Origin of the sequence: Spirosoma pollinicola (assembly GCF_002831565.1) — a bacterium.
GTDB classification, from domain to species: Bacteria; Bacteroidota; Bacteroidia; order Cytophagales; family Spirosomataceae; genus Spirosoma; species Spirosoma pollinicola.
The window spans coordinates 4,642,230-4,699,900 of sequence record NZ_CP025096.1; the positions used below are offsets into that span (position 1 = coordinate 4,642,230).

General features: G+C 48.8%; 41 protein-coding genes and 1 other RNA gene (2 of these 42 cut by a window edge). 18 read left to right on the plus strand and 24 right to left on the minus strand.

Annotated elements, in window-relative coordinates; all coding sequences use genetic code 11:
• The 10 genes from CWM47_RS19470 to CWM47_RS19515 form a co-directional block, all read right to left on the minus strand.
• Positions 1–450 carry the 5' portion of a 30S ribosomal protein S16 gene (locus tag CWM47_RS19470; protein ID WP_100989883.1) on the minus strand. The gene continues 300 nt to the left of window position 1, outside the view, so only the first 450 of its 750 coding nucleotides appear in the window; its start codon is at positions 448–450; its stop codon lies off the left edge, out of view.
• 156 nt (positions 451–606) lie between these two features.
• Positions 607–1,091: RNase P RNA component class A (gene rnpB / locus CWM47_RS19475), an RNA gene on the minus strand.
• A gap of 199 nt (positions 1,092–1,290) precedes the next feature.
• Positions 1,291–2,937 (minus strand): RagB/SusD family nutrient uptake outer membrane protein, encoded by a 1,647-nt coding sequence (locus tag CWM47_RS19480; protein ID WP_100989884.1) that lies wholly within the window; start codon positions 2,935–2,937, stop codon positions 1,291–1,293.
• Between the two features lie 27 nt (positions 2,938–2,964).
• A complete protein-coding gene (locus tag CWM47_RS19485; RefSeq protein WP_100989885.1) occupies positions 2,965–6,162 on the minus strand; it encodes a SusC/RagA family TonB-linked outer membrane protein in 3,198 nt (1,065 codons plus the stop codon).
• Positions 6,163–6,754: 592 nt separating this feature from the next.
• On the minus strand, positions 6,755–8,275 hold the full coding sequence (locus CWM47_RS19490; protein ID WP_100989886.1) for a DUF4403 family protein: 1,521 nt from the start codon (positions 8,273–8,275) through the stop codon (positions 6,755–6,757).
• A gap of 7 nt (positions 8,276–8,282) precedes the next feature.
• Positions 8,283–9,311, minus strand: coding sequence for a Smr/MutS family protein (locus CWM47_RS19495; protein WP_100989887.1), 1,029 nt, complete (start codon positions 9,309–9,311; stop codon positions 8,283–8,285).
• 131 nt (positions 9,312–9,442) lie between these two features.
• Positions 9,443–10,243, minus strand: coding sequence for an ethanolamine ammonia-lyase subunit EutC (gene eutC / locus CWM47_RS19500; RefSeq protein ID WP_100989888.1), 801 nt, complete (start codon positions 10,241–10,243; stop codon positions 9,443–9,445).
• Positions 10,240–11,622, minus strand: a complete 1,383-nt coding sequence (locus CWM47_RS19505) for an ethanolamine ammonia-lyase subunit EutB (protein ID WP_100989889.1) — start codon at positions 11,620–11,622, stop codon at positions 10,240–10,242. Before CWM47_RS19505 ends, eutC begins: the two co-directional genes overlap by 4 nt.
• A gap of 252 nt (positions 11,623–11,874) precedes the next feature.
• Positions 11,875–13,182, minus strand: coding sequence for an ethanolamine permease (gene eat / locus CWM47_RS19510; protein WP_100989890.1), 1,308 nt, complete (start codon positions 13,180–13,182; stop codon positions 11,875–11,877).
• 50 nt (positions 13,183–13,232) lie between these two features.
• Positions 13,233–15,752 (minus strand): phosphocholine-specific phospholipase C, encoded by a 2,520-nt coding sequence (locus CWM47_RS19515; RefSeq protein ID WP_100989891.1) that lies wholly within the window; start codon positions 15,750–15,752, stop codon positions 13,233–13,235.
• Between the two features lie 185 nt (positions 15,753–15,937).
• Between CWM47_RS19515 and CWM47_RS19520 the strand changes: the two genes are divergently transcribed.
• The 5 genes from CWM47_RS19520 (at position 15,938) to CWM47_RS19540 (ending at position 20,471) form a co-directional block, all read left to right on the plus strand.
• Positions 15,938–16,360, plus strand: coding sequence for an EamA family transporter (locus CWM47_RS19520; protein WP_100989892.1), 423 nt, complete (start codon positions 15,938–15,940; stop codon positions 16,358–16,360).
• Positions 16,361–16,442: 82 nt separating this feature from the next.
• A complete protein-coding gene (locus CWM47_RS19525; RefSeq protein ID WP_100989893.1) occupies positions 16,443–18,911 on the plus strand; it encodes a helix-turn-helix domain-containing protein in 2,469 nt (822 codons plus the stop codon).
• A 28-nt stretch (positions 18,912–18,939) separates the two neighbouring features.
• The gene (locus tag CWM47_RS19530; RefSeq protein ID WP_100989894.1) at positions 18,940–19,167 is read left to right on the plus strand and encodes a DUF433 domain-containing protein; all 228 of its coding nucleotides are present in this window, start codon (positions 18,940–18,942) and stop codon (positions 19,165–19,167) included.
• Positions 19,167–19,502 (plus strand): DUF5615 family PIN-like protein, encoded by a 336-nt coding sequence (locus CWM47_RS19535; protein WP_100989895.1) that lies wholly within the window; start codon positions 19,167–19,169, stop codon positions 19,500–19,502. The genes CWM47_RS19530 and CWM47_RS19535 overlap by 1 nt, the downstream gene beginning before the upstream one ends.
• Positions 19,503–19,676: 174 nt before the next feature.
• The gene (locus CWM47_RS19540) at positions 19,677–20,471 is read left to right on the plus strand and encodes a DUF2490 domain-containing protein (protein WP_240625347.1); all 795 of its coding nucleotides are present in this window, start codon (positions 19,677–19,679) and stop codon (positions 20,469–20,471) included.
• 27 nt (positions 20,472–20,498) lie between these two features.
• On the opposite strand, the gene CWM47_RS19545 is transcribed toward CWM47_RS19540, so the two are convergent.
• Positions 20,499–22,412 carry a heparinase II/III domain-containing protein gene (locus CWM47_RS19545; RefSeq protein ID WP_240625349.1) on the minus strand — a complete coding sequence of 638 codons (1,914 nt, stop codon included), beginning with the start codon at positions 22,410–22,412 and terminating at the stop codon, positions 20,499–20,501.
• Positions 22,413–22,567: 155 nt separating this feature from the next.
• On the opposite strand from CWM47_RS19545, the gene CWM47_RS19550 reads away from it, so the two are divergent.
• The gene (locus CWM47_RS19550) at positions 22,568–24,265 is read left to right on the plus strand and encodes a hypothetical protein (RefSeq protein WP_100989897.1); all 1,698 of its coding nucleotides are present in this window, start codon (positions 22,568–22,570) and stop codon (positions 24,263–24,265) included.
• A 28-nt stretch (positions 24,266–24,293) separates the two neighbouring features.
• Here CWM47_RS19550 and CWM47_RS19555 read toward each other — a convergent pair whose 3' ends face one another.
• Both CWM47_RS19555 and CWM47_RS19560 read right to left on the minus strand, forming a co-directional pair.
• The gene (locus tag CWM47_RS19555; RefSeq protein WP_100989898.1) at positions 24,294–25,448 is read right to left on the minus strand and encodes a beta-propeller fold lactonase family protein; all 1,155 of its coding nucleotides are present in this window, start codon (positions 25,446–25,448) and stop codon (positions 24,294–24,296) included.
• A gap of 93 nt (positions 25,449–25,541) precedes the next feature.
• A complete protein-coding gene (locus CWM47_RS19560) occupies positions 25,542–26,210 on the minus strand; it encodes an SGNH/GDSL hydrolase family protein (protein WP_100993957.1) in 669 nt (222 codons plus the stop codon).
• 283 nt (positions 26,211–26,493) lie between these two features.
• On the opposite strand from CWM47_RS19560, the gene CWM47_RS39290 reads away from it, so the two are divergent.
• The 4 genes from CWM47_RS39290 to CWM47_RS19575 all read left to right on the plus strand — a co-directional run bounded on the left by CWM47_RS39290 (position 26,494) and on the right by CWM47_RS19575 (position 32,301).
• Positions 26,494–26,643, plus strand: a complete 150-nt coding sequence (locus CWM47_RS39290) for a YegP family protein (RefSeq protein WP_240625966.1) — start codon at positions 26,494–26,496, stop codon at positions 26,641–26,643.
• Positions 26,621–26,779: a YegP family protein gene (locus tag CWM47_RS39295; RefSeq protein ID WP_240625967.1), complete on the plus strand. Its 159-nt coding sequence runs from the start codon at positions 26,621–26,623 to the stop codon at positions 26,777–26,779. Before CWM47_RS39290 ends, CWM47_RS39295 begins: the two co-directional genes overlap by 23 nt.
• Positions 26,780–27,321: 542 nt before the next feature.
• Entirely contained in the window at positions 27,322–30,579 is a 3,258-nt protein-coding gene (locus CWM47_RS19570; protein WP_100989899.1) for a SusC/RagA family TonB-linked outer membrane protein, read from the plus strand.
• A 39-nt stretch (positions 30,580–30,618) separates the two neighbouring features.
• Positions 30,619–32,301, plus strand: a complete 1,683-nt coding sequence (locus CWM47_RS19575) for a RagB/SusD family nutrient uptake outer membrane protein (protein ID WP_100989900.1) — start codon at positions 30,619–30,621, stop codon at positions 32,299–32,301.
• Positions 32,302–32,590: 289 nt separating this feature from the next.
• Here CWM47_RS19575 and CWM47_RS19580 read toward each other — a convergent pair whose 3' ends face one another.
• Both CWM47_RS19580 and CWM47_RS19585 read right to left on the minus strand, forming a co-directional pair.
• Positions 32,591–34,129 carry a DEAD/DEAH box helicase gene (locus CWM47_RS19580; protein ID WP_100993958.1) on the minus strand — a complete coding sequence of 513 codons (1,539 nt, stop codon included), beginning with the start codon at positions 34,127–34,129 and terminating at the stop codon, positions 32,591–32,593.
• A gap of 181 nt (positions 34,130–34,310) precedes the next feature.
• On the minus strand, positions 34,311–35,360 hold the full coding sequence (locus CWM47_RS19585; protein WP_100989901.1) for an SMP-30/gluconolactonase/LRE family protein: 1,050 nt from the start codon (positions 35,358–35,360) through the stop codon (positions 34,311–34,313).
• 172 nt (positions 35,361–35,532) lie between these two features.
• On the opposite strand from CWM47_RS19585, the gene CWM47_RS19590 reads away from it, so the two are divergent.
• Positions 35,533–36,618 carry an L-dopachrome tautomerase-related protein gene (locus tag CWM47_RS19590; RefSeq protein ID WP_100989902.1) on the plus strand — a complete coding sequence of 362 codons (1,086 nt, stop codon included), beginning with the start codon at positions 35,533–35,535 and terminating at the stop codon, positions 36,616–36,618.
• A 154-nt stretch (positions 36,619–36,772) separates the two neighbouring features.
• Here CWM47_RS19590 and CWM47_RS19595 read toward each other — a convergent pair whose 3' ends face one another.
• The 3 genes from CWM47_RS19595 to CWM47_RS19605 all read right to left on the minus strand — a co-directional run bounded on the left by CWM47_RS19595 (position 36,773) and on the right by CWM47_RS19605 (position 40,605).
• Entirely contained in the window at positions 36,773–39,025 is a 2,253-nt protein-coding gene (locus tag CWM47_RS19595) for a xanthine dehydrogenase family protein molybdopterin-binding subunit (RefSeq protein WP_100989903.1), read from the minus strand.
• A gap of 10 nt (positions 39,026–39,035) precedes the next feature.
• The gene (locus CWM47_RS19600) at positions 39,036–39,515 is read right to left on the minus strand and encodes a (2Fe-2S)-binding protein (RefSeq protein ID WP_100989904.1); all 480 of its coding nucleotides are present in this window, start codon (positions 39,513–39,515) and stop codon (positions 39,036–39,038) included.
• Between the two features lie 223 nt (positions 39,516–39,738).
• Positions 39,739–40,605 (minus strand): helix-turn-helix domain-containing protein, encoded by an 867-nt coding sequence (locus CWM47_RS19605; RefSeq protein ID WP_100989905.1) that lies wholly within the window; start codon positions 40,603–40,605, stop codon positions 39,739–39,741.
• Between the two features lie 201 nt (positions 40,606–40,806).
• Between CWM47_RS19605 and CWM47_RS19610 the strand changes: the two genes are divergently transcribed.
• The 5 genes from CWM47_RS19610 (at position 40,807) to CWM47_RS19635 (ending at position 47,318) form a co-directional block, all read left to right on the plus strand.
• On the plus strand, positions 40,807–41,790 hold the full coding sequence (locus tag CWM47_RS19610; RefSeq protein ID WP_100989906.1) for an aldo/keto reductase: 984 nt from the start codon (positions 40,807–40,809) through the stop codon (positions 41,788–41,790).
• A gap of 287 nt (positions 41,791–42,077) precedes the next feature.
• Positions 42,078–44,180 carry a TonB-dependent receptor gene (locus tag CWM47_RS19620; protein ID WP_100989908.1) on the plus strand — a complete coding sequence of 701 codons (2,103 nt, stop codon included), beginning with the start codon at positions 42,078–42,080 and terminating at the stop codon, positions 44,178–44,180.
• 71 nt (positions 44,181–44,251) lie between these two features.
• Entirely contained in the window at positions 44,252–44,887 is a 636-nt protein-coding gene (locus CWM47_RS19625; protein WP_100989909.1) for an ABC transporter ATP-binding protein, read from the plus strand.
• Positions 44,888–44,895: 8 nt separating this feature from the next.
• Complete coding sequence (locus tag CWM47_RS19630) at positions 44,896–45,972, plus strand: hypothetical protein (protein WP_100989910.1); 1,077 nt, start codon at positions 44,896–44,898, stop codon at positions 45,970–45,972.
• Between the two features lie 110 nt (positions 45,973–46,082).
• The gene (locus CWM47_RS19635) at positions 46,083–47,318 is read left to right on the plus strand and encodes a saccharopine dehydrogenase family protein (protein WP_100989911.1); all 1,236 of its coding nucleotides are present in this window, start codon (positions 46,083–46,085) and stop codon (positions 47,316–47,318) included.
• On the opposite strand, the gene CWM47_RS19640 is transcribed toward CWM47_RS19635, so the two are convergent.
• Positions 47,315–48,295, minus strand: a complete 981-nt coding sequence (locus CWM47_RS19640) for a Gfo/Idh/MocA family protein (protein ID WP_100993959.1) — start codon at positions 48,293–48,295, stop codon at positions 47,315–47,317. The two genes, CWM47_RS19635 and CWM47_RS19640, sit on opposite strands and share 4 nt — an antisense overlap.
• Before the next feature lie 289 nt (positions 48,296–48,584).
• Positions 48,585–49,901, minus strand: coding sequence for an aminotransferase class V-fold PLP-dependent enzyme (locus tag CWM47_RS19645; RefSeq protein WP_100989912.1), 1,317 nt, complete (start codon positions 49,899–49,901; stop codon positions 48,585–48,587).
• Positions 49,902–50,236: 335 nt separating this feature from the next.
• Between CWM47_RS19645 and CWM47_RS19650 the strand changes: the two genes are divergently transcribed.
• Positions 50,237–51,832: a sensor histidine kinase gene (locus CWM47_RS19650; protein ID WP_100989913.1), complete on the plus strand. Its 1,596-nt coding sequence runs from the start codon at positions 50,237–50,239 to the stop codon at positions 51,830–51,832.
• 142 nt (positions 51,833–51,974) lie between these two features.
• On the opposite strand, the gene CWM47_RS19655 is transcribed toward CWM47_RS19650, so the two are convergent.
• From CWM47_RS19655 to CWM47_RS19670, 4 genes are all read right to left on the minus strand, one after another.
• The gene (locus CWM47_RS19655; protein ID WP_100989914.1) at positions 51,975–52,400 is read right to left on the minus strand and encodes a response regulator; all 426 of its coding nucleotides are present in this window, start codon (positions 52,398–52,400) and stop codon (positions 51,975–51,977) included.
• Between the two features lie 370 nt (positions 52,401–52,770).
• Complete coding sequence (locus CWM47_RS19660) at positions 52,771–54,462, minus strand: sodium:solute symporter (RefSeq protein ID WP_100989915.1); 1,692 nt, start codon at positions 54,460–54,462, stop codon at positions 52,771–52,773.
• Between the two features lie 198 nt (positions 54,463–54,660).
• Positions 54,661–55,569, minus strand: a complete 909-nt coding sequence (locus CWM47_RS19665; RefSeq protein ID WP_100989916.1) for a hypothetical protein — start codon at positions 55,567–55,569, stop codon at positions 54,661–54,663.
• A 176-nt stretch (positions 55,570–55,745) separates the two neighbouring features.
• Positions 55,746–56,945, minus strand: coding sequence for a hypothetical protein (locus tag CWM47_RS19670; protein WP_100989917.1), 1,200 nt, complete (start codon positions 56,943–56,945; stop codon positions 55,746–55,748).
• Positions 56,946–56,991: 46 nt separating this feature from the next.
• Here CWM47_RS19670 and CWM47_RS19675 point away from each other — a divergent pair, with 46 nt between their 5' ends.
• On the plus strand, positions 56,992–57,671 hold the 5' portion of the coding sequence (locus CWM47_RS19675; RefSeq protein ID WP_100993960.1) for an aspartate aminotransferase family protein. Its footprint extends 529 nt past the window's final position; only the first 680 of its 1,209 coding nucleotides appear in the window; it begins with the start codon at positions 56,992–56,994; its stop codon lies off the right edge, out of view.

Consider the following 57,671-nt stretch of genomic DNA (forward strand, 5'->3'; position numbering starts at 1 on the left):
TTTCTTAGCAATAGCTTCGGCACGGGCTTCATTCACTTTCTTCTCAGCATCCAGACGAGCGGCACGAGACTGCTCTTTGGTTTGAGATTTAGTGTCGGCAGCACCGGCTTTGCGGTTGTCTTTCTCGCCTTTCCAGGTCGTGTATTTCTCATCGGCCTGTTCCTGGGTGATAGCGCCTTTGTTAACGCCTACCTGCAGGTGTTTGCGATACATGATGCCTTCGTGCGACAATACCGAACGAGCGGTATCCGTCGGCTGAGCACCAACCATGAGCCAATAAACGGCCCGTTCCGACTTCAATACGACCGTCGAAGGGTCGGTGTTGGGGTTGTACGAACCGATTTTTTCGATAAACCGGCCATCGCGAGGAGAGGTTGACTCTGCGATCACGATGTCATACATCGCCATTTTCTTGCGTCCACGACGCGCTAAACGAATTTTAACAGCCATTGTGCTTGTTTGTTTTTGACGGGAGACGCATCCCCCTTGTAAAACGTGGCCGCAAAGGTAAGAAAAAAGTTTGAGGTTTGTTATCAGAAGTTTGACGTCAATTAAGAAAACGTTAAACTTCTGATAACAAACCTCAAACTCTGTTAAAAAATCCCTAAACAACACGAGTCTATAAGCCGGGTTCTGTCTTCCAGTGAAACTTTGCAGCCCCACCAAATGGCCTATCATTTATCTGGGATGGCCGTCACCGACCACCTCGTTCGACCTACCCGCGTCGGCATTCAGCTCACGCTGAAACGAGAACGGGCCGCCCCACGTCCGACGCTTATTTGGTCTTTCAGCCCCTAAGGTTTATCCTGCCCCGCTGGTCGCCCATCGGGCGGTAGGCTCTTACCCCACCTTTTCACCCTTACCAGCTAGTAATGAATAATGGATAATAATTAATGGATAATGCAGTTTCCTGCATCACTATTTATTTTACATTGTCCATTATTCATTACTAAATGGCGGTATATTCTCTGTGACACTGGCTGTCGAACGGTCGTTCCCAACCGCCCGCCTTCCCGTTAGGAAGTAGGGTGCCCTGTGCTGCCCGGACTTTCCTCGCCCAATTGCTCAGACGCGATAAGCCAACTCGTGTTGCTTAGGGACAGCAAAGGTACGACTAAGGCTGTACTTCCCCGAATAAAATTCGGGGATATCCATATTCGAGTCCTTCGGACTCTGGGGTACTGGATATTCGGTTGACTTGATGAGTTTGTTATAAAGCAATAAAAACGCCCGGTCGCGAATGAACCGGGCGTTTTTATTGGTTGACTAAATCAGGTAATTACGACTGATTTACTTTGGATTTTTTGTTGCTGCGCTTCCAGTGGCTGGCGGGTTGTAAGCAATCTCATTATCAGGCACATCCCAATAGTCTAAATAGCCATAGGTGATGGTTGCATTTTTACTCACAACGCCCGTCCGGCTTAAGGCTACTGCCCCTTTCCGACCATTTTCCAGCAGACCCAAACGACGGGCATCGTAGAATGACAGTGCACGGAACAATAAGCCAATCCGTCGTTCACGACGTAGCTCTTCCTTAGCCGCATCCAGGGTTAAACTTGTGCCGGCAACGGCAGCCAAACCGGCTCCCTGTGCTTTACGCACTTCATCGACCAGCGCAAGACCATCCTCAATTTTACCGGTGTTAATCAAGGCTTCTGCCTTCATTAACTGGTTTTCCTCGTAGGAGCTTGCCAGATATAATTCGTAGCCACCCGCATTTGTATTTGAATACGAGATAACAGACGCGCTACCTTCTGAACCAGCCGCACCCCGGTTTACCAGATCAAAACGGGTGAAAAAGGCATTTCCCCGCGAGGTTTCACCAATATACGCCGACGCTCTCTGCTTAAAGTTGTTCGAAAAACGCAGATCACCCGTTTTAAACTCCTGAATTAACCGTTCCGAGATTTTATAGGTATTGTTAGACCCGGTCGTCTTACCCGACACCGTTCCGGCAGTAGGCGACAGGAAATCGCTGGTAGCGTTGGAACGGCCGGTGAATACATTGTCCGCAGCCAGGATACCTGTGTTTGTCAAGGTCAATATACTCGCCCATTGCGCTGCGGTCATGGCGCTTACGGGCGTATTGACCAGAATGTTCCGGGCTTTCAGGGTGTTGATGTTCCGTTGCCACATAGCTGGCGTTGGTACGTTTCCTTTGCCAACCCGGTTAAAGCTTGGAATCAGGCCCTGCATGGTTGCTGTATAATCGCCACTGGCCGTTAAGCCGCCCAGAATTTTATAGGCTTCATCCAGATTTTTATTTGCCTCGGTAATAATAGCTTCCTTGGTCACATAGTTACCATTGGTGCCATTTAGTACTTCGCCATTTGCTTTATCATTAATAATTCCCGCATAGTACATCGACCCGATGCGCGAATAAGCATACCCTTTCCACCAGTAGGCCCAGGCTTTCAACGCTCCTTTTTTCGTATCGGCTTCACCCGAAAACGTAGTGGCGTCAATGTTGGCCAAAAGTGTATTGGCAGCATTGTTGAGGTTGTACATATACGCCCACTCGTAGTAGGTCGAGTTCTGAAAACCCGTCGAGTTTACATTGGCCGTGATACGCAAAAAGTCGATCTGTTTATTGGGCGAGTTTGGGTTTAGCAGAATGGTACCGTCGTCGAGAGTAACCTGATTTGGGGCACCAATCTGATTAATAAAGACGTTGGCAATATCCGTCCCGATTACATCGCCCATCAGCTCATGATTGCCAATAGCTCCCGACCAGAAATAGCCCGGCGTACCGTCATAGTATTTTACATCTTTGAAACCGGTTATATAAAATCCTTCGCCAAAGGAGATCAAACCCGTTTCGGTTTTTAAGGCTGGTGACGATGGCTGGTTCGGATTCTGAACGTCCAGTTGTTCTTTACAGGATGCCATGAACCCGGAGAAAGCCAGGGTTAAGGCAAATATTTTTAGCTTATTCATACGGTCAGTTTTTTGAGATGGGTTTCCTTAAAATCCTATGTTCAGCGAAGCCTGATACGACTTATAGTTTGGCATCGTGCTATGATCGGTTCCTCTGTCCCAGGCTGAATTTGATGTTCCTGAACTAATTTCAGGATCGAAACCGGTGTACTTGGTCAATGTCCAGAGGTTACGTCCCGACAGAACAAGCTGGACTTTTCTGGTGCCTGGTATCTTAAAGAGTTTAGCGAAGTCAAGACCGACAGAAACGTTTCTCAGGCGCAGGAAGGAAGCATCTTCGTAGAAATAATCTTTCGTACCATTGGCGGTACGCTGGGCATAAACACCCCGATAAAAAGCCGTCCAGGCACCTGTTTGCCCATCAATGGTAATTGGATTGGCATAATCACTGTGAATACCGTCCCGATACATCCATTCTTTAGTCTGATTGTAGAGGTGATTGCCGTTTACCCAATCAAGCTGAAACCCTACCGTCAGGAAGTTCTTGAAGGTAAAATCATTGATAAACGACATGTTAAACTTCGGATTTGGGTCGCCGAAACTGAATTTATCAGCTGTGAAATAAGGCTGCTTCGTTAATTTATTGACAACAATCCCGTTGCTGGCCAGGGTGTAGCTTTCCTGATCGGCCTGCGGAATAAACGCAGTGCCGGTTAAGGGAGATACCTCATCGACACTGTGTATTACCTTATAACCGTATAACTGACCGATTTTCTCACCTGCCTTTAGCACATAGTTCGTGCTACCGGCATTGGACGTAACCACAACAGGAGCATCTCCCCGAACTGCGATAATTTTGGAGCTTTGCTTACCAAAATTGACGGTGGTATTCCATTTGAAATTACCCCCGTTATAAACTGTCGAGTTCAACGACATTTGAAGACCATTGGACCCTAATGTAAAGGCATTATCCGTCAGTTTGCCAAGGCCAACAGAAGGTGCAACATCGACCTGATAGATCGCATCTTTTGTTTTCCGATTCCAGTAGGTAGCCGATACCGCAATGGCATTTAACCAACTCGACCCTTTCATCAGGCTAAATACCATGTCGGTACCTAACTCAAGTTCCTCCGATACCTCTACCCCCAGGGCTGGGTTACTCTGGCCATTGGCATAATAAAAGGCTGTGTTTGTCCCCAATGTGGTTGGCGTAATGGTCACATACCGGTCGAAAGGCTGGGGTTGAATACCTGCCTGTCCGTAAGCAGCTCGTAGTTTTAACTCGGGTAGAAACCCATTTACAGGGCTATTTTCCCAGAATTTCAGCGACGACAAGCGCAGGTAGGCATCGCCACGAGGGAATGTAAATGGTTTGGACCCCTGCCCAAAGGCCGAAGAGAAGTCACTCCGGAAACCGCCCGAAATACCCAGAAAATCACCATACTCAAACCGCTGATTGACCAGATACCCATACGTAATAAATGGTTCTTTGTAATCACGGTAAACCCGCCACGACGAGGTGTTTGCGGCATTATATGGCGAATAGGCAGCCGGGAGTCCCATAGCTGCACTGGTATATTCATTTAGCTTGCTATTGCGCCAGTCGAACGATGCCTGCGTTACTGATTTGATGGGAATTTTCAGGCCAAAATCCTCTTTTAAATCGAATACAGCGGTCGCTGTAGCCAGAAAGTTCTGGAACATTTTCGTGTTCACATACTTCGTCAGATCGCCCGTATTGTTGGTGTTGTAGTTCGAGATGTAGGTAGCGGTTCCCTGGGTTAACCAGTACTTGATGTTCGCGTTGTTGGCCTGGTTCTGAAACTCCAGATCACGGTTTTGGGTCTGAAAATTCAGGCCATATTTTGCGTCCAGTTCAACAAATTTCGGGAATTTGTAATTGAGGTTTAAATTCTGGATGATGTCGACCTTGTTATCGTTATTTCGGGTATATGCCTGCCGATAAGACGGGTTCGACGCGTTGATACCAATGGTCTGGTTCATGTTATAAGGAATGGACCCATCCGTAGTTGTCAGATCAAAGTCAGCTAACGGATAGGCATTCAATAAGCTGAACAGAATAGTACGGTCGCTGGTCTTTAAGGTACTCTTGGTGTAGGCCAACTGCGTAATGGAGCGGAGAGTAAGGCCCTTTGCCAGATTCATACCAATATTGGCCATCAGGTTACTGCGGTCAAAATATCCATTATCCCGAATATTGCTTTCCTGATGGCTATTAGACGCCGACACACTAAAGTCTCCCTTTGGGCCTCCACCAGATAGCGCAACACTGTTGTTGAACGTATTGGCAGGTTTGAAGAAATAGTCGAAATGATCGTGGTATTGTAGATTCGCGTCGTATGGCTTGCTATTGGTAGCCGTCGGATCTGTCGAGTTGTACTGCACATTCTCGCTGTAAATCCCATTTGCGGCATCGAACACAATCGGTTTTCCCGACGAGCCGATAATGTTGTTGCTGGCATCGGTAACAAACGCATGGTATTTAGCCTTGCTCAACCCGCCCACATTTAAGTAGGTGTTCTGGGCAATACTTGACGAAATATCAATATTCATTTGCCCGTTCTTCCCCTTTTTGGAAAATAACTGGATAACGCCGTTGGCTCCCTGCGCACCATAAATGGTTGCAGCGGCCGCGCCTTGTACGACCTCAACGCGCTCGATAGCGTTCAGGTCAATGGTTTGCAGGCTGGTTGCGCCCATTTGTATCCCATCAATCAAAATCATGGGTTGAGTGCCCCGGTTGATGGTATTAATACCCCGCAGCAGGATATTTACATCGGCCCCTGGCGTACCACTCCGGCTGGTAATCTGCGCACCGGGAATTTTCCCAATAAGTGCCTGATCAATCGAAGCCGAAGGCGCTTGAGGCAAATCTTTTGAGGAGACTGATTCGACAGAAATAGCGATTTTCCGCTTGTCTGTAGCAACCCCTACCCCCGTCACCACAATTTCAGCAAGTTGTTTGGTGTCTGAGGCCATCTTAACATCTACTACTGAATTAGCACCCAACTCCACTTCCTTCGTCTTCATACCAATGAAGGAAAATATTAATGTACTCTTTGCCGCAGGGGCCGAAATAGCATACGTGCCATTGGCATCCGTAACCGACCCTATTGTGGTTCCTTTTACAACCACCGACACACCGGGTAGTCCATCGCCATCTTCGGCGGAAGACACCTTACCCGTAATTTTTCGATCCTGAGCCCAGGTAGCGGCCCAAGTTGAACATACCAGCAGGATGCTCAACAGTAAATTTTTCCTCATATACAGATTAGCTTAGATGACTTGAACAAAAGTATATTTCATCCAGACAATTCCAAAGATCTATATTAGAAATATACCATTAAATACAATTAATTCTTTTTTAATGCATACTATTAATAAATTATATAATCAATATTATTTAATATATAATATGCCACTTCAACTTAAAAACAGAATTTTATACTAATTATAATAGTTAGATAAAATTCATTAGATTAAAATACAGAGAATTTCTATACAGCGTTAAATAAGTATAGTACAATTTATTTGATATTTAAAAAACATAAAAATATACTATTGAACAAGTATAAATACTCATTGAAATAACCAATTTCATACCTAACCAAAGATTAAATGTCATTTTAATGATATTTTAACATAATAAATGGTATAATAGCCAATATTGGCTATATTAGTTCAATACAAGTTGATATAGGCAAATAATATACGAAAGTACTACCATCAAAAGGCATGGTGTCGGTGAGTATGGTATTGCGCTAAAGCCAAATGACTCATGCCGCCTTTCGCATAAATCGCCAAAGGTGACATGAGTCATTTACAAAAGAACGGTTACCAGATAAAGCTTGCCTGGTTACTGCAACCCCTCAACTTTTACATCAATCCGGCCACGGGCATTCACAACAGCCAGCATGGCGGTGGGCGTCAAATAAACCTGATCGGGTTTGATTTCGTCGATGCGCCCGTTGATCGTGACGCCTTTTACTACCTGATTATTTTTAAGTCGCTCCTGCAAAAGTTTTTGCATATCGGCCAGTTGACTGCCAATCGGGATGGTAAACTGTTTTTCGAGCGTTCGGGCAAAGGTGCCTTTCAGGAGCCAACTGGCCGACTGCTGCAAAATATTCCGGGTGTCCAGATCATATTTTAAATCCCTCAACGAAATGGTTTGGGAGTCCGCATCGTAGTAGGGTCGACCGCTCAAATAAATATCGCCGTTAATAGTGCCTTTAAGGCCAGCCTTAATGATGAGATTGTCATTCTGGCCGTACATGTCCATGTCCGTAATGGTAATTGTATACCGATTTTCGCTGAACGAAAACGTTTTCCCGACAAACTCGTCGGCGGCAAGTTTAGCCGCTTCCTGATAGCTGGCCTCACTCAGCAAACCAATTCGAAAATCATCGTTTACCTGCGAAACCACGGTCAGGTCAGGAAGCGACACAGCGGGTTTGACATCTGGTTTATCACCGGTTGTTGTAAGCGCAAAACCTTCGATCCCAATTGTAGCGCGAATAACGCGTCCCTCAAAACGGAGGGGCGTAATAAGCAACCGCTTGGGCACCACCTGCAAATAGGTCCGATATTTCTCAGAGATCAGATACGGCTCGCGCAATGTATTCCAGACTTTCAGAACGGGCGTTCGAAGGTCAATATTCCGGCGCACCTGCTGGTCCAGCGTTTTGGTTATGCTACCCAGGTTCTTGTCGATCATCCGTCCAACAAGGTTGGTTATGGGGATATTCAGGCCCACCACACTCACCGTTGGCCGACGTACCCAACCGTAGCCATCAGCCTCGGTATGCGTGTTGACAGACCAGTCTTTATCGAGATCAAACTTGGTTTTAAAACGCAGGTCTATTTCGAACTCCGTTTCTTTATACTGCGTAAAACCCAGCAACGACACACCCGCTTTGACCCAAATACGCAAAGGCACCGTGAAATGAAAAAGGCTATCCTGCGCATTTACGAGGATAGTCCCCCGCTTCCAGACCTTCGTCATGAACTGATCATTATGATTGTCGTCCAGGCTGTTATCCTCATAAATCAGGCCGTTTACCTGCGCATTGATTTGTCGTTCAACATCGCCTAATGCAATCGAAACGGGTACGTGAGCCGTTGACAAAAAACGTTCATTCTGAACTTCCATCCGGGTGGTGTTATAAACTTCTTTGGGCGCTTTGGGATTCAGTTTGTTACCTGATGGCTGGCAAGATAGAATAAAAAGACTTAGACACAGCGCTACCCCAATTTGATGGCGCAAGGCTCTGGCCTTGTGCCTACTATTCTCCGGCCTCTGGCCGGTATTATATAATATTATTAAATCGGCCAGAGGCCGGAGAATAGTAGGCACAAGGCCAAAGCCTTGTGCCATCCGACAACTATTTAAGCGTAACCTTGGTGGCACCATAACCAAACTTCTGTTTCTGAGCGTCTTCAAAGAATTTAACATTGGGGTGCTTGCCCAGGCGTTTGTGCAACTCCGAGCGCAGGGAGCCACTTCCCAAACCGTGAATAAATGTAATATCGCTCATGCCGCTGGCAATGGCATTTTCGAGGGTTTTTTCGAATGTATCGAGCTGAAGTTTAAGCAGTTCGGCGGGGTTTCGGTTGCCCGTTCCAGTAGGCAGTAATGTTTCAATGTGCAGGTCAACAACAGACGTGGGCCGGTCGATAGATACACTTTCCGTCTCGGAGCGGGATGTGAACATCTCTGCCTTCAACTCTTCGGGGCTGATCCGTTTCGGCTGCGCCTGCGGCATTCTGTTGCTGCTCGGACTCAATGGCTGCGGTTGTTCAGGTTCGGCATCCAGCTGGGTCAGGAAGCCGGGCAGATTTAGCACTGGCAGCGTTGTTTTTGTTTTGAAAAACGTGGTTGCCCGTGCTTTGAATCGTTTTACCAATGGAGCACGTAAGGTCGACTTGCCCGCTCTGAACCAAAGGCCCTGCACAACAAACGTTGGCCAGTCCTCAAATGTGGCATGAACATACAAATCATTCATTTTTTGCTGTGCCTTTGGCTTCAGCAACCCACTGTGAACGCCCCGAAACTGCACACCTCCGCCAGCACCTGCCGATTCTTCGCCCAGTACATAAGCAAAGTCCCAATCGGTATTGTTAATCAAATGGAGCGTGTATTCTCGGTCGTTGATGGCCAGAAATGCCAGGTAAATACCCTGATTGGATAGAATTGTCGGCGCTTTGGGCTCTACCGTTTTTTGTGGGGCGAAGGTGCTGGTTTTGAGTAATCGTTCAGATTCTAAAGGCGAAACCGGAACCAGTTCCGAACGCATCACCGGAATTCGGAAGCCATCTTCAATTTCTATTTCAATCATGTCGCCGGGCAAAAACCGCGACACCACACCCTGTTCTTTTGCCCGGAGCAACCGGACTTTATCACCAATGTTCATAGTAGTCTTTTGTCAAGAGTCAATAGTCATCCAGTTTTTCTGACCATTCTTTTTCAAAAGTATAACGGATATAATCAAAAATCCCTTCCAAAGTTTTTTAAATCAATTGAACAGGGAGTTGGCTGAAAGAGTCATTCAGCTTCAGAATCAGCGATACGCTTCGGTAAGTTGCTAGTGCCAAGCTCATTATTATCCTTTAGCGCTACACCCGTCAGTTGTAGCCGGAAAGCCGAGTCGATCAGGTACATTAGTTTATCGACTGCCAACTCAGCCGAAAGGCCCTGCTCACGAATATTCGATACGCAATTCCGACGCTCGTCTGTCAAGCCGGGTCGGGGTGCATAGGTGATGTAGGCGCCCATGCTATCGAACGAGCTTAGCCCCGGTCGCTCGCCGATAAAGATGATGGCTAACCGGGGTTGCAAAATTCCGCCAATGGCATCTTTAACCGCCACCCGCCCCTGCTCCACCACAATGACTGGTGCAAGCGAATACCCGGCCTGCTGGATTTTCTCTACAAGTACAGGAATAACCGCCCCGGCATTTTTCATAATGGCCGTTGCTGATAGGCCATCGGCAACGATAATACTTATATCGGCAGGAGGGCTATTCAACTGCCGAAGCTGCTCTTCGGATGGGGTGTCCAGTAAACGGCCAAAGTCTGGCCGTTGCAAATACATATCCCGACTCACAGCCCGGCTACGAAGGCAATAAACGGGCAAACCCGTTATCGATAAAGCCGTTGTTAGCTCGTCCAGATTTAATTGGGAATACACCGCATCTTTGGCGTGAGCATGAGCCAGCCTGAATTGGAGCGACTCGCTGAGTGGAACAGAAACGCCGGTTTTCCCCAGGGCGATCCGGGCATTGGTATAGGCCCTTAGCGGCTCCCACTCATCGGGTTCTATGCCTGTGTTATTCGTTTCGTTCATGCTGGAAGTAAAGCCGCGAAGAGTTGTTTTTGTGTACTGCCCGACAAACGGTTGCCTACCTTATCCATAATGCCCTGTTGCAGGAGCCAAGCCTCAAACTCCGGCGACGGACGCAAACCGAGTACCCGGCGCAGGTAAAGTGCATCATGAAACGACGTTGACTGGTAGTTAAGCATAATATCATCGGCCCCCGGAATGCCCATAATAAAATTGATACCGGCCACCCCCAAAAGCGTTAACAGCGTATCCATATCGTCCTGATCGGCCTGGGCGTGGTTGGTGTAGCAGATATCCATGCCCATCGGCAGGCCCATGAGTTTGCCACAAAAATGATCTTCAAGCCCGGCACGGATGATCTGCTTGCCATCAAACAGATATTCGGGACCAATAAAACCTACAACAGAGTTCACCAAAAAGGGATTGAACTGACGGGCTACGGCATAGGCCCGAACCTCGCAGGTTTGCTGATCGACATGGTGATTTGCATTGGCCGATAGCGCACTCCCCTGCCCCGTTTCGAAGTACATCACGTTATTGCCTACTGTGCCCCGATTCAGCGAAAGGCCCGCGTCGTGTGCTTCCTGCAAGAGAGCCAGATTTACACCAAAACTGGCGTTCGCTTTTTCGGTACCGGCGATGGATTGGAAAATCAGGTCGACGGGTACGTGTTGCTCGATCAGTTGCAAAGTGGTTGTTATGTGGCTTAACACGCAGTTTTGGGTGGGCATATCGAATCGTTCGCGCAGACCATCCAGCATGTAGAGCAAGCGTGCTGTAGCTGCCGGGCTGTCGGTGGCGGGGTTGATCCCAATCATGGCGTCGCCACTGCCGTAGAGGAGTCCATCAATAATGCTGGCCGCTATTCCCTTTGCGTCGTCGGTGGGGTGATTGGGTTGCAGTCGAACGGACATATGGCCGGGTAACCCCTGCGTATTTCTGAACCGGGTAACAACGGTACACTTCTTTGCTACCAGAATTAAATCCTGATTCCGCATCAGCTTAGACACAGCGGCCACCATTTCGGGGGTAAGGCCGGGGGCCATTTGTTGCAACAGGCTGGTGCTGGCTGCGTCGCTCAGTAGCCAGTCGCGCAGGTCGCCCACCGTAAAGTGGCTTATAGTGGCAAAAGCGGTTTTGTCATGCGAGTCTATAATAAGGCGCGTTACCTCATCTGTTTCGTAAGGAATTATGGTCTCGTTAAGAAAATTGGTTAACGGCACATCGGCAAGCGCCATTTGAGCGGCCACCCGTTCTTCGTAACTATCGGCCACTAGACCCGCCAGCACATCGCCCGACCGGAGTGGACTTGCTTTAGCCAGCAGCTCTTTCAAGTCTGCGAAGCGGTAGGTGAAGTTGCCAATGGTGAACGGATAGGCCATATTATGGTATTTATTTTGTTTACTCTTCAGGCTGATTAAAACTATAAATAAGGGTTGTACTATCCGGTTTTTTGTCATGGCACCGGCCACCCGGCCCGACGATAGGAGGAATCTTAAACTTGCCTATTAGTCGAATTTAAGATTCCTTCTATCGTCGGGTCGGGTGGCCGGTGCCATGACAAAAAACTGCAACTCAATTCGACAAAAAAAAGAATATAATCAGGCTTTCTGTCTAGTTAACTGCTCTGGCAACTATTTCCTGCTTGATTTGCTTGTATCGTCCTGATAGAAAAATACGCCAAAAACGACCACTAACCCACCAAAAAACAGAAGGCTCAGCCAGCTATAAAAGTAAATCATTGCCCCCAGCGTTACAACCGCCAACAGTAAGGCGACTGCGGGGAAATAAGGGTACAAGGGTGCTTTGAATGAACGTGGTAAATCGGGCTGCGTTTGCCGGAGCCGAAACAACGACAACATACTAATGATGTAAACGACTACCGCACCAATAGTTGAGAGAATAACGAGTTTACTCGTATCCAGCGAAATAAGGGCTAAAATACCAAAGGTAGCTCCCGCCATCAACGCCAAAACCGGCACCTTTCGGGCGGGGCTTACCTTCGCCAAACCGTGTGGCAGGTAGCCACTTCGGGCCAGGGCAAAAATCTGTCGGGAATAGCTAATGATGATGCCGTGAAACGAAGCGATCAACCCAAAGAGACCTACACTGGCGAAGAATTTGGTGAGCGGATTTTGTCGGCCAAGCACAATGGCAACGGCTTCGGGCATGGGGTAATCCAAGTGATCCAAATTCTCCCAATTTGTTATGCCCCCCACGCTGACCATAACTGTGAGGGCCAGAAACGTGAGGGTCAATACGGCCGAAATGTAGCCCTTCGCGATGGTATTTTTCCCATCTTTCACCTCTTCGGCCACCATCGCAATCCCCTCCAGACAAACAAAAAGCCAGATGGCAAAGGGCAATGCCGCAAATACCCCCGACCAGCCAAAGGGCATCGGGTTATGCAAAAAGGTGTCGATTTTGGTGTAGGGATATACGACACCAATAAATAGCAGCAACTCGCCAATGGCGATGATCGTCATGATGAGCGAAAACCAGGCAGCTTCTTTAATACCCAGCAAATTGATTACGGTAAACACAACGAACGAACCAATCGAACACCAGACAACCGGCACAGCAGGGTATAGAAAGTGAACGTAACTGCCAAGAGCCAGCGCAATGGCCGGGGTGGCAAACAGGAATTCAATCAGAGTTGCATAACCCGCCAGCAACGCCCCCAATGGCCCAAAGGCTTGCAGGGCATAGGCAAACGGCCCTCCCGCATTTGGAATGGCCGTTGTGAGTTCTGTAAAACTAAAAATGAACGTAAAGTAGAGGAGCGTAATGAAGAGGGTGGCAATGAGCAACCCCACCGTTCCGGCAACGCCCCAGCCGTAATTCCAGCCAAAATATTCGCCCGAAATAACCAGCCCCACGCCAATGGCCCATAAGTGAACAGGTGTCAACGCTTTTTTGAGAGTCGGCGATTCGTTGGGCATCGGGTTGGTCGGTAAGTTGTGACGTACGCCACAACTTACGAATTTATCCGTTACCGACTGGCCAGCGCACGTACCTTTCCCATCAGGGGGTCAGTGAAACCAGCTTTCCCCGTTTCAACCCGACCGGCATACCGTTGCTCAAAATCGGAAAACCCGTCGACTTTCACGCTGAAGTCATACCAGTTGTAACTATCTTTTAATGAAAGAATCAGCGTTTTCTGCGCTTTAGCCGCTCCCGCGTTGTCGAGTGTTAGTTGCTGGGGTTTAGCCTGATAGCTGTTGTCGCGAACCTGAATCGTGTACGCTCGTCCGGGATCAACGTTTTTCAATTTGACCAGCACATTCCCGGTCAACTTCTTCTTCGCATCTTTTTCATAGTCACAAGAAACCTCGATCAAGGGATTGTCAGCATTTCCCGTAAACTCCCGAAAAAATCCGTTAGGGCCATATACACCTACTTGAAAAGACCCGTCGACCGGCCATGTATCTTGTAGCTCATCACCAGCCGCCACCGTATACGACCGCATTGTAACTTCATTATTGATGCGTTGATGCACCTGAAAAGGAGCGCCCAGCGATTGTTTACCAAAGGCCTCTTTTTTAGCCGCCATCTTTATAACCAGTTGCTTATTGGCGATATGCCCATCCACAAGCAATTCATACGGTAACGCACTGGATGGCCGCACTCCTTCCTCCTGTGCAGGCAACAAGGCCGACGGTACAGAAGAATCGTTACACTGCTGGATTTCGGACTCAGAAAGACGCTTGTAATTTTTAGGCACCTCTTTGAACTGAGCTTTGTGAATACCTTCGATAAACGCCTGCTTGTCTACCGATTTAGGCAGCTTCACCGCTTCGCCCTGATAGGGCCGAAAGGCAGAAGACAGATCGCCACAAACCGTTCGACGCCAGGTGCTGATGTTCGTTTCCTCTAGTTTAAGGCCCTTTTTGTGGCTCAGGAAATTTTCCAGAAACTGCAAGGTCGATGTATGGTCGAACACTTCAGAGTTCACAAAGCCACCCCGGCTCCAGGGCGACACAATCACTAAGGGAACCCGAAATCCTAACCCAATCGGGCCGGTCCGCCCCTTATTTTTTCGTTTACTTTCCTGCTCCTGCGTCACAAATTCGGTACGCGTATCGATGCCTTTGCTGGTTTTGCCCGTTTCGGGTTGATCGGGGTGGGCCGGAACGAAGGGGGGAACGTGATCGAAGTAGCCGTCGTTTTCGTCGTAGGCCAGAATGAAAATTGTCTTCTTCCAGACATCAGGATTTTGGGTCAGGATTTCCATCATTTCCGAAATATACCAAGCCCCATACCAGGGAGCGCCGGGGTGGTCGGAGAAATTTTCAGGAGCGACGACCCAAGATACCGTTGGTAGTTTTTTGTTGGTTACGTCCTCCCGAAACTGGTGCAGGACATCCCCTTTCGGCACATTCATTGTGCGCTTTGTCACCCCATCCTCGTAGCCAAGAGTCGACAGCGTATGGTAATCAGGATCGCCGGCATTGGTCGTGAATGCCCGCTGGTGGAGATTTTTTTCAGCCTGCGACAACTGAGAAAATTTCTCGGGGGTGTAATTGACCAGATCAGCCTCAACAATTTTCTGCCACTGTTGCTGGCTGACCAGTTCCCGTTTCACCTTCGCAAAGTCTTTATCGCCCTCATTCAGGCTTTTAAGTCTGGCGTCAAGTGACTGTAAACGTTCGGGAAGCTCCTTTTCCTCTTTCTGTATATGTTTGTAATAGGCCGGATGAAACCGGACACGATATTGCGAAAACCATTCGATGGGGTTATCCGTAAAGTTGCTCAACCAACCGTCGGCGTCACCTTCAAGTCCCGATGGCAAACTGATCTCATTCTGGTAAATTTTCCAGGAAACATCATGCTCATTTAATCGCTCTGGAAACGTTTTCCAACTCACTTCAGACCCGTAATCGACGTTTTCATTCCGAACATTGGCAATTGCCTTTAGGTCGTGCGGATCGCGAAGGGTGCCCGTCCAGAAAAACAGGCGGTTGGGCGTTGTACCCGTCAGGGAGGAACAGAAGTTCTGGTCGCAAACCGTAAACGCGTCGGCCAGCGCATAATAAAAAGGCAAGTCTTCCCGGTTGTAGTAGCCCATTGTTAGCGGCATATCGGCATACGCCTTATTACCTGACTTCTTGGCATCCAGCCATTTATCCTGTTTACCTCCGTTGAACGCATCCACCTGATTTTCCCACGAATGCGGCAACGAACTCATCCAGGTAGCTTTCGTGTCGCGCAGATTTAGTCGAAAGGGTGCATACGTTTCGCCAGCCGCGTTGGTCTGGAGCCAGACTTTATTACTGTTGGGCAACCTGATGGCTCGGGGGTCATTGAAGCCCCGAACGCCCTGGAGCGTGCCGAAGGTATGGTCGAACGAGCGGTTTTCCTGCATCAAAATCACCACGTGTTCGGCATCCAGATAGGTAGTGCCGGGCGACGGATTAATAGCAAATGCTTTTTGAATAGACTCGGGCAGAATACCCGACAAACCCGTTGACAATAACGCTGCTTTTTTGATAAAGTCTCTTCTGGAATCCATACGCGAAGTAATTGAGCTGGCTCGCTGGTTTAATAGGCCAAAAATATACGAGATAGAATCAAAAAACCTTTCTGTCAGATTATTAAATCATTTTGTTTCTCTTTTCGCTTTATAGATATGGCGGATGAGAATCCGCTCTTTTAATTAGCCAATAGCAGGTGGAAACCCGCTTTACGTGAACTATTATGTGGATTCTCTTTGCCTGTCTGGCCGCTTTATCTGCCGCCGTGGTCGTTACACTATCCAAAGCAGGCATTAAAGATGTGGACTCAAGTCTGGCCTTTGCCATACAATCTGTATTGATTTTGATTGTGTCGTGGAGCGTTGTTATTTTTCAGGGAAACCTGCCCGACGTGACGCGTATCGAACGAAAGGTCTGGATATATTTAATCATTGCGGGAGTAGTCACCTGTATGTCGTCACTGCTCTCATTTCGCGCTCTGAAGCTGGGCAATGCCTCTCAGGTGTCGCCCATCACCAATACGTCTTTACTGTTTGCGGTCATTCTGGCCACTGTTTTTCTAAAGGAAAAAATAAGCTGGCAAGTTGTTGTTGGGGCGCTACTCATGGCGGCCGGAGCAATAGTCATTGCGGTATCCAGGGAGTAACTTACTCAAGGACTGATGACGTTTCAGGTACGAACTCGTCTATAAAACGAGTATCTTTGTTCATTATCTCCTGTGCGTTTTTATGACCGTTTCCGTAAACGAAAAGCTTGACCTTGCCCACAACTTTGTCCTGCATACCAACCAGAATATTTTCCTGACGGGAAAAGCCGGTACAGGTAAAACAACGTTTCTTCAGCAGATCAAACAACTGAGTGCCAAGCGTCTTGTTGTCGTAGCGCCAACAGGTGTAGCCGCTATAAACGCCGGGGGTGTCACAATTCACTCTCTGTTTCAGCTTCCGTTTGGCCCATTAACGCCGGGCACTACGCAACGCGAAGGCAAGAAATTCAACAAAGAGAAAATTAACTTACTTCGCACGCTCGACCTGCTGGTGATCGACGAAATCAGTATGGTTCGGAGCGATGTGCTGGATGGTATCGACGAAGTTCTCCGGCGGTATCGGACCAGTTCGGCACCCTTTGGCGGGGTTCAGTTGCTGTTAATTGGCGATATGCAGCAGTTGCCTCCGGTCATAAAAGACGATGATTGGGCCTTGCTCAAACCCTATTACGAAACGGGTTACTTTTTCGGTAGTAAAGCCCTGCGTCAGACGTCCTACGTGCCCATCGAGCTAACGCACATCTACCGGCAAACCGACGAGCGGTTTATCAGCCTGCTTAATAGCATTCGGGAGAAAACCGTTACCCGCGCCCAACTCGACAACCTGAATCAACGCTACATTCCCGACTTCTCGCCCGGCGATGACGAGGGCTATATTACCCTGGCGACCCACAACACGGCAGCACAACAGATCAATATCCAGAAATTGCTGGCGCTGAAAGGAAAGCCCCGAACCTTTACGGCGACCGTTGAGGGCGACTTCCCGGCGCATACATACCCCACCGATGCCAGCCTTGAGCTGAAAGTGGGCGCCCAGGTGATGTTTATCAAGAATGACATTTCCCGGGATAAGCTTTATTATAACGGTAAAATAGGGCGAATTACGGACATGGACGACTCAGCCATTTACGTAAAAAGTCAGCAGGATGGCGAAGACATTGTCGTGTATCCTGTCGACTGGACGAACATCAAATACACGCTGGACCCTGCAACAAAAGAGATCAAGAGTGAACCTATTGGCACGTTTCGGCAAATGCCTCTCAAACTTGCTTGGGCCATTACCGTGCATAAAAGTCAGGGTCTTACGTTCGAAAAAGCCATTCTCGACGTTTCCTCTGCCTTTGCTCATGGGCAGGTTTATGTGGCCCTGAGCCGCTGCAAAACCCTCGATGGGTTGGTGCTTCGGTCACCCATACCGGCCCACAGCATCAAGTCGGAGCTGGAACTGGAGGATTTTCACCAGCAGGTTCAACTGCAAACGCCCAACGAACAGCACCTCCATCAGGCGAAGCTAACGAATCAGCAACACCTCCTGCGCGAACTATTTTCGTTTGAGCGGGCCAACTCATTACTCTACCGCTGTCGGCGAGTAATAAACGAACACGCCAGTAGTTTAGATGCCGAAAGCTCCCCTATTCTGACGCAGCTTACTACTAGTTTGCGCGAGAAAGCCAGCGATGTGTCAGGTCGTTTCCAGCAGCAGTTGCCGAGCTATTTCGCCAGTGATAACCTGCCCGAGCACAACCCGGCGTTACAGGATCGGGTTCGAAAAGCGGGCACGTATTTCAAGTCACTCATCGGCACCGAATTACTGCCGCTCCTGCACAGTTTCCCGACCGACTGCGATAACAAGAAAGTGCGCGACCTGCTGCTGGAAACGCTGGACGAACTGGAAAAAGAGTTGTTCAGTAAGCAACGCAGTTTCGAGAGCTGTCAGGACGGCTTTAACGCACTGTCTTACCTGCAAGCCCGCAATCGGGCCGAGTTGGATTTCCAGCCCGAACGCAAAAAACACGAACCCAAAGCAGCCGAACCAACACCTTCGGATGGTTCGGCGCGTGGTGGCCTGTACGGCGCCCTGATGAAGTGGCGCAATGACATGGCCGGAGAGCACAACACCTCCGGCTTTATGGTATTGCCCCAGAAAACCATTGTCGAGCTGGCGCGTGTCCGTCCTACGAATGAGGCAGAGTTGTTGGCCGTAAAAGGCTTTGGCAAAACGAAAGTGCGGCAGATTGGTGCGGAGATTCTCCGCATCGTTCAGGAGAATCCGTCGGGCCGGGCGGCCAGTGCAGGGGCTCCAAAAACGAAAGTCGCCAAAGCTCCTAAAGAACCCAAAGAGTTGTCTCCCGCTATTACGCTGGCCTTTTTCCAGTCGGGTAAAACGATCGCCGAGATTGCCACCGAGCGGAGTCTGGCCGTTTCGACAGTCGAGAGTCATCTGGTGCGCTACGTGGGTACAGGTGAACTGGCCGTTGAAGCCTTATTGCCCGCTCAAAAGCTCGCCAGTATCCGGGCTTATATTGAAACCTACCCATCAGAAACCCTGAACCAAGTTCGCCAGAGTCTAGGCAATGACGTATCGTTCAGTGAAATCCGGTTTGTGCAGTATGCCCTTCGGGCGGAAGCTGGCGGTGGTGGGGAGGAGTAATATGTTATAAATTTTGGTATATTTGAGTATGAGCAACTACGCCGAATTCATCCGTTTAAATCCAAACATCCGGTTTGGGAAACCCTGTATTATTGGCACACGCATCGCCGTTCAGGACATTCTGGGTTGGCTGGCTTCAGGGATGTCCAACGTTGACATTCTGGAAGACTTCCCTGAACTAAGCCTTGAGCATATTCTGGCGGCTCTGGCCTTTGCCGCCGATAGTGAACGTCGAACTCGTCTGATTGCAGCCTAATGAAATTAGTACTGGACGCCAACTTATCATATCGATTAGTAAAAAAAATAACATCTGAATTCCCTGACTGCGTACACATCACCCGAACAGGCTTGCCCATTCCTGCTGAAGATGTTGCTATTTGGCAATGGGCAAAAATAAATAGCTGTATCATCGTTACGAATGATGATGATTATTACAATCTGGCAAATACGTATGGATTCCCGCCTAAAGTCGTCCTGTTAAGGATGGGAAATCAATCATCGACAGGTGTTATGAATACATTACTAAAGCATCGTGATGAGATTCAACAGTTGGACCAATCCAACGAGGTTGGGCTTTTAGAATTATTTTGACACACGCCTGTGACCCACAGCGAACCGGACGATATTAATTTAAAACCCAAATACCTGGAAAGTTCTTATTGAATTGACGAGTGTCTTTGTCAGTCTGTCATTGGTACTATATACGCCATATCTTGGAGATATGGCGTATATAGTACCAATGACAGACTGACAAAGACACTCGAATTGACACGTATTCAATTCAGCCTGATTACTTTCCGTTACTTTCTATTCTTACTTCTATTCTCTACAACGGGTTTTAGTCAGCAAAATCGGGTCATCGACCGTAACGCAATCGGCTGGTTTACGTACAATGGCGACCATAAGCTGAATAAACGATGGGAACTCCATACCGAATATCAGTGGCGCCGGGTGGAACTGATTCAGTCCTGGCAACAGTCGTTAGCCCGGCTCGGACTGGCCTTTACATTAACTGATCAGGTTAAGCTGGGGGGCGGCTACACCTTTTTTACGACCTATCCGTATGGCGACTACCCCGTTGCCGATGCGGGCGTTCCCACCATTGAAAACCGCACCCAGCAGGACATTCAATTTAGCGCTACCGCTGGAATCGTAAAACTAAGCCACCGCTTTCGACTTGAGCAACGTTGGCTTGGGAGCGGTGCAGACTCGAATCCGCGCCATATTGAGGGTTGGGAATACCAAAATCGTGCCCGCTACCAGATTGCTGGCACCATTCCACTTCAAGGAGCGACCATCGACGATGGCGAATGGTATGTCAATTTCTTTGATGAACTGTTTATTGGTTTTGGTCGGAATGTTGAACAGAACGTTTTCAATCAAAACCGAATTTCGGGTGGCTTGGGGTATCAGTTTCGGGAATCGTTTAGTATTGAGTTAAACTACCTCAATCAGATTTCGCAACACCCCGAACTGGAGCCGATTACCCGTAAGCCGGTCTTTGAGATCAATAATGGGTTTCGACTGAACGTAAAGTATGACCTGGATTTCAGCAAATAAGCTAAAGTCCAGTCAGAAAAAATTGCCTTAATCAGTATGGCGAGGCCATTGGGCTATCGGTTGGATGACCATCTGTTTTTGACCGGCAGATGAGCCGGGAGTAAGCGTTACGGTGATGGCCGTTTTCGTACTGGCAGGCAGTTTCACCTCAAAACCAACCAGTATCGTTCCTGGATTAGGCGCATCGTACTCATGGATCGGGTCGGTGGGCCAGGTTTTCATCGTCACCGTGGCCGGTTCCATTACCTGAAGTGTCAGCGTTTTACCATCCTTTGTTAGCTCGACCTTGTTGGCCCCGATCAGTTTTGCAGATGCCGGACTTAGCATTGTCCAGCGAACAGTTGTTTCGGCAGGCAGGGTTTCGATCTCATCACGAACGACTACATATGCTTTGTTGATTAGTGCTACGCCCCGGTTCGCCTTCAGCACCGATTCTTTATAAAGGCTTGTCAGATCGGCGGTGGCGTTCATGAACATGGGCGTACTGGCATAGCCCGTAAGCGGAGCCACACCCTCCACACGTTGCAGCTGACCGTTGACCGTGAGGGTGTTATGGGCAAAATTATTGTACCGAAGGATCTGCCAGCGTTGCGAATTTTGTTTCATATTCCACAAATCCACGCCTTTGGCCTCCAGCGACTCATACTCCTGCATCCCAAAATCCATAGCCCAGCGAACGCCGTCGGCTTCCACAACAAACGATCCGGCATCCATGTGTGCGTGGTTCGTTGAGGGGCTTCCGCCTTTCATGGCTACATAAATCGCTGATGGATCAGACCAGGAAGACCGCATCAAAGCAACGGGCGTTTTGCCAGCTCCTACCCACATCAGGGATGTTGGTTCTGTCATTTGATCTAGCTTTACCCCGTTGCTCCACAATAAAGCGGCAGGCAGTATCCGGTCTCGAACGTACTTTTTCACATCGCTATTCATAAGTCGACTACGCTCAACCCACAGTAAGGACGGGTTATTCAGTTTTTTGGCAAACCAGAACATAGCGGGCTGCAACTCCCCACCCAAACCTGAATCAGAATAGTTGAAGGCCTTGCCCGATGGCCCAGTCATATTTTCCAGATAACCTGCTGACTTTAAAAATCCCGGTTGTTCAGAAAGGCCGAAATCACTCCCAAATAGTTTGTCGAGGGCGCTGATGAGCAAGACATTAAAGCTCGTACCATAGCCCCAATAGCTGTAGCCTTCGGGGTAGGCTCCATCGGGTTTATAGTCACCCATAGGCAATATGACCGATTGCAAGGCTCTGTTTATTAAGGCCTTTGACGCTTCTGGCTGATCTTCATAGATGGCAATAGCGCCATAGGTGATCCCGGCATTACAAACCTGATTCCAGTTGTTACTGCTTGTTAGCCAACTGTTATTTTTCGGGTCCATGGACGTTGCAATACCTTTCGTCAAAATAGCCGCCTTAATGAGCGCGCGAGATGGCGCGGACAGGTCATTATACAACCAATCGTAGCCAATTGATACCGCCATTGTCATTTCGGCTACGTCCAAAAAGTGGGATGGATTCCAATCCGAAAAAGCCGACACAGCCAGTAATTCTTTTTCAGCTCGTTGTAGATATTTTGTCTGGTGGGTCATCCGCCAGGCATAGGAAAGGTAAAAAACCCGGCGCAGGGCTTCCCGTGATTTGTCCAGTAAGCGTCGGCCAATTTGAATCCGTTCGAGGGGAACGGACGGTAGCATGGCGTCACATTCAGCCAGAATAGCCTGATGCAATTGAGCCCAGGTTTTATCGGCATTGATCGTTCGTTTTATTGTTTCCTCCTCGCCCTTTAACAGTAGTAAACGCGGGTGATCCGGAAGCTTCGCCGTGGCATTTAGCTGGTTGCTTTGGGCTTGTATGGCGAGTTGAAAAAACAGTGAAACGGCCAGAATACCAGCAAAGGAACGGAGGTAAACCATGATTGAACGAGTTAGCATTTGAACGGTGAGAAGGCGTTGGACCAGAAATATTACTATATCAGATAGCACCGGGTAAAGTCGAGCCGCCATTTTCTTTTTTATATATTCTGGCCCAATTAGTTGCAGACGTTAGCAGAATAGCCCCCAAACGCCATTTAACCCCGAAATCAAACATGGATAGAAGACAATTTGTCGCGAAAGCCACAACCAGTTTGTGCCTATTGCCATCGCTGACCTTGTTTGAGAACCCTGCTCCGGCCATAAAACCACCCTGGCTTCTTGAGTTGCTTAAACTGAATGACCAGCAACTGACAACCATTCGAACAACGAGGATAACCGCTCCAGATAATCCTGCTCTGGGCGGTTTGAAAGATGGCGATGACATTCCGAACCCGCAATCGACTGCCGACTTCATCCGCCGGGCAGCCTGCGCCATAGCCAGCCCCGAATCGCAGTATTACCGTTCAACGGAGTTGCTCGAGGAAGTCAGGATGGCTGTGGCTTACCTGCTGGCCGTTCAGCATTCCGATGGCACCCTCGACTTACCCGCAACAAATTTTCATTCCACACCCGACACAGGCTTTATCGTTAAACGGCTGGCCCCGGCTTATTCCCTGCTTGCTGACTCTAAAACCCCCGGTCTGGACTCGGTGCTTCCGACCTATAAAACGTTCCTGCTTCGTGCGGGTGAGGCCCTGACCGTTGGGGGCATTCACACGCCAAATCATCGCTGGGTCGTATCGGCGGCTTTGGTAAGGCTACATGCCCTTTGGCCCGATGCGCGGTATGTAGCCCGCGTTGAACAGTGGCTTTCCGAACATATTGATATGGACAAAGATGGGCAGTATAACGAACGCAGTACGCTCATCTATTCGCCCCTCACCAATCGGCTGCTGATCACCATAGCAAAGGGTCTGAACAAGCCTTACCTGCTCGATTATGTGCGACGGAATTTACTGATGACGCTCTATTACATTCACCCAAATGGCGAAGTTGTTTCAGAAGCGTCGGGGCGGCAGGACAAAGCATTAACCGGCACAATGGAAGGCTATTGGTATGCCTACCGATATATGGCATTGCACGATAAAAATGGCGAGATGGCCGAAATGAGCCGGAATATTGAGAAAACGGCTCTGGCAAAAGCCGTTTATTACCTTGATTATTTTCTGGAAGACCCGTCCCTCTGGCGTGAGCTTCCGGACAGCAAACCCCTACCGACCAATTACCAGAAAACCTTTACGAATTCGGGTCTGGTACGCATCCGGCGCAACAACCGGGACAGCACTATCTTGTCGGCCAGTCCGGTTTTTCTAACGTTTCATAAAGGTGAAGCCGTGTTACAGGGCCTGCGTATAGCCGCGTCTTTTTTTGGAAAAGGGCAGTTTCAGACAGAAACCATTGTGCAGGAAGGTACAAGCTGGATACTGACACAATCGTTGGATGGGCCTTATTACCAGCCCTACCCCACCAAAGCTATTCCCGCCGATGGTGACTGGGAGAAAATGCCCCGCGCCAATCGGAAACAAAGTGAAGTGCAACACCTTAAAACCCGAATTATCCTTCGCGAAACGCCTGGCGGGATGGAAGCACAGATACAAATGACCGGCACAACGGGCGTTCCGGTATCTATGGAGCTTATTTTCCGTCCGGGCGGGACGTTTGCGGGTGTAACGAAGCACCCTACACGGGCCAATGCTTATCTTCTGTCGGACTCGGGCACCTACACCGTCAAAGGCGATACGATTACCTTCAGACCGGGTAAAGCCCTGCACAAAGCCGTTCAATTGAGAGGGGCGTTACCGGCTATGGATGCCCCAACCGTTTACCTGACCGGTTTTACGCCCTTTGAACATACGCTAAAACTATCGTGATGGCGTTGAGCTCCTAACGAATCTGGTATTAATTCCGGCCAGCTTTCCGAACCTGACCTAAACCAAACTGATCTCCGGCGGCTACGGCTTTGCCCCCGCTAAAATGAATTTCGACCATTTTCTCGCTTTGTACATCATTGAAATTCTGATCTTCGAGCGAGGTACTAATTTTCCGGGTTTTCACGTCAATAACATCACCGGTTGATGGGTAGGCGTACTTGCCATCAAGGCTAAACGTAATCCAGCCTGGCATATCTTTCAGCAGAATCGAGGTTTTTTGAACGGGTGGCATTACGGTATTATCAAATACATGCAACCGGTTATTGGCACCATCGCATACCCATAGTTCTTTTTCATCGGGCGTCAGCCCTATCCCGTGACTAGGGCAGTTGTGTCGTTTCACTTCGCCAATGTTGAAGCCCTCTACCACCACACGATGCAGGAATTTTCCCGTAACAAGGTCACCAACTTCAAAACCAAGTAAGCCATTGACATTTACATAAACGAGCGTCTGTGCGCCGTTGATCGTAAACGGGCGGATATCGGCCCCAAACGGCCCGACCTGTTTGGTTACCGAGTGCGTTTTGGTATCGGCCACATTTAGCATCGTCGACTTCAGACCCGCCAAATAAACGAAGTTCCCATCCGGCCCGTAAATAGTGTTGTGCGCCCCCGAGTTGGTAACGATTTTTTTAAGTACATCGCCCGTTTTGGCATCTACAACCGTCCAGAATTCCTTTTCCAGCGACGGCATGTAGATAATTTTACCATCGGGCGAGATCGAAATCCGGTCTACGCCCCCGTCGTACTGCCTCTCCCACAAAAGCTTTTCTGTAGTGAGATCAATGCACTGAAGCGCTTCGAGCGTGCTGATATATAAACAGTTGGTTGCCAGACTCACATCAACACCTTTAACATTCGAGGGTTTTCCATTCTTGCTAAGACCAGCGGTTTTGATGAACTTAACAAACCGATGGTTATTATCGATGTCAAATACCTGAATACCATGCCCCCCATAACCCAGGTAATTCCGAACACCGGGCGTGACAACATATAAATAGCGTTGAACTTTGGGCGCAGGCTTCCCGAAACCAGACTCATTAGAATCAGAAAACGAAATCCAGCCCGTTGTCGATACGAGGAACACCCCACAAATCAGTGCGAGTACAATGCTTTTTTTCATGTCGGGAGGTGGTTTAAAAAAGGCCAACAAAAGCCAGTTAAAATTGGCGTTTATTGGCCCATCATTCAGGAACTACGATTTGGCTTATTGTCTTTATTTCACCGCTTCTGTCAATGCCTTCTGCATCTGCTCGGCTACGAGTATGTTGCCCGCTTCGTTCAGGTGAACGCGGTCGGTGGTCAGGATGCCCTTCTCTTTATTTTCGGGATTGTTCTTCATATTGTACTCCAGAAACGCTTTCCGCAGGTCGATCAGGGGAATGTTCTGCCGTTTGGCGAGGTCGCGAATCAGCTGGCTATACTGGTTGAGGTCGCCATCCTGCTGATTACTGAAATCCGTTTTCTCGCCAATAGCCGCCGGGGTACATAACATCACGCGGGCATTGGCCGCCTTGAGTTTTTTAACCAACGCTTCGTAGAACTTCACGAATTTGTCGGGATCGGTGCCAGTGCCAAATGAAGCTTTGTGCCACACATCGTTCACGCCCACCCACACAATTACCACATCGGGTTGTTTGGCTAGCACGTCATCGTCCATACGCAGAAACAGGTCATAGATTTTATTGCCGCCAATGCCTGCGCCAATCAACTCGAACTGGTCTGAAGGAAGCATTTTTTTCAAACGGTCGATATAGCCACCGGGACCAACACCAGCCTGGGTGATGGAATCCCCAAAGAAAACGACACGGGTAGGTTTAGCTGCACTCATGGCGAGCAAACCAACAGTTAACAGGAAAAGCAGAGATCGGATAATTGTTGTCATACTCCCTAAAGTAGCCAGGTAGTGTCCATTACTCATGTTTAACTGGGTTTTAGAAAAGAAGTAAACTAATGGTTACGTGCTTGTACAGTGTCGACCGATGACTCATACCGTATAGTACCGAGTCATTAGGAACTCATGATTTACGACACATGAACAGGTTACCAAATTTGATCAGGCTTTTGCCAGAATACCAACACTACGCAAAATAAAACGCTCCATAAAATTCACTGCTTCATACCTGATAAATAACCTAAAATAATTACTACCAATTGAAAAATTTGTAATTACGACCAGAGCAAACGGAAAAGTTCAGTTTAATCTAAAAGCAGGCAATGGCCAGACAATGCTGGGTAGCGAAGGCTATTCATTCAAGTCAAGTTGCAAAACGACACCAAATCGGTTTGGAAAATTTGCAGGACGACGCAAAATCTGATCATAAAACATCGTCAAATGGTAAGCCTTATTTTAACCTAAATGCCGGAAAAGGGCAAGCTATTAGCTCGAGCGAAATGTACATAAGCGAAGCATCGAGAGATAACGGTATTGACTCTGTAAACTGGCTAAAGTAGTCATCTTCGCCTGTTCTTAGTTCTTTTGTTTTTCAGGCGGAGGTATATAATCCGGGTTCAAAATCGGGTGTAATAATGAACAGGACAGAAAAAAGGGTGGCTATGTCTATGAACAGGCTAAGTTCTAAAGATCAACTCAACGTTTCTTTTTTATCAAACTGATCTATATATTCTTTGGCATTCTAAATAAATTTTGAAATAATTAGCAAGTGGTCCACTCAAGTATACATTTATTATTTCTTTACAGTCTAATTCGAATTACTTAATTGTAATTACTTAACTATAAGTACTTAATATTTTACTCATTACACTGTAATAATTACTCCCCTGTAAATTGTTTTATTGGACAGCATTAAAACTAAAATAATTAAACAATTCAAGAAAAATATGAATTTTCCATTTCAAAATATTATTTCGCAATTAGCAATAAGTGCAGAATAACCAGTTGACTTATTCACCTATCGCAAATAATTTTTTATACATTTTCTCCTTTGTAGTTTTATAGAAAGAAACGAGTTTTCTTAACCTAACACAAACAACTTATGAGAAAATTTATATGCATGAGCATGCTCTTGATTTGCGCACTCAGCATAACTGCCTGGGCGCAGGATCGACGGATTATCGGTAAGGTTACCTCAGCCGAAGATGGATCTTCCTTACCAGGGGTTTCGGTGGTTTTAAAAGGAACCTCAAAGGGTACGACCACCGATGCCGGTGGTATTTTTGACATCTCAGTTCCATCTGCCAAAGGAATTACGCTGGTGTTCAGTTTTGTGGGCGTTGCAACACAGGAAGTACCTGTTGGCAATCAATCGGAAGTGAACGTGAGTTTAGTATCCGATTCGCGCTTACTTACCGAAGTCGTAGTAACAGGTAGCGGGGTAGCAACCAGCAAGGCCAAGCTGGGTATTGCCGTAGAAAGTGTCTCAGCCAAGGATTTACCGCAAACGCCAACGGCTTCCATTGATCAGGCGCTGATCGGGAAAATTCCGGGTGCGCAAATTTCCTCTACCAGTGGTAATCCCGGCGATCCCGTCAACATTCTGCTGCGTGGTATCAACAGCGTACAGGGTGGTACCAAACCTCTGATCATGGTGGATGGTGTACAGATTGCTTCGACCGACATTAACTCGCTCGATCTTAGCAATGTAGATCGTGTAGAAGTTGTACAGGGTGCCGCTTCGGCTTCGATCTACGGGGCGCAGGGTGCAAACGGGGTAATTCAGGTGTTTACCAAAAAAGGGAAAAAGGGCCGCACGGCTGTTAATTTTTCTTCCAGCTATTCGGCTAATGAGTTTCTCAATACGGGAAATGTTCATAAAGCCGACTTGCATCCTTATTTGACTGATGCCAATAATAACATCATCGACACTCAGGGCAATATCCTCGATTATACGCAGTATGGAGCCATCGAAGGTATTTCCTATAAATATGGTGGCGCTACTCGCTACGCCATTCAGGATATTCGCAATGATGCCAACACACCCTACAGTGGCAATCTGAAATATTACGATCACTTCAAACAGGTATTTAAAACCGGTAGCACGACCAATAATAACATCAACGTGTCGGGTGCTTCGGAAAAAAGCGACTTTAACATCGCTGCCGCCAATAACCATACCAGCTCGCCAATTCTGACGAAAGAGAATGGGTACATTGATCGCAGCAACCTGTCGGCCAATATTGGTACCGAGCTATTCAAAGGGTTTACAATTCGTTCCACGACGCAATTAGTCTACACCAAAAACACACTGAAACCGGGCCTGGGCGCTGCCTATGGGCCGTTTAACGGGGGAAATGGTAACGTGGGATCTGTTTATAATTTCTTAAATACGTCGCCATTTTTCGATCTGACCCGTAAGCTGGCCGATGGTACCTACCCGGTTTATCCAACTGCTGACTTTTTGAGCGTAAATGCTGGCAACCCTTACTATCAGGCATCGTATACGGATGCAATCAATAACAAGATCGACGTTCTCCAGAATTTCAATGCCAATTACAAGATCAACAAATTTCTGGAACTGGATGCCAAATATGGTATCAACTACCGGAACGAAACGGCTCGCTGGACTTACTTCAATCAGTCTCAGAATACAAGCTCAGAATACTATCAATCCTGGACTGCCAATTATGCACCTGACAACAAGGGTGAAATCGACAACTTCCAGTATAACAATACGTTCCAGAACTTCCTGGGTACGGCCTTCATCCGGACAGATTTCCAGGATGATTTCCATATCAAGTTGCCAATTCAAACGAGCACCCAGATATCGTTTGACTACCGTAAAAACCGGTCGACGCAATATGATACCTATGGTGTAGGCTTAAGTACGGCTCCCCCCTTCAACGTGGCAGCAACGTCCTCGCAGGCCGTAGCCAATGACATCGTGACTCCGTTCATTACCTACGGCTATCTGGTGAATCAGAAAGTTGATTTCGGTGATTATGGTGGCATCACGGCTGGTTTCCGAACAGACTGGTCGTCGGCCTTTGGTGCCGGATCAACGCCGTTCACCTTCCCGCACTTCGATGGTCATATTGCGCCTTTATCGTTCTTTAAGAACAGCAGCCTCTCTAATACGCTGCCTTACTTTAAGCTGCGGGCAGCTTATGGCGAAGCGGGTATTCAGCCGGGTGCTTTTGACCGCTACCCCGTGTTGAGCCAGCGTAATTTGGGTTCAGGGCTGGTGTACACCGTTCCTACAACGACCCAGAACCCAAACCTGAAAGTGGAGGTATCGAAAGAGCTTGAAATTGGTACTGACTTCACCATCGGCGGCAATTCGAACCGGGCCTGGCTAAGTTCACTTTCGGGTTCGTTTACGTACTGGAAACGTTCGAGCGCCAACGTGATTTACACGGTGAGCGTACCGCCATCACTGGGTTCGACGGGCCAGTTGACCAACGCCATCGACATGTCGTCAAACGGGGTTCAGTTCTCGTTGAGTTTGCCAATTTACCGGTCTAAAGACCTGAAATGGGATTTCACAACCAACTTCGGCCATCAAGTGTCTAAGATTGATGCGATCTCGGGTGGGGCCGACATTATCCTGACGTCAAATGCGGGTAGCACGGCGCTGGTTCTAACGCCTGGTCAGCCAATTGGTCAGGTATATGGCTACAAAACCTTAACCAGTCTGGACTTTAAAAACCAGGAAGGTGTACCGTACATAACGGATGCCAACCGGGGCAACTACACGATGGTGGGTAACTATGTGGTCGACAAAACCACCTATCAGCCTCAGTTCACTAACGAGACTTATCCGTTAATGAACCCAAACCCGAAGTTTAACGCGTCGTTTATCAATGGTGTAAGTTTCAAAAACTTCGTGACGCTGAACTTTCAGTTCGACTGGGTTTATGGCAGTCACCTCTACAACCAGACGAAAGAATGGATGTACCGCGATGGTATCAGCGGTGATTTTAGCAAACCGGTTACCATCGATGGAAAAACGGGTGCGTACACCGCCTACTGGTCTGGTGCTTACTATGGCTTGTGGGGTAGCACACGGGGTGCGGGTAATAACGCCACCAAAGATTTCTTCGTAGAAGATGCGTCGTTCGTTCGGTTACGGAATATTTCGCTGGCGTTCGATATCGCCAAGGTGGTTAAACTGCCCTACCTGAACAAAGCACAGATCGTCTTTACGGGCCGCAACCTGATGACCTTCACGAAGTATACGGGCTATGATCCTGAAATCAGCTCTGGCACATCGAACTCCTCGTTCGACCGGGGTGTCGATCACAGTACCCTGCCAAACATCAAGTCGTATCAGGTGGGTCTGAATATTGGTTTCTAGTCACGTAAGAAAAAACTTACAACTTAATTTTACTTTAAGATGAAACTCATCAATCCAAATAAATTTCTTTCCACTGCTCTTTTTGCGACCCTCATGCTTGCCGGGGTCTCTTGTAAGGAACAACTGGATGTGGGCAACCCTAACCAACCAACAGTAACCGCCAATGTCAATACCGAAACGGGTCTGATTGCGTTTGCACAGGGGGGCGTATACATCAACGGATTCCTGAACGGCGATGGCTGGCTGGGTAATAGCTACTTTTCGTTGCCGATTGGGTATAGCGAACTGATGGCCGATAACGTGGGGGCGGATGCCTCCAACAATCAGGTGACGACCATTGGTGTTCCCGACTATATCATCCTGGACGATGGCACCAAAGTGACCAACCCGGCTCCGCAAGTAGGAATTATTCGGTCCTACAATACGCGTGCCGCTACGGGCGCGGGTAACAATGCAATTTATTATCAGTGGCTGAATATGTACGCCTTGAATAACGTCTGCAATCAGACGCTGGATCTGGTCAGTACGATTTCATTTGCGGGTGATGCAACCAGCCGGGCCAACACCATCAAAGCGTGGGCCTACTGGTGGAAAGGCTATGCGTATGCCTCTATTGGTTCCATGTACTATGCGGGCCTGATTGAAGATAAGACGGGCGTTACAAACGGTGATTATGTCACGCATGACGCGATCATCAACCAGTCGAATACTTATTTCAATCTGGCGGCTACTACCCTGACCGCAATCACCAGCGCGACGGATTATACTGAAGTGATGACGCAGCTCATCCCTTCGTTCAATCAGGTGGGCAATGGCGGTGTGCCAACGGTTGACATGTGGAAACGTAATATCAACACGATGCTGGCACGCAACATTCTGGTCAATAAACTGGCCCCCTTTGTGAATGGAAACCCGGCTGCTACGATCTCTAAATCGTCGACTACCGCGATGACCGCTGCCGATTGGACGAGTGTATTGACGCTCGCCACCAACGGGATCAAAAACGGCGATGTTGTCTTTACCGGTCGCAGTACAGCCTCTAACGCGTTCTTCTCGCCATCAGGGGGTACAGTTGCCTCGTTAGCCACAGGTGTCAATACCTCTACGACGTTCAAGATCAGTGAGCGGTTTATCCAATCGTTCAATACTGGTGACAAGCGGCTGTCGAACAATTTCAACACAGCGACCACCTACAAAAATAACTACACGTTTACTACGCGCTATAGCATTACTGCCAATGGCAATGGAACTCCAGGTGTGTATGTGTATGGTTCCAAAGACGTTGGTGCTTATGAGGTTTATATGGCGGGCAGCTACGAAGAGAACACGTTGATGCTGGCCGAAGCGAACATGCGTCTGGGCAACATTGATACGGGTCTGGGTTTTGTTGATGCCGTACGGACGTATCAGGGCGCAGGTGTAGCCGCCGTAAAAGGCGCTGGCCTGACGCTGGCGGGCGCATTGACCGAATTAACAAAAGAAAGAAGAGTATCGCTGTTCGGCAGAGGGCTGTCTTTCTATGACAATCGCCGGTGGGGCTGGACCTACGATATTTCGGTTGGTGGCGGCAGCTATGGTAACACCATCGTGACCACTGCCGGTGTAGTGAACACGAAAGCTACCATTAACTATAACTTCATGGATTACTGGGATGTGCCCGCCGATGAAACGGTACTGAATCCACCGACGTCGAGTGTGGCTACCAGAAACCCTAATTATTAGGAGGTATAAAATTTGGGATTGACTATCCCAAGCCAATGGCTTACCACCCCCAACCCCCTCCTAAAACAGGAGGGGGCTTAAAAAAGGGTAGCCCGTTAAGGAGCCCCCTCCTAAAACAGGAGGGGGTTGGGGGTGGTCTGCTAACGCCAAGAGCCATATTAACCAACTCTATAAAATCAAAAGCCTTCTGAATTGTCAATCCTGCCAAAGCGGTAGGAACGACAGGTCAGAAGGCTTTTCTGATTTAAAGCTTATAGAGATTAAACGCTGTGAGTGACAGCGATATTCATCATTTTTCGTCACTAACTGGCACAGAATCGGCCTGTTGTTTCGGTTGGGAGGCAGCATCGCCCGGCACTTCGCCTTTAGGCCCGCGACGACGCTTTTTGCGACGTTTTGGTTTATCGGAGAGTTGTCCGTCCACAGCAGGGCGAACTTGTGCCAATGTTTCTGATGCCCCATTTACGGGTGTTTCCAGACTACCATTTTTGGCCTCTGTGCTCGGCAACCGCTCGACTGGCGCAGGAGCCGTTTGACCATCCCTACGCTGACCTCGATTGTCTCCACGGGGGCTATCCCCGCGTTTCCCATCACTATGACGTCCGTCTCCACGAGAGCCGTTTCCACGGCCACCATCTCCACGGCCGCCACCGTCGCGTCCGCTCCGGCCAGACCCACCGCTTCCACGAGAGCCTCCTTTGCCCCGAAGGCCGCTGAACCGTTTGGGGTCGAACACCGGCGATTTGCCCATGCCTAACTCTTCGGTGATCGACTGTTTATCAACTTCGCGCTCAATGAGTTTTTCGATGTTGACGATTCGGTTTTGATCCTGATCGCTGATGAAGGTAATGGCGGTTCCGGTGGTGGCGGCCCGTGCGGTACGGCCAATCCGGTGAACATAATCTTCGGCGTCGCGCGGGATGTCGTAGTTGACAACGTGCGTCAGGTTGTCAATGTCGATACCTCGTGATAGAACATCGGTAGCGACCAAGATTGGGAAAACTTTGTTTTTGAAATCGCGCAGTACTACTTCACGGTCATCCTGTTCAAGATCAGAGCTAATACCCCGCGAATCGTAACCAAGTTTGCTCAAGGCCCGAACGATACTATTCACTTCCGACTTGCGGGATGTGAACAACACCATGCTCTGCACAGGTTTCGTACTGTTTTTGATCAGATGTGCCAGTAACGGCAGTTTTTGATTGTCGAAGGCCAGGTAAAATTGCTGATCAATACCGGCGGCTGGTTTCGACACGGCCAGCCTGATTTCTTCGGGTTCGGTCAGCAATTTCTTCGAGAACTCCCGGATTTTGTTGGGCATCGTCGCCGAGAAAAGCAACGTTTGCCGTTTGACCGGAATCTTCTCAACTATATTCATGATGTCGTCCGAAAAACCCATGTCGAGCATTTTGTCGGCCTCATCGAGCACCAGATAGTCTATTTTATCGAATTTGACATAGCCCAGTTGCATATGAGCAATGAGTCGTCCCGGTGTGGCGATAATAATGTCGGCACCGGTTTCGAGGGCTTTGCGTTGCTTGTCCCAATCGTCGCCTTTGCCCCCGCCGTAGATAGCGATGCTGTTGGCCTGAACAAAATACCCAAAACCTTCCACCTGCTCGTCAATCTGTTTGGCCAGCTCGCGGGTTGGCACCAGAATGAGGGTACTGGTATGATCGTGGTCGGTATGGGAGATTTTATCGAGCAGCGGGATAAGGTAAGCCGCCGTTTTGCCGGTACCGGTTTGAGCACTGGCGATGAGGTCTTTTCCGGCCAGAATGACGGGAATGGCCATCTCCTGTACGGGAGTGGCTTTTAAGTAGTTCATGGCGTCCACACCGGCCAGCAGGTCGTCGTGGAGATTAAATTCCTGAAATGTCAAGGTAACAGCTAATGAGGGTGGAAAACAGCTGACCTTAACTTCCGGGCCAGCAAACCGCTTGATTTGTAACAAATATAACGAATAACGGCAAAAAACCCTACTTACGCCCGGCTTCAGCAAGGGCATATTACTTACCGGCAAGTATGCCCTTGACATTTGTTTTTATCCGACACAGAAACATGCTTGAAGCCAGATAGAGCGTAGTACCATCGTCGCCCCAGGCCAGATTTGATATCACTTCACCTGTATCGATGCGCCCAAGAAGTTTACTTGCTGGCGATATAACCAATACGCCACCCGGACCGGCCACCCAGCAGTTGCCTTCGCTATCTACCTTAATACCGTCTATCACTTCCTTTGGACGAAATTTAGGCAACGTCGACGCATCGAAAAAAAGGCGCCCTTTCTCCACCGTTCCATCGTCCTTCACTGGATACGTCATAATCTTTTGGTTTAGCGAATCCGATTGCACGACATACAGTAGATTGCCCTTTCCGGGCGAGAAAGACAACCCATTTGGGTAAGTTATATCCCTAATGAGCAAGGTTACGGTTCCGTTGGGTTCCAGTCGGTACACCCCATTCACCGTCGTTTCGCGGGTTGGGTCCTTGTCTTTAAGGGGTAACCCGTAGGGCGGATCAGTGAAATACAAACTTCCATTTGGGTGGGCTACTACATCGTTTGGACTGTTGTATCGTTTACCCTGATAGGCATCGGTCAGCGTGCGTTTGCCGCCTTTTCCTGCCAGCGGCAAGGCAGCAATACGTCGGTCGCCGTGATCGCATACGATTAGTCGCCCCTGCCGGTCAATGGTCATACCATTACTGCCAGGTTCTTCGCTATACGGCAAGTGACCCGTATACCCAGTATGCTCAATATATTTTGACAAGCCAGTTTGCGGTGACCATTTGTAGGTCGTTTGGGCTTTTGTGTCGTTAACCAGCAAATACCCACTCGAATCGGCAACCCGGCTTTTCACCCAAACCGGCCCTTCCAAATGTCCGAAACCGGCAGCGATAATCTCGATTTTCGCATCAGGCGGAATCAACTGGTTGAGTTTGGCATCGTTACGAACAACTTCGCCGATAGTTGCGTATGTCTGCTCTGTTTGAGCAAGTGCCGCACCCGACAAAAACCATCCCAGACAAAGTGTTTTAAATGCAATTCGTTGATACATGCGATAAAGCCATTGGAGACAGTTAATGCCGTTCACAACCGCGTCATTAACTCAAAGGTTATTCAAATCATATATGTTTAGCAAATGGTCTTTCCCAAAAACAGGCAGCAAATTTCCCTAAACCTTACGCTTCTGTTGCCGTTAAACTAGCTACTGACTAACGTATCAAGGAATGAAAATTGCTTATTTGATTGGCTTCATGACACTCACGAATCTGTCACTGAATGCTCAGTCAGGACAATCCCCTGATTTGGAAACGGTTGCCGAGTTTGGCAAACATCAGCCCATTGGCGTGGGTGTGTCGCAGGAAAAGCGCATCTTTATCACCTTCCCGAAGAACAGAGAAAACTACGATTATGGACTGGCCGAGATCGTAGCAGGAAAACGAGTGCCGTACCCAAATGCCGAATGGAATAAATGGGACTCACTGAATCCACAAAACCGATTCATCAATGTGCAGGCCCTTTTCGTTGACCAGACAAACGCTCTCTGGGTACTTGACCCGGCAAACCCGGCCGACGAACCGCCTATATCAGCCGGCATTAAGTTGATGAAGATTAACCTGGCAACGAATCAGGTTGAGACGATTTATCGGTTTGACGACCTGCCCCGCGAACGCACCGGCCTGAACGATATACAGGTCGACACGCGTCGGCAGGTAGCTTATTTATCTGATCCAAAAAGGTCGGCTATTGTGGTGCTGGATTTAAAAACGGGCAAAAGCCGTACCGTGCTGGAAGGGGACAAATCGACTAAAGCCGACCCGGAGTTCAAGCTCAAGATTGATGGACAGGAAGTTAAAGACGATAAAGGAAAGCCCTTCAGCAGTAACGTAAACGGCATTGCCCTTACCCGTGATTTTACCTATCTATATTTCAGGGCCATCAACCAGACCAGGCTGTATCGCATTGCCACGGAATTCCTCAACAACCTTGCCCTGTCGCCCGCAGAGGTATCTTCGCATGTCGAAACTATGGCCGAGACGGGTGTTTCGCACGGTATGGTTGCCGATAAAGCCGGAAACGTATACCTGACCGACTCGCCTACTAAGGCCGTTCGATACCTGACGCCGGGTCGTGAACTTAAAACGCTCGTCCGCGACAGTCGTTTGCTCTGGCCCGACAGCTTCGCCGTTGGCACTGACGGTTATTTATACCTGACAGCCGCCCAGATTCACCGTACCAAACGGTACAATAATGGGCAGGACAAGGTCGATTATCCGTTCCGGCTGTATCGAATGAAGTTGCCGAATCAATAGAAACCTCTCCGTCCTACCATGTAATTATCCCTAATAGTATTAAGACCCCGTTGGTCCTAGGTGATTGTTCCGCTGGATACTACACTGGCCAGAAAACACAGAGCCGGAACTAATCAATTTAGTTCCGGCTCCTGAAATGCAGTGTCAACTCAGCTTAAATCCGTTTATCCAATTGGGAATTAAACGGCTGATTATATTGTCGCTTGCCGTTAGTTTTGTACAATGCATTGGCTACTGCGCCAAACACGGGTGGGAATGGCGGCTCCCCTAGCCCGGTTGGGTCGAGGTCATTTTCGACGAAGTGAACCTCAATCTTCTTTGGTGCTTCGTTATGCCGAATGAGCCGATAATTGTTGAAGTTACTTTGCTCGGCAGCACCATTTTTGTGCGTTAAAGCCCCATAAAATGCGTTGCCAATTCCGTCGACTACTGCTCCCTGTACCATATTCGTGGCAGATTCCGGGTTTACTACAATACCACAGTCCATCGCGCTGAATACCCGCTCCACATACGGCCCGCCATCGCGGGTCACCATATCGACCACATGGGCCGCGTATGAATTATGACAGAAATAAGCGGCAACGCCCCGATGGTACTTCTCATTGTTAGGTTTATTCCAGCCCGACTTATCGCGTACCAGCGTGAGTACACCCGCATACCGGTCGGCGTCATACTCGTTATTCTTGCCAACGGGATTTTCTTTGGCCCGTTTTAAGAGTTCCAGCCGAAACTCGATGGGGTCCTTACCCATTGCTTCAGCCACTTCATCCAGAAACGATTGCTCAGCGGCTGCGTTGAAGTTTGAGCGCGGAGCCCGGAACGCGCCAATCGTGATGTTGGACGGAATCTCCCAGCCTTCTGCCAGGTAGTTATCAACGGCTCCGGCCGGGAACCGATTGGCGTGGATCGCATGCTCCGGTATGCCGCCCCCTTTCACGTGGAATCCGATCAGGTTTTTATTCGCATCCAGCGCGGCACGATACGTTGCGGTGTACATCGGACGATAAATGCCATAGGTCATATCATCTTCGCGGGTGTAGATCAGTTTGATGGGCGCTTTTACTTTTCTGGAAATCAATGCCGCTTCAGACATATAATGTGCATACGCCCGGCGACCAAAGCCCCCACCCATCCGCGTCATCTGAATCTCAATCTTGTCGGCAGGCAGCTTCAGGATTTTTGACAGTGTGGGCTCTACCCAACCCGGAGCCTGCAACGGGCCTACTAACAGGGCTTTTTCATCCGTTACATGGGCGAAGAAATTCATCGGCTCCATCGTATTGTGCGCCAGGAATGGGGCATTGTACGTGCGTTCGATGATCTGGGCCGCATTTTTAAAGGCCGTTTCGGGGTCGCCGTCTTTGCGTAATAGTTGAGCAGGCTTTTTAGCATACTCCTGAAACTTTTCCAGCTGGGCGCTGGTACTTTCTAGTTCACCCGGAACGATAACCGCCCGTTTTCCATCCCTTCCGGCCATCGTATCTTTGGTATCGCCAGCCGGTTCCCAATCCACTTTTAGCTTTTTGCGGGCATTCATGACCTCCCAGGTCGATTTGCCCACCACCACCAGCAACTCGTTGAAAGTGCGGGTATCGAAGCCACCCTGCTCAAACCCGTCTTCATATAATTTCAGGGTAAAAACGTCCTTGATGCCGGGCATTTTAAGGGTCTGCGACGCATCGAACGATTTAAGTTTCATTCCGAAGGCCGGCGGATGCTGAATCATGGCAATGAGCATCCCCTCAGTCCGATAATCCAGACCGAACAGCGGTTTGCCCGTGACTATCTTTTTGCCTTCAACATTTCTGGTCGGTTTTCTAACGATGGTAAACTCCTTCGGGGCTTTTAATTTCACGCCTTTGGGAACTGGAAGCGTAGCGGCTTTACTGGCCATTTCTCCATACTTGGCCGACTTCCCACTCGCATGATGCAACATACCCGCTTTGGTCGTCACTTCAGCTACTGATACTCCCCAGGATTGTGCGGCTGCTTCGCATAACATCTGCCGGGCGGCTGCCCCGGCTTCCCGGAGTGGTTTCCAGTACATACGAACCGAATTACTGCCCCCCGTAAACTGAGGCCCTAATTTTGCGTTATCGTGCGGCCCCATGTCAACCACCACATTTTTCCATTCAGCGTCCAATTCTTCGGCTACCATCATGGGCAGTGACGTCATGACGTTTTGACCAAATTCAGGATTAGGGCAGATGAGTTTAACGACGTTGTTGGCCGTGATTTGAATGTATCCATTGAGCTCGGTCCATTGTTCGGGCAGGTTTAGTGTCTGTAGCTTATCGGCGGCTTTAACTCTTGACAACCAGCTAACGCTGAGCATCATACCCCCACCTGAGAGCAGCGAAGCCTTTAAGAAAGAACGTCGGTTATAAGTCGATTTATTCGTAGTCATGGTCAAGGGTTTATTTACGGGTGGATGACGCAACTCCTTCTTTTGCCGCCGATTTGATGGCCTCTTTGATGCGCAGATACGTGCCACACCGACAGATGTTGCCGCTCATGGCTAGATCGATGTCCTCATCGGTGGGCTTGGGATTGGTCTTTAGCAGCGAAGCCGCGCTCATTATTTGCCCCGACTGACAGTAGCCACATTGAGCCACATCGTGTTCGAGCCATGCTTTTTGTACCAGATGCTCACCCGTAGCCGACAGCCCTTCGATGGTGGTGATGGCTTCCTTGCCTACGGCAGAAATGGGTAGTTGGCAGGACCGTACGGCCGTTCCGTTCAAATGAACCGTGCAGGCCCCGCACTGAGCGATTCCGCAGCCATATTTGGTGCCGGGCATGTCCAGATGATCGCGTAAAACCCAAAGCATGGGCGTGGACGGATCGACGTCCAGCTGCCTGATTTTACCGTTGATTTTCAAGCTATATTTTGCCACAGTGGTAATTAGTAAGGGTTTATACTAAAGTAGTGTATTGATTACTAGAATGCTGATTTTTACGGTCCTTATGATTTATCATGAGTTGATCTGATAAATCAACTGGTTTTATATTGTGAAATCAGCGTTCTACAGTCGATAGTAATGCTGAGCTAGTTGGAACGAAAGATACTGATTGCGATGAATCATTCACATCCCTGGTCCGACGATACTCGTTCGGTGATTAGCCAACGCGTTGTTTAAACAAGCGCATGAAATGCTGAGGGTACTTAAAGCCTAAGTCATAGGCGATTTGACTCACCGATTTGCTTTGGTCAAATATGCGTTCTTTGGCCAGATCAATCACCTTCGCCTGGATATATTCCTGAGCTGTTTTACCGGTTGCTTTCTTCACCAGATCACCAAAATAGTTGGCCGACAAATTCAGTTCACCCGCGCAGTAGGTGACCGTTGGCAAACCTATAGCTTGCGGTTTGTCGGTCAGAAAATAGTCGTTCAGTAGCGTCTCGAACCGTTCCAGCGCGCTTTTGTGCACATTTTCCCGGGTAATAAATTGTCGATCGTAAAACCGGGTGCAGTACCCCAGAAAGAGCTCAAGCGTAGCGACAATCAGCTTTTTAGAGTGCTTGTCGATAGCATGCTCTAATTCGTACTCGATTTTAGAAAAGCAATCCAGTACGATTTGCCGTTCCCGGTTCGATAAATGCAACGCTTCATAGGATTGGTAGCCAAAGAAGGTATATTCCTGAATATGCCGCCCCAGGGATGTACCGTGGATCAGATCCGGATGAAAGACAAGTGCATAGCCTTTAGGCAGATAGGTTTCTCCATTATTATTCACACCAACCACCTGTCCCGGTGCCATAAACACCAGCGTACCTTCCTGATAATCGTAGGTATGCCGACCATAAACCAGATCTCCGCAGTTGACATCTTTTAAAAAAATGGCGTAAAAGCCGAAGTACATTCGGGAGCCCTGTCGGGGAGCCGCCTTTGACAGATCGACGACGCTAACCAGCGGGTGCAGTGTTTCGTTATTATTAAAGACGTTGTAGTCATTGATTGTCTCAAATCGAAGCAAGGTATCCATAGTCCGGTTGGTTATCTGGTTCAAATTTACCGCTTTCCTTCCGTTGTCCATAAGCGATAAACCTTAATCAGTAATAATGGTAGTAACATCTGTAATATGTATACCACTCAGGTCAAGAAATGAGGAGACCTTTGCCCTATAAATAGTCAATACAGGACCTTTATCTGGTAAAAGAAAGCAATTTGAACAGAATCAACATCAATGGAAACAAGAACACTAGGAAAAAGCGGTCTGCAAGTGTCTGCACTGGGCTTAGGTTGCATGGGCTTAAGCTATGGCTATGATCCCGCAACAGACAAACAGGATGCCATTCAATTACTTCGTGCCGCTTTCGACAAGGGTGTCACCTTTTTCGATACGGCGGAAGCTTATGGTCCATTTGCAAACGAAGAACTGTTGGGAGAAGCTTTGCAGCCTTTCCGCAACGAGATAGTGATTGCTACTAAATTTGGCTTTGTGAATGGCGACTCCACCAAAGGGCTGGACAGCCGTCCCGAACGTATCCGGCAGGTGGCCGAAGAAGCTCTGAAACGATTAAGAACCGACCGGATCGACTTATTTTACCAGCACCGCGTTGACCCGAACGTACCTATGGAGGATGTTGCCGGAACGGTGAAAGAACTGATTCTGGAAGGCAAGGTGAAGCATTTTGGCCTGAGCGAAGCGGGTGCAGCGTCGATTCGGAAAGCCCACGCCGTACAGCCCGTAGCCGCCTTGCAAAGCGAGTATTCGCTCTGGTGGCGGGAACCGGAAAAGGAAATACTACCGACGCTGAAAGAATTAGGCATCGGCTTCGTTCCATTCAGCCCCCTTGGCAAAGGATTTCTAACGGGAAAAATTGACGAGAACACGCAGTTCGACAAGACCGATTTCCGCAATGTGGTGCCCCGATTCTCGGAGGAGAACCGAAAAGCCAACCAAAAGCTTGTGGACTTGCTGGGTGACATTGCCAGGCAAAAAGAGGACACACCAGCTCAAATTGCCCTAGCCTGGTTGCTGGCCCAGAAACCCTGGATCGTACCGATTCCCGGCACGACCAAACTACATAGGTTAGAAGAAAACGTTGGCGCTGCGGCAATTACCCTATCCGCTGATGATATTAATCAGATAGATACAGCCTTTGCCGCGATTCCGGTACAAGGCGACCGCTATCCGGCACACCTGCTAAAGCGGGTGGGTAATTAATCCTGTTGGCTGCTTGAGCCAGCTCAAGCAGCCAACAGGAAATGAGTTAACAAACCAAGGATCTGGCGGTCTATCTCTATGCGCCTGCTTATAGCCCCTATTTGAGAAGCCTTGAAAATTCGTTTAACACCAAATCAATCGAGCCTAATTTGTTAAACAAATGGAGGACTTGAGCAGCTTCTTCAAAACAGGCTTCGATCAGGTTAATAACCAATTCACATTTGTTACTAGTTGGTGGGAGATATATCAGGACAAGCTTTACTTTTGTGCTACTCATCTCGTGGCATATGCTCAATCGTTTACTCCCAACAGTACTATTTCTCGGTTTCCTTTCTCCTGCAATACTCTTTGCCCAAACGTCAACGCCATCGCTGGAGGACACGCTCCAGCTTAATGAAGTTGTTGTTCGGGGATACGCTACCAACCGGCGATTGCTGGAAACACCGGCTTCGGTGGGTCTGCTCACACGCCGGGATTTGAACCAGCGGTTTGGCACACCTACGCTCGTGCCCGCACTGAACACTCTGCCGGGCGTTCGGGCCGACGAGCGGTCGCCGGGGAGTTACCGGCTGGCGATTCGGGGCAGTGCCATCCGGTCGCCGTTTGGTGTTCGCAATATCAAGACCTACTGGAATGAACTTCCGCTTACCGATGCGGGCGGCAACACGCCCCTCAACGCACTGGATGTGCGGGCTCTAGGCCGAATCGAAGTGATCAAAGGGCCATCAGGAAGTTTGTACGGAGCCGGAACCGGCGGCACCATTCTGTTTAGCGGACTGGGTGTACCGGCTGGTAAGACGAGCGTTGAAGTTTCTGCTTTAGGCGGCAGCTATGGTCTGTATGGCAATGGCATTGCGATACAGACCGGCAAAAACAACTCGGCCATATCGCTTAACTACAATCACTTACAGTCTGATGGATACCGTGACCAGAGCGCCGTTGTTCGGGATAACCTCAGCCTGATCGGCTCGTTTAGCGTTAGCCCAAAACGAACGATCTCTGTGCTGGCCTTATATTCAGACCTGCATTATCAAACGCCCGGTGGTCTCAACGAAGCCCAGTTCAAAGCCAATCCGCGTGCGTCGCGTCTGGCCACGGCTACCCTGCCCAGCAGTGCAGCCCAGCAGGCGGGCATCTACCAGAAAGTCGGTTATCTCGGCTTTTCGCATGAATACCGCTGGAACGACCGTATCCAGAACACAACCGTTATCTATGGTTCCACAACCGACTTTGCAAACCCATTTATCACCAACTACGAAAAACGCGCCGATCAGGGGCTTGGTGGCCGAACAATTACCCAAATTCGTTTTCCTAATGGCCCGTTGCCTACGGTCGTGACAGTGGGGGCTGAATACCTGCGAAACTTTACCGTTGACCGAAATTTTGGTAACCGGGGAGGTACGGCAGATACTATCCAGACCGACGAAGAGCTAACGGCACGGCAGTCGACCGTTTTTCTACAGACCGAAACCGAGTTGCCCGCTCATTTCCGTTTAACGGCAGGCTTAAGCCGGAATGATGTCCGTTACGGGTTTACCCGCTTCCCAACACGAGCTGCGGGTGCGCTTCCCGCCACGCTTCTGGCTAGAGATTTCGCTCCTGTCTGGCTACCACGCGTCGCTTTGTTGCGCACCTTCGGCCAGAATGTGTCGGCATTTGTGAGCATCAGCACGGGGTACTCAGCCCCATCGAGTCAGGAAGTTCGCCCCTCGGCAGGGGGCTTCAATACAACGCTCAACCCCGAGCGGGGAACGAGCTATGAAGTGGGGGTTCGGGGTTCGGCACTGCACAGTCGACTCCGGTTCGATGTGGCCGTGTATCAGTTTCAACTGCGCGAAACCATTGTTCGGCGGTCAGATGCGGCTGGTGCCGAATTCTTCGTCAATGCGGGCCGAACCGATCAGCGGGGTCTGGAAGCACAGTTCAGTTATGATTTCGTTCTTCCATCGTCACGCTCTACCGTTTCGTTACTACGGCTCTGGAATAGCCTGACACTCACCAATTACCGGTTCCGGGACTACCTGCAAGGCACTGTCGACCTGTCAAACAATAAGGTTCCGGGTGTAGCGCCAACTACCAACGTGACCGGTATCGACGCCGAAACAAACGTGGGCCTTTATGCGCACGTGACCTATTCATTTCTGAAAGAGTTTCCGCTAAACGATGCCAACACTTTTTTGTCTGACCCAACCCAATTGCTCCAGGCAACTCTGGGCTTCCGGCACGCACTCGGCAAAAACTGGGCAATCGACGTGTATGCCAGTGGCGACAATCTCCTGAACAGAACGTACTCGCTGGGATATGACCTGAACGCTGTCGGGAATCGCTATTTCAATGCGGCACCGGCAAGAAACGGCGTCGGTGGCGTTCGATTAAGTGTGAAATGGTGATGATACTGAAAAATTCGGACTGGCGCGGGTATTCACCGCACAGGCGGCCCTGCCGTGCCAGTTAAGAACATATGCTAACCGTCTCCTCCCTTACTAAAGCCTATAACGGGCATGTCGTTCTGACGGTGCCAGAAATGCACCTCTCACCCGGTATTCACTATTTTCAGGGTGGGAATGGTTCTGGCAAAACGACGTTTTTTCGTACCGTTGGGGGGCTTTTGCCCTTTTCCGGGACTATACTGCTGGAAGATCAGTTCGAGATCAATCGCGATCCGGTTGCCTATCGCTTTCGGGTTAATTATGCCGAAGCCGAGCCTCTTTATCCGTCGTTTCTGACCGCCCGCGACCTTGCAGGTTTCGTTGGGAAAGCGAAGAAAGCACCCGCTGGGCAGGTACAAAAACTTGCTGAATTACTAGGTGTCGATACCTTCTGGACGCAGCCCACGGGACAGTTTTCGAGCGGTATGCTTAAGAAATTATCCCTGTTGCTGGCGTTTCTCGGAACTCCCCGACTTTTACTTCTCGACGAGCCTTTAACGACGCTAGACGTGGCCACAGCGGCCAGACTGTTTGACTACATTCGCCAGCTTCGGGCAGAACAGGACGTTTCGTTTCTACTAACCTCACATCAGGATATTAGCCTGACGGGGCTGCCATTAACGGCTATGTGGCAGGTAGGAAATGGACTCATTACACCTGCAACCTAAGCCCGGCCATGTTGACGCTCCTCAACCGCATTTTCGTTAGCTCCTTTTACACTAAAAATGCGGGTACATTTCTGGTAATCATCCTGCTGGCGTTTGGCTTTCTGAGTGCCGTTGAGCACAAAGCCCTCATTACGGCAGCACTGGGCTCTCCGCTTGTTCTGGCAATCGTGTTTGGTTTATGGGGATTATATCTACTAAAAACCGTCTCGTTCATCTGGCAGGAGTTGACCGCGCCCGAGCATTTATTTTTCCAGACATTCTGGCTCATTCCTACTCCCACCCGCCTGCTTTTGTGGGTTGCGGTACAAACAGCCATGCTGTTACCTATACTGGCCTATGCACAATGGATGATCCAGATCGCGTATCAGTACCAGCGATGGGATTCCCTAAGTGCGATTGTGATTATTAATTTGCTGTATATAGGCATCGGATCATTGGCCGCCGATTATCGACTGCGACACCCCAATCCAAACGCATGGCACCTCCCCCATGTGTCTCTAAAGCTGCCCTACGAATTCTTCTTTCCAACCTACTGGCTTCGGCAGGAACCCCTTTCACTGGTGCTGACGAAAGTATTTTCGGGGCTTTTACTGGCGGGCGTTTGTCGGCTCTACCCAACCGACGATTACGATCAGCGATTATTACTTATTGGTCTTTTACTGGCCATACTTGGTCACGCGCAGGTGGGCGGACAGGTCAGCGCATTCGAGCAGAAATACCTGCTTAGTTTGCCCAACCTGCCAATGTCGCGGATACAGCGGTTTGGTCGATATGCGCTCATGTACGGGTTTCTCTGGCTACCCGAATTGGTCATTCTCCTGCACAATTGCCCGGTTGGCATTCCGCTCGATTACATCATCTGGCTCTGGCTAACGGGCTTGGGGGCCTTGCTCCTGCTGCACAGCCTTGCCTACGGGCACGAAATCAATCCTGAACGCTGGCTTTCGGGTGTGTTTGCCAGTTTTATTGGGGGACTGCTCGCGATCATGTTCGGTCTGCCGGTTGGTGCCTGGCTGGTTCTGGTCTGGACTGGTGCGCTGGGGTATTGGTCCTGGTCGTTTGCCCTGCGAGAAATGACACCATAAGGCGTTTATGAGTAACTATCCTGGCTGTTTTTTTACAGACCAGTAGTTCGAAACGAATCCGGGGGCAGCGTAGTTATACTTTTTGCGTTAACGAGTTAATAACCAACCCTATGTCTCACTCCCCTCCTATGTTCGATATTATCGTGTTTGGTGCTACCAGTTTTGTAGGCCAGATTATCAGCCGGTATTTGGTTGACCAGTATGGAGTTGATGGCTCGGTAAAATGGGCCATTGCGGGTCGCTCAGAAAGTAAACTTGCAGCCTTGCGGGTGGCTATGGGCGATTCGGCCCGGAACCTTCCCCTAATCGTGGCCGACGCCCAATCGGCAGATTCACTTACCCGTTTGTGTACCCAAACAACCGTGGTCATGTCTACGGTTGGCCCCTACGCGCTGTATGGCGAACCGCTCGTAAAAGCCTGCGTTGAAACCGGCACTGACTACTGCGATCTGACGGGCGAGGCACACTGGATAAAACGCATGATCGACCGGTATGAACGGCTGGCCCGGCAAACGGGAGCGCGTATCGTGCATTGCTGCGGCTACGACTCCATTCCTTCCGATATGGGCGTCTATTTTTTACAGCAACAGGCGCAAGAGCGTTTCGGGCAGTATTGCTCAAGCGTACACATGCGGGTGAAGTCGGCTAAAGGTGGTGCATCGGGCGGTACGATTGCCAGTGTGCTTAATCTGGTTAATGAAGCTTCTACCGATTCCGCCTTACGCAGAGAACTGGCCAACCCCTACTCCATTTGTCCTGCGGTCGATTATGTTCGTCCCAAACAAAAGCCCATTATGTCGGTGGCATACGATGACGATGCGAAAGCCTGGATAGCCCCATTTGTGATGGCCGCCATAAATGAACGGGTTGTACAACGCTCTAACGCCCTCCTTCATTATCATAAATATTTCATGTACAATGAGGCTATGCTGACGGGTAAGGGACCATTAGGCTATTTTGGCTCGGTGGCTATAACGGCGGGAATAGGCGGATTTATGCTGGCGGCTGCCGTTTCGCCTTTGCAGCGTATCATCAAACGTTTTCTGCCCAAACCGGGCGATGGGCCTGGTCCGGAAGCCCAACAGAACGGCTATTTTGTTCATGACGTGTATGGACACACCGACTCGGGGGAAACCCTAAAAATCCGCGTTTCGGGCGATCGTGACCCAGGCTACGGTTCAACGGCCAAGATGATTTCGGAGGCCGGTGTTTTGTTGGCCCAGGGTACATCTAAAGCCGACAAAGCCGGTGGTTTTTATACCCCGGCGGCCATCTTTGGCGCAAAGCTGATCCAGCGTCTGCAAAACTTTTCGGGTATGAAATTTGAGGTAATTGAATCGAATTAATGTCCGGTTATTTGATCCAGAATCCAGTTCGACCGGGCACCGGTTTCGCCTGTGCTTGGACTGCTGCCTTCACCCCTGATATCGCGCACGATCAACTCGATCAGGGGTTGCTGCACATGTTCCGGGAAGGGAACAGTGTATTCATCTACCCCAGATTCTGTTTCTACTTTAATCCTGAAATTCTCAAAATACGAAAAGGTAATTTTCCCTTTGGAGCCGATGAGTTGCGTTTGCTCCATACGCTGCTCTTTGTTGACTGTGAAACACCAACTGCCGGTACCCAGCACGCCTGACTCGAAGGCAAAATTGGCCACGACAATATCATCTGCCGAATACAAACCGGCCTGATTCTGAGCAATGCCGCTGGCTGTTTTGATAGGGCCAAGCAGGTACTCCAGAAAATCGAACTGATGGGAGGCTAAATCGTGAAAAAGGCCGCCCCCCGAAATGGCCGGCGTAACCCGCCAGTTCGGCTCTGGCCCCGCGCCTAGTTCACGGGCCGCCGGTTGCCAGGTCAATTGCACCGATACATACCGGATATCGCCAATAACCCGCTGGTCAACCAGTTCTTTAACTGTCAAAAAGTACGGAAGTGACCGGCGGTAAAACGCGACAAAAAGAGGAACCCCGGTTTCCCGGCTTACCCGGTTCATGGCTTCGCATTCGGCTGCGTTAAGGGCCATTGGCTTCTCGACGTATACCGGCTTTCCTGCACGCATAGCCCGAATGGCATAGTCGGCATGGCTGTCCGGCGGGGTAGCGACATAGACAGCATTGACATTGGGGTCATTGATCAGAGCATCGGCATCATCGTACCAGGTGGGGACATTGTGTCTTCTGGCATAATCGGCGGCTTTTCCGGCATCCCTCCGCATCACGGCCACCAGAACAGAATTTGGCACTTTATTAAACGCCTGACCGCTTTTCACTTCAGTTACATCTCCGCAACCGATAATACCCCATTTCACCTGATCCATAGCTTTTTGTTTCTCGCAGATACCCGCAACCAACAAAGCATAGTTAGTCAGATTCCTATTCGTTTCTACCTATTGCTTTATTTTCACAGGACTTATTTAGCCACGTTAAGACAAGCTACTGCGTATTGTCATCAAGTGATTTGAGTCAGCGCAGGCATGGCTCATATTGGTGTGGATAGAGAGCAGAAACGCTGGCTCTTTTAGGGCCAGCGTTTTTTTATAACTAACACAATATGGAATGAAAGGCTTGTAAAGAACGCCTTTCGCTTCGATAGACTGAGGTTCAGGGTTAGCTTTTTTTCTCTTTTCCGGCTGCGAGTTGTTTGGTCGACATCGCTTCAATAGCCACCACGAGCCGGTCCAAATCTTTGGGGGAATGATAAATGTGCGGTGTAACCCGAACGCCGTGAATGTTTTCCCAGTCAATGCCCGTTGTATGAATTTTATACTTGTTCAGCAACTGTCCATCCACTTCGCTGGTCTTCATCCCGTCAATCGAAAACAGGCCGACAGCTCCGGCAAATTCGGGTTTGAGCGACGTGTGAATCTTCACACCCGGCAGGTCTTTCACCCGTTCCATCCAGTAATTTTTGAGGTAATGTGCCCTGGCAAACTTCCGTGCCGTACCTATACTGTTATGGAAGTCAACGGCGGTGGCAATGGCCATCTCGGAGGCAAAGGAACGCGTTCCCAGACTCTCGAACTTACGAATATCGGGCCCATCGGGTTCGTTGTTGGACAGTAATGCCCAGACGTTTTTGATTTTATTCTGACGGATATACAGCATTCCACTCCCAAATGGCGCACAAAGCCATTTATGGAGGCTGGTCGCGTAATAATCGGCACCGAGGTCGGGAATTTTGAAATCGAAGAGTGCAAATGAATGAGCGCCGTCGGCAATTACTTCGATACCCCGCTTGTGTGCTTCATCGGCTATTTTCCGAACGGGCATCACCTGCCCAATCCAGTTAATCATATGGGTAACGTGCACCACTTTGGTTCGGGGTGTAAACGCCTTCACGTATTGCTCCGCCAGGGCATTGGCATCTTCGCTTGGCAGGTTTAAATCCAGAAAAACCAGTTTGATACCATCCCGTTTTTCGCGCTGTTTCCAGGCGTTGAGCATATTGGGGTAGTCCTGTTTGGTTAAAACCACCTCGTCGCCGGCTTTCAGGTTCAGGCCAAAAATGACAGTATTAAGTCCTTCGGTAGCGTTGCGGTTAATGGCAATTTCTTCTGGAGAACAGCCCCCTAGATCGGCCAGTTTGCTCCGTAGTTCTTCGCGCCCCTGATCCAGAATCCGCCACATGTAATAGGATGGGGCTTCGTTACTATACTGGTAAAACCGAATATGCGCATCCTGCACCACTTTGGGCTGCGGACAAACCCCGCCATTGTTGAGATTTAGCAAGGTAGGCGATACCGTATATTCAGATTTCACCCACGACCAGAAATCTTCATCCTGTGCCCATTCGGCAGCAGATTTCAGGGAGGCATCGATAGTGGAAACGGGGTTGGCAAACGTTTCAGGGAGAAACGCGGGGAGTGTCAGCGCACCGGTTGCAGCGGCTGCCGTTTGGCGAAAGAAGGTTCTACGAGTTGACATGCAGGGATGTATAGAGGTGATGATGAGCGATGTACAGTAAAAATACATATTTTCTGCATACGAAATAACAGGCCCGTTTTCGGGTAGCCTAATTCATTTATCAGACTGCGAACAGTTGATCTTTCTAAGCCTGACTCAGTAAAAAGTATCTGAACAGACTCCTTAGCCATTTTTGTAAAAATGTTACCAATAGATCACATAGTTGGATTGGTGAAACAAATCCAGTAATCGGAAGTTGATTTCATATCGAAGCATACAGTAGCCTGTAGATCGCTGCAAGCCTGTTTTTATGGAATATATCCCTGTATTCTTTGTCAGAATGCAGCAATAGACCGATGTCTGAAACAAGTATACCCCCTAATCGGACTAACCAGTCCGAAAACGAGCGATTACGATTTTCCCTCCAGGCGGCAGGTATTGGCACTTGGGATCTGGACTTGATTACTAAAGTGGCCTGGTGGGATCAGCGGACCAAAGAATTGTATGGCTTTACCGGTACTGACACCCGAGACTTCCAATCGGAGCAGGACCTGATGCAATACATTCATACTCAGGATCGAGAACGGATGAAAGACGCCATGCAGCGGGCGATGGACCCACGCTCCGGGGGCCTCTACGTGATCGAATTCCGGATTATTAAACGGGACAATGGCCAGGTTCGATGGGTACGGGCAAATGGACAGGCATATTTTGATGGACAAGGGAAGGCCATCCGGCTCTCGGGCACCGCGCAGGATATCACGCAACAAGTTCTGTCCCGTCAACTCACAGAAGAAGTTCAGGAGGAGTTACGGGGGGCCATTGAACTGGCTCAGTTGGGTACCTGGCAGGTTGACCTGACTACGGGTTATATCGACTACTCGTCCAGACTTAAGCTCTGGCATGGTATTGAGCCCCATGAGGTTATTACTGCTGAACATGCTTTTCGACGCGTTCCTGAGGGAGACCACCAGCAAATTAAGAAATCAATGCTGAAAGCGATCTCTCTTGGTTCTGATGGCTACTATGACATTGAGTATAGGCTCATAGATCCGATTGAGGGGGAAAGGATCATGCATTCGCAGGGAAAAGCCTACGAAAATCAACAGGGTCAGATATACAAGATTTGTGGCAACGTGCAGGACGTGACACAACAACGGAAGGCGCAGTGGGCTTTGGAACAGCAGGTTGCCCAGCGAACCCAACAGCTGGAAGTCTCATTGGAAGATTTACGTCGGTCCAACGAAAACCTGAAACAATTTGCCTACGTAGCTTCTCATGATCTACAGGAACCACTCAGGAAAGTACAGCAGTTTGGCGATTTGCTGAAACGACAATACGCTCCCCACTTAGGAGAGGGAGTTACTTATCTGGATCGAATGCAGTTAGCGGCTCACCGAATGTCGCAGCTTATCCATGACCTACTCAGTTACTCGCGTATTGCTACCGGTTCCGAACGGCTGGAGTCCGTATCGCTGGAACAGGTCGTTCAGGAAGTCATCAGCGATCTGGATGTCGTTATTGACGAAACGGGTGCTTACTTAGACGTCTCACCGTTGCCTACTGTATCAGGAGATTCCTCCCAATTGAGGCAGCTCTTCCAGAATCTGATTAGTAACGCCTTAAAATTCCGGCAGCCAAACAGTAATCCCGTGATTCATATTCGGGCTCATCTGATTGCGGCAGACACACTACCTGACACCGTCCGTCCTGCTTCGGGTGTGTCCAAATACTACAAAATTGACGTGTCCGATAATGGCATTGGTTTTGAAGAACATCACGTTGAACGTATTTTTCAGGTTTTTCAACGGCTTCATGGCCGAAACCAATATGCGGGAACGGGCATTGGACTCGCTATCTGTGAAAAAGTAGCGGCTAATCATGGAGGTACGATCCGGGCACAGAGTTCACCCGGCATGGGCGCTACCTTTAGTGTGTACTTGCCCGATTAGCCTACTATATTACTTAACTAATTTGCTGTACTTTTTTTGAGCAATTTGCCTGAATGTTCGAAATTGATAACTTTTTTACCATTCCAAGTTGTACAAGATCTAAATTATTAAAGATCCTTTTCGAGCAGTAATTCAGTCGAAACTATTTTAGAAACCGCTTGGGATGCTGACACTCAGTCCAGTAAGCAATAATGGCGGCTAGTTGCGTTTTCCAGGCTTCGAAGGTCACTTTCTTCTCGAACATGCCTTGTATAGTCAACTCATATGCCTCTTCGATCAACGAATCGATAACTGGGTGTGTCATGAAAATGAATGGAATGCATTTTCGACGCAGTTGTGAGTCTTTGTCAATTTGCTGGCGAAGTTCCAGTCCACTCATACCGGGCATACTAATTTCCGAAATGATCAGGAAAGGTAACTGGTGCGTTGTTGTTAAGTAATTGAGAGCGGTTTTACCTTCTGAAAAAACCAAAACAGGGTGTGTTAAATTTAATTCAGCTATAGCCTGTTTAAACATATCGTGGTCATCTTCATCAGCATCGATAAAAATGATGGGGAATTCATCCATACTACTATTCAATTGATGTTTCAGGTAAAAGAAAAGCCCGGTTCAATACCGAGCTTTCAAATCTTTTATATGACTTAACGTTGAGTAAAACGATAACCTATCTATATCTCGGCGACTAAAAAGTCGTTCTGTGTAAGGAAGAAAAACCGTTAATTATCAGTGTACCTAAATTATGCCAAACATCAATCCTCCTACACAAATACCTCACAATCAGACAACTATCCCAAAGCCATCTTTAACGATGCAGCAGCTAAATGCGACTTTTTTACCCAATTTTGTGTGAATAAAAACACATCTTTGTTTTTTGAGTCCTTTATAAGCGGCCAAATAGGGTAATTCTCCAAAATTTACGCCGAGGGAAAAGATACTGTTAAGTAGCTGAGCGAAAAGCTGTTTTTTGTAAAATCCAGGCAATCATCACCACCAGCAGACAGCCAATTACGTTCAGCCACAAAAAAGCGGTCAAATCCAGATACCAGCTCACGATTACCAGAACCTCAGAAATAATTGATGACCAGAACGTAGCCCGGCCTCCAATTGATTTAACATAAAAGGCTACCACAAAAACGCCTAGAATAACCCCATAAAATAGCGAACCCAGAATATTGACCGCTTCGATCATACTCCCTAACCGGTTAGCAAATTGTGCGACGACAATGCAAAACACGCCCCAACCTACGGTTGCCCAACGCGAAACGCGTAAGTAATGCGCATCGTCGGAATCGTTCCTGATCAGTTGCTTATAGATATCGACTACGGTTGTTGAAGCAAGGGAATTATAAGCCGAGGCAATACTCCCCATCGACGCGCTGAAAATAACGGCAATCAGCAGGCCAATCAGGCCATGCGGCAGGTAGTCGAGTACAAACCGTAGAAAAACATAGTTAACATCGTTGATATCGGCCGATGGGTTGTTCTTTTGAATGAGTTTGGTAACGTCCGTTTTAACAAGTTTCAATGCTTCATCTGTTTCCCGCAAAATAATGCCCGCAGCATCTTGCCCAGCCTCATTATCGGCCTGAAGCGCTACCTGCATGTCCTGCACCGCCCGCTGCCGTTGCGTCGTCAGATTCTGATGTTTTATTTCTGCCAGTTGATAGGCCGAAGCATATTGGCTGTTTTTCAGTTTATCAGTTTCCTGCTTGTTAAAAAAAGTTGGCGATGGATTGTATTGGTAAAATACGAACACCAGTACACCCACCAGCAGTATAAGGAACTGCATCGGCACCTTCAGTAAACCGTTCATTAACAGGCCCAGGCGGCTTTGCCCAATGGTCTCGCCCGTTAAGTATCGCCCTACCTGCGACTGATCGGTGCCGAAGTATGACAGTTGCAGGAAGAATCCGCCAATAAGGCCAGACCACAAATTGTAGCGGCTGTTTGGATCAAAATTCAGGTCGATCAGGTTCATACGACCAGCTTCGCCCGCCACATGCAGCGCGTCGACAAAACCAACGCTTTCGGGCAGCATTTTAACGGTTAGATAACCCGCTAACCCCATGGCAAAGGTTACAATGGCCATTTGCTGAAGGTGTGTGTAAGAGATCGCTTTTGTGCCGCCCGTTACGGTATAAATGAGTACAATACCGCCCATTAGCAGATTTGTCCAGTAGATATTCCAGCCCAGAATTGTTGAGAGAATAATGGCCGGAGCATAAATCGACAAGCCCGTCGAGAGGCCGCGCTGTAGTAAAAACAAGCCTGCCGTAAACGTGCGCACACGAGCATCGAAACGATTTTCCAGAAATTCGTAGGCCGTATACACTTTCAACTTGTGGAAAATTGGCACGAACGTTACCGACAGGACAACCATTGCCAGCGGCAAGCCAAAATAGAACTGCACAAAACGCATTCCATCGGTAAAACCCTGCCCCGGTGCCGACAAAAACGTGACCGCACTGGCTTGCGTCGCCATGACCGACAACCCGACATGATACCAGGGTAACGATTGGCCAGCCAGGAGATAATCGTCCATACTTCGGCTGCCACGGCTTCGCCACAGGCCGTAGACCATAATGCCTACCAGTGCCAGAATTAATACACTCCAATCAACAATACTCATGATAACCAGCGCATTAATCCATAAAAAAACAAGATTTCGGCAACCAGGCTACCAATAACAATGGCATAAAGTTGGGTCCATGAACGAGCAAAAGGGGGTAGATCGGTAGGGTCTTCGGGCATACAGGAACGGCTTATGGGACTATAACGGCGAAAATAAGGGAAATCGGTGTAAACTAATTTAAATAGGCTTTACGACTCACTTCCCGATTCGTAAATGGTAACTGACAAAGGGGATTAACGTAAGCGGTGCTGCAATTTTGGTACCAACAATAAAGGGAACATATAAAGCCAGATCAAAGGCATGACGACGGCGATCAAAGCGAACGCCTGCCGATACAACACCCGCAAAATCGACATTCCCACCGCCACCAAGCAACACAAAATTCTCACTGATGAACGTCAGTTTCGGGCTAACTTTTCGTACTAGCCCAAATGTGCCCACAACGTTTCGGGACAATTCTCCATTTGATACACTCCACCCTAACCCGTAGGTTGTGTTATTTCGTCGATCTCCGGTCGTTACTATGCCCTGCACATAGCCAATACCGACGAGTGAATTACTATTGCCATTAAAAAGTCCACCATCACGCAGCCCTATATACTGGGCATTAACACCCAGGCGAACCCGACTGCTGACCGGCAATGAAACTTTTGTTGAGAGGTTGAATAGCGCCGTTGGTACAAATGAAAAAAATGAGGCATTTACGCTCCAGTTATCAGAAATGCCATACTCAAACTGACTGATATACAAGGCATAATTTCGAAAATACAGTTTATTCTTTTCGGCCGAAAAAGCCGTTGGTGCGAACCGCATGGTTTGCGGAAACAGGTTGGGATAAACGTCACCTTCTGCTTGTGCACCTTCCTGTTCTATTCGAACAATCTGATCTGTTTTCAATCGAACTTCTCCCAGGTTGTTGGTCCGGATAACGGCCTCTACACTGTCCTGACGAACCAACTCACCCCGTAGTTGCGTACCATCTTTCAGCACAATAGTGTAGGTACGCTTCGCCGGAGCGGGTTGTTTTTGGGGTTGGTAATAGTCGTTCTGGGCTTTAGTTACGATGGCTAACAGGACAAGAAGGAGAGTAATTATGTGTTTCATAAATTCGGTGGGTTTGCTGTTATTTCGCACGAATAACAAACAAGGCAAAAAACATACCCAATTACAATCATACAACAAATACCTCTTTTTGCGATTGACGAACACATCAACCCGTACCAATTAGTATGTCAGGTAGTTAACTCAAATACTTTCCAGGCTCTTTTACAGATCAATAATCATTTGCCACCGATACCCACGCTATACCCGAGGTAGGGCAAAATACGAACCTGTTTACCATTCCACTGGTCCGTATTTCTATAAATCAGGCCATAAAATCCCAGGTCAAAGGCATGACGACGGCGATCTAATCGGAAGGCAAAGGACGTGGAAACGCGTTCGGATCCATCATCATAGATATACTGGTTGGTGCCCAAATTGATTCGATTGTCGCTAATGAGCGTTAGATAGGGAGACACTTTCTGCATAATACCCAGTGTTAGAAACGACTGATTTGGAATATGCACATCCACATAGGCTGGCGATGACGGTGGGTATACACCTGAATACACATAGTACCGTTGTTTCCCCCGATCAGTCAAGCCAAACCCAAGCGTAACATTCCGCTGATTACTACCGATGGACGTTAATAGCTGGTAAGTCAATGGACCCCGTTTGGAACTGGTGTTGGCATATCGATCCAGATATTTTACATTCAGGCCCACCCTGAAACGGTTGCCAAGCGGTACGCTCAGTTTTGTAAAGAGTTGAGAATTGTTTGGCAGAAATCCATTTAACGCATAAAAGTTAACCAGGGCTACATAGGTAATTGGCGTGATAAAACTGGCCCCTACGCTCCAGTTTCGCGTAATTCCGTAGCCAAACTCATTAAGTACCACGAGTGTGTTCCGGTAATAAAACCGACCTTTATCGGGGGTAAAAGCCGTTTGCCCTGTCAGTAACCAGGCCGGAAACGGATTCTGGAAGGTAGTCCCATCAGCACTATATCCATCAGACGAGGCCGCACTACGAACCGTATCTACCCGAACGAGTAATTCCGGCTCAAAATACGTTAGTTGACCGTTACTCTTACGGACGGTAATCATCGTACTGTCGCGCCGTACAAAGGTGCCATTAAGTTGCGTACCATCTTTCAGCACAAACACGGTCCCGTTTGACTGATCCAACTGCGCCGGAGTATCAGGACGGTTTGCCGAAATTGACAGGACCTGATCGGCTTCTACGTAGGACATGTCGCCATTAGGTTTTCGGACGGTGATGATGGAGCTATCCTGCTGAATAACACGGCCCCGCAACGTTGTTCCATCACGCATGAGCAGGTACAAATGGGTACGTTGAGTATCCTGTGGCGTAATTTTCATGAGTTGCGCCCACAAAATAGTTGGGGCAAGCAATAGGAAAAGAAGAACTGTTTTCATGGTCGAGGGTGTTAAAATTTATAGAAGCAATATTGAAATTTCCATCATGTATACGGTTACAAACCGGCAATTATTTTTCCAGCATATAGCCCAGACCTCCGATTTTCCGTTAGGGTTGGAAATTGAACGAGCCGAAGGTATTTATCTTTTTGAACAGGCCGGTCCCGAACACGCTGAGCCGAAGTCCTACATGGATCTCATCTCAGGAATTGGCGTGAGTAATGTTGGCCATCGACACCCGCGCGTCCTGGAAGCCATTCATAATCAGCTGGATAGATACCTACACCTGATGGTGTATGGCGAATTTGTGCAAACGTCCCAAACACAATTGGCGCAGGCACTGGCGGCAACGCTTCCGGCTACTCTCGATACAGTTTATTTTACCAACTCGGGTACCGAAGCGGTGGAGGGAGCCATGAAACTAGCCAAACGCTTCACGGGTCGCACCGAGATCATTAGTTGCTTCAATGCCTATCATGGTTCTACCCAGGGGGCACTGTCGCTGTCGGGCGATGAGAATTTCAAACGAAATTACCGTCCGCTCCTACCCGATATCCGACATATTCGCTTTGGCAATGTACCCGACCTTGAGCTGATCAGCCATCGAACAGCTGCCGTTGTGATGGAAGTTATTGGGGGCGAAGCAGGGGTTCGCGTACCAGATGCTGCCTATTTACAGGCCGTCCGCCAACGATGTACCGACACGGGCACATTGTTGATCTTTGA

Excerpts from the sequence above, each read along its gene's own strand:
- CWM47_RS19640 (WP_100993959.1), bottom strand. The coding sequence starts at position 48,295 with ATGGATCAGGTGAAATGGGGTATTATCGGTTGCGGAGATGTAACTGAA.
- CWM47_RS19520 (WP_100989892.1), top strand. The coding sequence starts at position 15,938 with ATGTGGATTCTCTTTGCCTGTCTGGCCGCTTTATCTGCCGCCGTGGTC.
- CWM47_RS19610 (WP_100989906.1), top strand. The coding sequence starts at position 40,807 with ATGGAAACAAGAACACTAGGAAAAAGCGGTCTGCAAGTGTCTGCACTG.
- CWM47_RS19555 (WP_100989898.1), bottom strand. The coding sequence starts at position 25,448 with ATGAAAAAAAGCATTGTACTCGCACTGATTTGTGGGGTGTTCCTCGTA.
- CWM47_RS19535 (WP_100989895.1), top strand. The coding sequence starts at position 19,167 with ATGAAATTAGTACTGGACGCCAACTTATCATATCGATTAGTAAAAAAA.
- CWM47_RS19575 (WP_100989900.1), top strand. The coding sequence starts at position 30,619 with ATGAAACTCATCAATCCAAATAAATTTCTTTCCACTGCTCTTTTTGCG.
- CWM47_RS19605 (WP_100989905.1), bottom strand. The coding sequence starts at position 40,605 with ATGGATACCTTGCTTCGATTTGAGACAATCAATGACTACAACGTCTTT.
- CWM47_RS19560 (WP_100993957.1), bottom strand. The coding sequence starts at position 26,210 with ATGACAACAATTATCCGATCTCTGCTTTTCCTGTTAACTGTTGGTTTG.
- CWM47_RS19545 (WP_240625349.1), bottom strand. The coding sequence starts at position 22,412 with ATGCTAACTCGTTCAATCATGGTTTACCTCCGTTCCTTTGCTGGTATT.
- eat (WP_100989890.1), bottom strand. The coding sequence starts at position 13,182 with ATGCCCAACGAATCGCCGACTCTCAAAAAAGCGTTGACACCTGTTCAC.
- CWM47_RS19595 (WP_100989903.1), bottom strand. The coding sequence starts at position 39,025 with ATGACTACGAATAAATCGACTTATAACCGACGTTCTTTCTTAAAGGCT.
- CWM47_RS19625 (WP_100989909.1), top strand. The coding sequence starts at position 44,252 with ATGCTAACCGTCTCCTCCCTTACTAAAGCCTATAACGGGCATGTCGTT.
- CWM47_RS19645 (WP_100989912.1), bottom strand. The coding sequence starts at position 49,901 with ATGTCAACTCGTAGAACCTTCTTTCGCCAAACGGCAGCCGCTGCAACC.
- CWM47_RS19505 (WP_100989889.1), bottom strand. The coding sequence starts at position 11,622 with ATGGCCTATCCGTTCACCATTGGCAACTTCACCTACCGCTTCGCAGAC.
- CWM47_RS19490 (WP_100989886.1), bottom strand. The coding sequence starts at position 8,275 with ATGGCACAAGGCTTTGGCCTTGTGCCTACTATTCTCCGGCCTCTGGCC.
- CWM47_RS19550 (WP_100989897.1), top strand. The coding sequence starts at position 22,568 with ATGGATAGAAGACAATTTGTCGCGAAAGCCACAACCAGTTTGTGCCTA.
- CWM47_RS19530 (WP_100989894.1), top strand. The coding sequence starts at position 18,940 with ATGAGCAACTACGCCGAATTCATCCGTTTAAATCCAAACATCCGGTTT.
- CWM47_RS19670 (WP_100989917.1), bottom strand. The coding sequence starts at position 56,945 with ATGAAAACAGTTCTTCTTTTCCTATTGCTTGCCCCAACTATTTTGTGG.
- CWM47_RS19480 (WP_100989884.1), bottom strand. The coding sequence starts at position 2,937 with ATGAATAAGCTAAAAATATTTGCCTTAACCCTGGCTTTCTCCGGGTTC.
- CWM47_RS19590 (WP_100989902.1), top strand. The coding sequence starts at position 35,533 with ATGAAAATTGCTTATTTGATTGGCTTCATGACACTCACGAATCTGTCA.
- CWM47_RS19570 (WP_100989899.1), top strand. The coding sequence starts at position 27,322 with ATGAGAAAATTTATATGCATGAGCATGCTCTTGATTTGCGCACTCAGC.
- CWM47_RS19650 (WP_100989913.1), top strand. The coding sequence starts at position 50,237 with ATGTCTGAAACAAGTATACCCCCTAATCGGACTAACCAGTCCGAAAAC.
- CWM47_RS19585 (WP_100989901.1), bottom strand. The coding sequence starts at position 35,360 with ATGTATCAACGAATTGCATTTAAAACACTTTGTCTGGGATGGTTTTTG.
- eutC (WP_100989888.1), bottom strand. The coding sequence starts at position 10,243 with ATGAACGAAACGAATAACACAGGCATAGAACCCGATGAGTGGGAGCCG.
- CWM47_RS19620 (WP_100989908.1), top strand. The coding sequence starts at position 42,078 with ATGCTCAATCGTTTACTCCCAACAGTACTATTTCTCGGTTTCCTTTCT.
- CWM47_RS19485 (WP_100989885.1), bottom strand. The coding sequence starts at position 6,162 with ATGAGGAAAAATTTACTGTTGAGCATCCTGCTGGTATGTTCAACTTGG.
- CWM47_RS19665 (WP_100989916.1), bottom strand. The coding sequence starts at position 55,569 with ATGAAACACATAATTACTCTCCTTCTTGTCCTGTTAGCCATCGTAACT.
- CWM47_RS19580 (WP_100993958.1), bottom strand. The coding sequence starts at position 34,129 with ATGAACTACTTAAAAGCCACTCCCGTACAGGAGATGGCCATTCCCGTC.
- CWM47_RS19525 (WP_100989893.1), top strand. The coding sequence starts at position 16,443 with ATGACCGTTTCCGTAAACGAAAAGCTTGACCTTGCCCACAACTTTGTC.
- CWM47_RS19515 (WP_100989891.1), bottom strand. The coding sequence starts at position 15,752 with ATGGATTCCAGAAGAGACTTTATCAAAAAAGCAGCGTTATTGTCAACG.
- CWM47_RS19495 (WP_100989887.1), bottom strand. The coding sequence starts at position 9,311 with ATGAACATTGGTGATAAAGTCCGGTTGCTCCGGGCAAAAGAACAGGGT.
- CWM47_RS19630 (WP_100989910.1), top strand. The coding sequence starts at position 44,896 with ATGTTGACGCTCCTCAACCGCATTTTCGTTAGCTCCTTTTACACTAAA.
- CWM47_RS19660 (WP_100989915.1), bottom strand. The coding sequence starts at position 54,462 with ATGAGTATTGTTGATTGGAGTGTATTAATTCTGGCACTGGTAGGCATT.
- CWM47_RS19655 (WP_100989914.1), bottom strand. The coding sequence starts at position 52,400 with ATGGATGAATTCCCCATCATTTTTATCGATGCTGATGAAGATGACCAC.
- CWM47_RS19635 (WP_100989911.1), top strand. The coding sequence starts at position 46,083 with ATGTCTCACTCCCCTCCTATGTTCGATATTATCGTGTTTGGTGCTACC.